The organism is Caulobacter sp. GW456-12-1-14-TSB4 (assembly GCF_059424195.1).
On the sequence record NZ_JBWKZF010000013.1, the window covers coordinates 68,503 to 125,945 of the forward strand.

The 57,443-nt window shown below is 67.1% G+C and carries 47 protein-coding genes and 3 tRNA genes (1 of these 50 running past the window's edge); 23 read left to right on the top strand and 27 right to left on the bottom strand.

Annotated elements, in window-relative coordinates; translation table 11 throughout:
• The first annotated feature begins 149 nt into the window (after window positions 1-149).
• A tRNA-Asp gene (locus tag AC07YH_RS14095) sits at window positions 150-226 on the top strand.
• 82 nt (window positions 227-308) lie between these two features.
• Complete coding sequence (locus AC07YH_RS14100; RefSeq protein ID WP_494747604.1) at window positions 309-1,301, top strand: LLM class flavin-dependent oxidoreductase; 993 nt, start codon at window positions 309-311, stop codon at window positions 1,299-1,301.
• On the opposite strand, the gene AC07YH_RS14105 is transcribed toward AC07YH_RS14100, so the two are convergent.
• The 6 genes from AC07YH_RS14105 to clpX all read right to left on the bottom strand — a co-directional run bounded on the left by AC07YH_RS14105 (window position 1,298) and on the right by clpX (window position 8,446).
• A complete protein-coding gene (locus AC07YH_RS14105; protein WP_494747605.1) occupies window positions 1,298-2,509 on the bottom strand; it encodes a glycosyltransferase family 4 protein in 1,212 nt (403 codons plus the stop codon). The genes AC07YH_RS14100 and AC07YH_RS14105 overlap by 4 nt on opposite strands.
• Window positions 2,510-2,776: 267 nt before the next feature.
• The gene (locus tag AC07YH_RS14110) at window positions 2,777-3,649 is read right to left on the bottom strand and encodes an SPFH domain-containing protein (RefSeq protein ID WP_494747606.1); all 873 of its coding nucleotides are present in this window, start codon (window positions 3,647-3,649) and stop codon (window positions 2,777-2,779) included.
• Window positions 3,650-3,779: 130 nt separating this feature from the next.
• Window positions 3,780-3,854, bottom strand: a tRNA-Val gene (locus AC07YH_RS14115).
• Between the two features lie 107 nt (window positions 3,855-3,961).
• A complete protein-coding gene (locus tag AC07YH_RS14120) occupies window positions 3,962-4,240 on the bottom strand; it encodes an HU family DNA-binding protein (RefSeq protein WP_172271492.1) in 279 nt (92 codons plus the stop codon).
• 143 nt (window positions 4,241-4,383) lie between these two features.
• Complete coding sequence (gene lon / locus AC07YH_RS14125) at window positions 4,384-6,783, bottom strand: endopeptidase La (protein WP_494747607.1); 2,400 nt, start codon at window positions 6,781-6,783, stop codon at window positions 4,384-4,386.
• A gap of 400 nt (window positions 6,784-7,183) precedes the next feature.
• Window positions 7,184-8,446, bottom strand: coding sequence for an ATP-dependent Clp protease ATP-binding subunit ClpX (gene clpX / locus AC07YH_RS14130; RefSeq protein ID WP_494747608.1), 1,263 nt, complete (start codon window positions 8,444-8,446; stop codon window positions 7,184-7,186).
• A gap of 338 nt (window positions 8,447-8,784) precedes the next feature.
• Here clpX and AC07YH_RS14135 point away from each other — a divergent pair, with 338 nt between their 5' ends.
• Window positions 8,785-9,456 carry an HAD-IB family hydrolase gene (locus tag AC07YH_RS14135; protein WP_494747609.1) on the top strand — a complete coding sequence of 224 codons (672 nt, stop codon included), beginning with the start codon at window positions 8,785-8,787 and terminating at the stop codon, window positions 9,454-9,456.
• A gap of 85 nt (window positions 9,457-9,541) precedes the next feature.
• On the opposite strand, the gene AC07YH_RS14140 is transcribed toward AC07YH_RS14135, so the two are convergent.
• From AC07YH_RS14140 to AC07YH_RS14165, 6 genes are all read right to left on the bottom strand, one after another.
• Window positions 9,542-10,183, bottom strand: coding sequence for an ATP-dependent Clp protease proteolytic subunit (locus AC07YH_RS14140; protein WP_494616701.1), 642 nt, complete (start codon window positions 10,181-10,183; stop codon window positions 9,542-9,544).
• Window positions 10,184-10,368: 185 nt separating this feature from the next.
• On the bottom strand, window positions 10,369-11,727 hold the full coding sequence (gene tig / locus AC07YH_RS14145) for a trigger factor (protein ID WP_494747610.1): 1,359 nt from the start codon (window positions 11,725-11,727) through the stop codon (window positions 10,369-10,371).
• A 185-nt stretch (window positions 11,728-11,912) separates the two neighbouring features.
• Window positions 11,913-11,997 (bottom strand) — tRNA-Leu (locus AC07YH_RS14150).
• Window positions 11,998-12,009: 12 nt separating this feature from the next.
• A complete protein-coding gene (locus AC07YH_RS14155) occupies window positions 12,010-13,479 on the bottom strand; it encodes an NAD(P)H-hydrate dehydratase (RefSeq protein ID WP_494747611.1) in 1,470 nt (489 codons plus the stop codon).
• Window positions 13,480-13,491: 12 nt separating this feature from the next.
• Complete coding sequence (locus AC07YH_RS14160; protein ID WP_494747612.1) at window positions 13,492-14,055, bottom strand: histidine phosphatase family protein; 564 nt, start codon at window positions 14,053-14,055, stop codon at window positions 13,492-13,494.
• A gap of 3 nt (window positions 14,056-14,058) precedes the next feature.
• Window positions 14,059-15,609 carry an acetyl-CoA acetyltransferase gene (locus tag AC07YH_RS14165; RefSeq protein WP_494747613.1) on the bottom strand — a complete coding sequence of 517 codons (1,551 nt, stop codon included), beginning with the start codon at window positions 15,607-15,609 and terminating at the stop codon, window positions 14,059-14,061.
• Window positions 15,610-15,846: 237 nt separating this feature from the next.
• Here AC07YH_RS14165 and AC07YH_RS14170 point away from each other — a divergent pair, with 237 nt between their 5' ends.
• The 3 genes from AC07YH_RS14170 (at window position 15,847) to AC07YH_RS14180 (ending at window position 20,114) form a co-directional block, all read left to right on the top strand.
• Complete coding sequence (locus AC07YH_RS14170) at window positions 15,847-16,185, top strand: P-II family nitrogen regulator (protein WP_099535744.1); 339 nt, start codon at window positions 15,847-15,849, stop codon at window positions 16,183-16,185.
• Between the two features lie 48 nt (window positions 16,186-16,233).
• Entirely contained in the window at window positions 16,234-17,643 is a 1,410-nt protein-coding gene (gene glnA, locus AC07YH_RS14175; protein WP_494747614.1) for a type I glutamate--ammonia ligase, read from the top strand.
• 293 nt (window positions 17,644-17,936) lie between these two features.
• On the top strand, window positions 17,937-20,114 hold the full coding sequence (locus AC07YH_RS14180; RefSeq protein WP_494747615.1) for a TonB-dependent receptor: 2,178 nt from the start codon (window positions 17,937-17,939) through the stop codon (window positions 20,112-20,114).
• Between the two features lie 53 nt (window positions 20,115-20,167).
• On the opposite strand, the gene AC07YH_RS14185 is transcribed toward AC07YH_RS14180, so the two are convergent.
• A complete protein-coding gene (locus tag AC07YH_RS14185; RefSeq protein WP_494747616.1) occupies window positions 20,168-20,551 on the bottom strand; it encodes a putative quinol monooxygenase in 384 nt (127 codons plus the stop codon).
• 42 nt (window positions 20,552-20,593) lie between these two features.
• Complete coding sequence (locus AC07YH_RS14190; protein ID WP_494747617.1) at window positions 20,594-20,947, bottom strand: Kazal-type serine protease inhibitor family protein; 354 nt, start codon at window positions 20,945-20,947, stop codon at window positions 20,594-20,596.
• 124 nt (window positions 20,948-21,071) lie between these two features.
• On the opposite strand from AC07YH_RS14190, the gene AC07YH_RS14195 reads away from it, so the two are divergent.
• The 3 genes from AC07YH_RS14195 (at window position 21,072) to parE (ending at window position 26,129) form a co-directional block, all read left to right on the top strand.
• On the top strand, window positions 21,072-22,541 hold the full coding sequence (locus AC07YH_RS14195; RefSeq protein ID WP_494747618.1) for an amidohydrolase: 1,470 nt from the start codon (window positions 21,072-21,074) through the stop codon (window positions 22,539-22,541).
• Window positions 22,541-23,893, top strand: coding sequence for an amidohydrolase family protein (locus AC07YH_RS14200; RefSeq protein ID WP_494747619.1), 1,353 nt, complete (start codon window positions 22,541-22,543; stop codon window positions 23,891-23,893). The genes AC07YH_RS14195 and AC07YH_RS14200 overlap by 1 nt, the downstream gene beginning before the upstream one ends.
• Before the next feature lie 118 nt (window positions 23,894-24,011).
• On the top strand, window positions 24,012-26,129 hold the full coding sequence (gene parE, locus AC07YH_RS14205) for a DNA topoisomerase IV subunit B (RefSeq protein WP_494747620.1): 2,118 nt from the start codon (window positions 24,012-24,014) through the stop codon (window positions 26,127-26,129).
• Between the two features lie 651 nt (window positions 26,130-26,780).
• On the opposite strand, the gene AC07YH_RS14210 is transcribed toward parE, so the two are convergent.
• Entirely contained in the window at window positions 26,781-27,530 is a 750-nt protein-coding gene (locus tag AC07YH_RS14210; protein WP_494747621.1) for an EcsC family protein, read from the bottom strand.
• A gap of 90 nt (window positions 27,531-27,620) precedes the next feature.
• On the opposite strand from AC07YH_RS14210, the gene AC07YH_RS14215 reads away from it, so the two are divergent.
• From AC07YH_RS14215 to AC07YH_RS14235, 5 genes are all read left to right on the top strand, one after another.
• Window positions 27,621-28,502, top strand: a complete 882-nt coding sequence (locus AC07YH_RS14215; protein WP_494747622.1) for a DUF4747 family protein — start codon at window positions 27,621-27,623, stop codon at window positions 28,500-28,502.
• A complete protein-coding gene (locus AC07YH_RS14220; protein ID WP_494747623.1) occupies window positions 28,489-29,046 on the top strand; it encodes a hypothetical protein in 558 nt (185 codons plus the stop codon). Before AC07YH_RS14215 ends, AC07YH_RS14220 begins: the two co-directional genes overlap by 14 nt.
• Before the next feature lie 90 nt (window positions 29,047-29,136).
• The gene (gene hdaA, locus AC07YH_RS14225) at window positions 29,137-29,817 is read left to right on the top strand and encodes a DnaA regulatory inactivator HdaA (RefSeq protein WP_494747624.1); all 681 of its coding nucleotides are present in this window, start codon (window positions 29,137-29,139) and stop codon (window positions 29,815-29,817) included.
• Between the two features lie 253 nt (window positions 29,818-30,070).
• Window positions 30,071-32,299: an RNA degradosome polyphosphate kinase gene (locus AC07YH_RS14230; protein ID WP_494747625.1), complete on the top strand. Its 2,229-nt coding sequence runs from the start codon at window positions 30,071-30,073 to the stop codon at window positions 32,297-32,299.
• Window positions 32,296-32,673, top strand: coding sequence for a hypothetical protein (locus AC07YH_RS14235; RefSeq protein WP_494747626.1), 378 nt, complete (start codon window positions 32,296-32,298; stop codon window positions 32,671-32,673). Before AC07YH_RS14230 ends, AC07YH_RS14235 begins: the two co-directional genes overlap by 4 nt.
• 109 nt (window positions 32,674-32,782) lie before the next feature.
• Here the strand turns inward: AC07YH_RS14235 and AC07YH_RS14240 are convergent, their stop codons facing one another.
• Window positions 32,783-33,763, bottom strand: a complete 981-nt coding sequence (locus AC07YH_RS14240; protein WP_494747627.1) for a phosphotransferase — start codon at window positions 33,761-33,763, stop codon at window positions 32,783-32,785.
• Between the two features lie 181 nt (window positions 33,764-33,944).
• On the opposite strand from AC07YH_RS14240, the gene AC07YH_RS14245 reads away from it, so the two are divergent.
• Together AC07YH_RS14245 and AC07YH_RS14250 are read left to right on the top strand one after the other, a co-directional pair.
• Window positions 33,945-35,447 (top strand): Ppx/GppA phosphatase family protein, encoded by a 1,503-nt coding sequence (locus AC07YH_RS14245; protein WP_494747628.1) that lies wholly within the window; start codon window positions 33,945-33,947, stop codon window positions 35,445-35,447.
• Between the two features lie 156 nt (window positions 35,448-35,603).
• A complete protein-coding gene (locus tag AC07YH_RS14250; protein ID WP_494747629.1) occupies window positions 35,604-35,879 on the top strand; it encodes a hypothetical protein in 276 nt (91 codons plus the stop codon).
• A 67-nt stretch (window positions 35,880-35,946) separates the two neighbouring features.
• Here AC07YH_RS14250 and AC07YH_RS14255 read toward each other — a convergent pair whose 3' ends face one another.
• The 4 genes from AC07YH_RS14255 to rnd all read right to left on the bottom strand — a co-directional run bounded on the left by AC07YH_RS14255 (window position 35,947) and on the right by rnd (window position 40,875).
• On the bottom strand, window positions 35,947-36,288 hold the full coding sequence (locus AC07YH_RS14255) for an endonuclease domain-containing protein (protein ID WP_494747630.1): 342 nt from the start codon (window positions 36,286-36,288) through the stop codon (window positions 35,947-35,949).
• Window positions 36,289-36,433: 145 nt separating this feature from the next.
• Window positions 36,434-37,723 (bottom strand): serine hydrolase domain-containing protein, encoded by a 1,290-nt coding sequence (locus AC07YH_RS14260; protein ID WP_494747631.1) that lies wholly within the window; start codon window positions 37,721-37,723, stop codon window positions 36,434-36,436.
• A 146-nt stretch (window positions 37,724-37,869) separates the two neighbouring features.
• Complete coding sequence (locus AC07YH_RS14265) at window positions 37,870-39,531, bottom strand: response regulator (protein WP_494747666.1); 1,662 nt, start codon at window positions 39,529-39,531, stop codon at window positions 37,870-37,872.
• A 174-nt stretch (window positions 39,532-39,705) separates the two neighbouring features.
• A complete protein-coding gene (rnd, locus tag AC07YH_RS14270; RefSeq protein ID WP_494747632.1) occupies window positions 39,706-40,875 on the bottom strand; it encodes a ribonuclease D in 1,170 nt (389 codons plus the stop codon).
• 135 nt (window positions 40,876-41,010) lie between these two features.
• On the opposite strand from rnd, the gene purM reads away from it, so the two are divergent.
• The 4 genes from purM (at window position 41,011) to AC07YH_RS14290 (ending at window position 44,836) form a co-directional block, all read left to right on the top strand.
• Entirely contained in the window at window positions 41,011-42,036 is a 1,026-nt protein-coding gene (gene purM, locus AC07YH_RS14275) for a phosphoribosylformylglycinamidine cyclo-ligase (protein ID WP_494747633.1), read from the top strand.
• Window positions 42,036-42,620: a phosphoribosylglycinamide formyltransferase gene (gene purN, locus AC07YH_RS14280; RefSeq protein WP_494747634.1), complete on the top strand. Its 585-nt coding sequence runs from the start codon at window positions 42,036-42,038 to the stop codon at window positions 42,618-42,620. The genes purM and purN overlap by 1 nt, the downstream gene beginning before the upstream one ends.
• Before the next feature lie 71 nt (window positions 42,621-42,691).
• A complete protein-coding gene (locus AC07YH_RS14285) occupies window positions 42,692-43,306 on the top strand; it encodes a DedA family protein (RefSeq protein ID WP_494747635.1) in 615 nt (204 codons plus the stop codon).
• A gap of 66 nt (window positions 43,307-43,372) precedes the next feature.
• Window positions 43,373-44,836 carry a serine hydrolase domain-containing protein gene (locus AC07YH_RS14290; protein ID WP_494747636.1) on the top strand — a complete coding sequence of 488 codons (1,464 nt, stop codon included), beginning with the start codon at window positions 43,373-43,375 and terminating at the stop codon, window positions 44,834-44,836.
• 1 nt (window position 44,837) lies between these two features.
• On the opposite strand, the gene AC07YH_RS14295 is transcribed toward AC07YH_RS14290, so the two are convergent.
• The 3 genes from AC07YH_RS14295 to ndk form a co-directional block, all read right to left on the bottom strand.
• Window positions 44,838-46,379 carry a tetratricopeptide repeat protein gene (locus tag AC07YH_RS14295; protein ID WP_494747637.1) on the bottom strand — a complete coding sequence of 514 codons (1,542 nt, stop codon included), beginning with the start codon at window positions 46,377-46,379 and terminating at the stop codon, window positions 44,838-44,840.
• Window positions 46,380-46,512: 133 nt separating this feature from the next.
• Window positions 46,513-48,114, bottom strand: a complete 1,602-nt coding sequence (locus tag AC07YH_RS14300) for a tetratricopeptide repeat protein (protein ID WP_494747638.1) — start codon at window positions 48,112-48,114, stop codon at window positions 46,513-46,515.
• Between the two features lie 123 nt (window positions 48,115-48,237).
• A complete protein-coding gene (gene ndk, locus AC07YH_RS14305; RefSeq protein WP_494747639.1) occupies window positions 48,238-48,657 on the bottom strand; it encodes a nucleoside-diphosphate kinase in 420 nt (139 codons plus the stop codon).
• 94 nt (window positions 48,658-48,751) lie between these two features.
• On the opposite strand from ndk, the gene AC07YH_RS14310 reads away from it, so the two are divergent.
• Together AC07YH_RS14310 and AC07YH_RS14315 are read left to right on the top strand one after the other, a co-directional pair.
• Window positions 48,752-50,617 carry an ABC-F family ATP-binding cassette domain-containing protein gene (locus AC07YH_RS14310; protein WP_494747640.1) on the top strand — a complete coding sequence of 622 codons (1,866 nt, stop codon included), beginning with the start codon at window positions 48,752-48,754 and terminating at the stop codon, window positions 50,615-50,617.
• A gap of 102 nt (window positions 50,618-50,719) precedes the next feature.
• A complete protein-coding gene (locus AC07YH_RS14315) occupies window positions 50,720-51,121 on the top strand; it encodes a hypothetical protein (protein WP_494747641.1) in 402 nt (133 codons plus the stop codon).
• 4 nt (window positions 51,122-51,125) lie between these two features.
• Here the strand turns inward: AC07YH_RS14315 and AC07YH_RS14320 are convergent, their stop codons facing one another.
• Window positions 51,126-52,031, bottom strand: a complete 906-nt coding sequence (locus AC07YH_RS14320; RefSeq protein ID WP_494747642.1) for a LysR family transcriptional regulator — start codon at window positions 52,029-52,031, stop codon at window positions 51,126-51,128.
• A gap of 133 nt (window positions 52,032-52,164) precedes the next feature.
• On the opposite strand from AC07YH_RS14320, the gene AC07YH_RS14325 reads away from it, so the two are divergent.
• Window positions 52,165-52,914 carry an SDR family oxidoreductase gene (locus AC07YH_RS14325; RefSeq protein WP_494747643.1) on the top strand — a complete coding sequence of 250 codons (750 nt, stop codon included), beginning with the start codon at window positions 52,165-52,167 and terminating at the stop codon, window positions 52,912-52,914.
• A gap of 142 nt (window positions 52,915-53,056) precedes the next feature.
• Here AC07YH_RS14325 and AC07YH_RS14330 read toward each other — a convergent pair whose 3' ends face one another.
• The 3 genes from AC07YH_RS14330 to AC07YH_RS14340 all read right to left on the bottom strand — a co-directional run.
• Window positions 53,057-54,748, bottom strand: coding sequence for a cellulase family glycosylhydrolase (locus AC07YH_RS14330; protein ID WP_494747644.1), 1,692 nt, complete (start codon window positions 54,746-54,748; stop codon window positions 53,057-53,059).
• Between the two features lie 85 nt (window positions 54,749-54,833).
• On the bottom strand, window positions 54,834-57,308 hold the full coding sequence (locus AC07YH_RS14335) for an MASE1 domain-containing protein (protein WP_494747645.1): 2,475 nt from the start codon (window positions 57,306-57,308) through the stop codon (window positions 54,834-54,836).
• A 90-nt stretch (window positions 57,309-57,398) separates the two neighbouring features.
• Window positions 57,399-57,443 carry the end of a peptidase inhibitor I78 gene (locus AC07YH_RS14340; RefSeq protein ID WP_494747646.1) on the bottom strand. Its footprint extends 309 nt past the window's final position, so 45 of the gene's 354 nt are visible here — the last part of the coding sequence; the start codon falls outside the window, past its right edge — the gene reads right to left on this strand; its stop codon occupies window positions 57,399-57,401.

A 57,443-nucleotide genomic window follows, 5' to 3' on the forward strand; every position in this document is an offset into this window, starting at 1 on the left:
GGATGTAGCTCAGTTGGTTAGAGCGCCGGCCTGTCACGCCGGAGGTCGCGGGTTCGAGTCCCGTCATTCGCGCCACCCCTTTTCAAGAGGGGTTCGGAAGGCGCCCTCCCCTCGGTTTACGGACGACCGTCGCGCCCAGGCGCAACGATGCGGATGTAGCTCAGTTGGTTAGAGCGCCGGCCTGTCACGCCGGAGGTCGCGGGTTCGAGTCCCGTCATTCGCGCCACCGTCCGGTGGTTCTTCTCCTCACATCGATAATGCTTTCCGCAACGCCTTGAGTTGCCGACGCTGAACGCCATGTAGCGGACATGACCTCCGCTTACCCGCCGTTCTCCGTCCTCGACCTCGCGCCCGTTCCGCAAGGAACTCCGGTCGGCCAAGCCCTCAACAACAGCCTGGATCTCGCGCGACACGCCGAATCCCTCGGCTTCCATCGCTATTGGCTGGCCGAGCATCACAACATGCCGGGAATCGCGTCAGCCGCGACGGCGGTCGTGATCGGCCACGTGGCCGGTGGGACGAAGACGATTCGGGTCGGTTCGGGCGGCGTCATGCTGCCCAACCACGCGCCGCTGATGGTCGCCGAGCAGTTCGGCACCCTGGCCGCGCTCTATCCGGGCCGCATCGACCTGGGCCTGGGCCGCGCGCCAGGCACCGATCAGGCCACCATGCGAGCGTTGCGCCGCTATGCCGGGGCAGTCGATTCGTTCGCCCAGGACGTCGTCGAGCTGCAGCACTGGTTCAAGCCGGCCGATCCGGACCAGAACATCCGCGCCGTGCCGGGCGAAGGCCAGGACGTGCCGATCTGGCTGCTGGGCTCCTCGACCTGGGGCGCGCAACTGGCCGCGGCGCTAGGCCTGCCCTTCGCCTTCGCCGCCCACTTCGCCCCCGACTCGCTGCTGGACGCCCTCCTCCTCTATCGCCGGCACTTCAAGCCGTCGGAGGTCTTGGACAAGCCCTACGCCATGGTCTGCATCGGAATCTGCGCGGCGGACACCGACCGGGAAGCGACTCGCCTGGCCACCTCGACCCAGCAGCAGTTCCTGGCCCTGCGCCGCGGCCGTCCCGGCCTGCTGCCGCCGCCGGTCGATGACATCCGCGACCATGCCTCGGAAGCCGAGTTGGCGGGCCTGGACCACACCTTCCAGTACTCGGCGATCGGCTCGGCCGAGACCGTCAAGCGCAAGGTCGAGCAGGTGCTGAAGCTGACCGAGGCCGACGAGCTGATGTTCGCCTCGCAGATCTACGACCACGACGCCCGCAAGCGCAGCTACGAGATCCTGGCTGCCTTGAAAGCCTAGTGATCGCGCAGCTGTAGCTGGCGACCGAACGCCTGGCGGCCGGTCAGGCCGCCATAGATGGCGCAGAGCTGGCGGAACACCGCGTCCCAGCCGTGCCGCTCGACGGCGCGGCGACGGGCGGCGGCGCCCACCACGGCCAGGTCACGCGCGAACAGGGCTTCGATCGCTTCGGCGAAAGCGCCGGGTTCGGACCGAGTCGCCAGCTCGCCCACCTCCTGGTCGACCGACTCGGCCACCCCGCCGGCGGCGACGCCGACCACCGGCAAGCCGCAGGCCATGGCCTCCAGCACGATCAGGCCGAACGGCTCGTTGTCGTTGGCGTGGACGAAGGCGTCGCAACTGGCCAACACGCCGGCAAGCTCGGCCGGGTCGCCGACATAGTCCAGGCAGATGGCGCGGTCACTGATCGGCGCACCGCCGCCGGCCCCGACGAACAGCAGCTTGTAGGGCGCGCCCAGCTTCTCGACGGCGCTGACCAGGACTTCCAGCTTCTTCTCGCGGGCCGGACGGCCGGCGAAGACCAGCAGGCGCTCGTCTGGCGCGACGCCCAGGCGCTTGCGCAGACCTTCACGATCGGCGCGGGCGGGGTGGAAGAGTTCGGTATCGACGCCCAGTGGCAGACCGATGGCGTTGTGCACCCCGGCCTCGATCAGACGGCCGGCGATGAATCGGCTGGGGGCCACGGCCTGGTCGAACTGGCGATAGATGGCGGCCCAGCGCTTCTGGACCGGCTTCTCGGCCCATTCGCCGATGTGCAGCGCCGCCAGAGCGCCGAGGTCGGTGTGGCAGAAGCCGACGACCGGCACGCCCAGGGCGTCGCCGGCCCGCAGCGCCGCCAGACCCGGCGTGTAGGGATCGCCCGCCTCGATGAGGTCGGGACGCTGGCGGATCAGGCGGTCCATCCAGGCGGCCTTGACCACGGGCCAGCGATAACCGGCCCCGAACGGCAGCGGCGCGGCATAGATCGAGACCCGCCCTTGCCCGTCATAGGAATCGCGCGCGCCCGGCACCACCAGCGTATGGCGGACCTCCGGACGATTGGCGGCCAGCCAGGCGCGCTTGGAGGCCAGGTACCGACGCACGCCGCCGCTACGCGGGGCATAGAGCATGGTGGTGTCGACGAGGCGGACCGGGCCATCAGTCGGCGGAGCGATTTCGAACTGGAAACCGCGCAGGCCGGCGGGCCGAGTCAGTGTCGTGTCCGTCACGCCGATTCCTCATCGTTACTCCAGGCCCCCCATTCGGCCCTGGATCGATAAAGCTTTTGCGACAGCTAGGGTTCCTCGCCGTTCCCGGACGATTTTAGCGATACGCCGCGTCGTCCGAGAGCCTCTCGCAGCAGCATCTCTACCTGAGCGTTCACGCTGCGCAACTCGGCATCTGCCAGCCGCTCGATGGCGGCCAACACTTCGGGGCGGACGCGCATCAGAAACGCGCGCCGTCCGCCCTTCGTCTCTTTGGGCTCCCCAGCCACGTCAGCCGTACAGCGTGCCGGTGTTGACGACGGGCTGGGCCTCGCGGTCGGCGCACAGCACCACCAGCAGGTTGGAGACCATGGCCGCGCGCCGCTCGTCATCCAGTTCGACGACGCCCCGCTCGGACAGCTGGCTGAGCGCGCTCTCGACCATGTCGACGGCGCCGGCGACGATCGTGCGGCGGGCGGCCAGCACGGCCTCGGCCTGCTGGCGCTTCAGCATCGAGCCGGCGATCTCGGGCGCATAGGCCAGGTGCATCAGGTGAGCCTCGTCGATGGCCACGCCGGCCACGGCGCACCGCAGCTGCAGGTCCTTCTGCAGGCGGTCGCCGACTTCCTCGGCATGGGCGCGCAGGGTCGGCTCGCCCTCCTCCGCATGGTCATAGGCGTAGTGCGAGGCGACCTCGCGCAGGCCGGTCTCGATCTGGATGTGGACGAAGGCGGAATAGTCATCGACGTCGAACAGCGCCTGAGCCGAGTCCCGCACACGCCAGACGATGTTGGCGGCGATCTCGATCGGGTTGCCGCGTTTGTCGTTCACCTTCAGCGTCTCGCTGGTGACGTTGCGCACCCGCAGGCTGATCTTCTTGCGGCCATACCAGAACAGGATCCAGCGCAGGCCGGTCTTGCGGTCGGTGCCGACATACGAGCCGAACAGCGTGATGACGAAGGCCTCGTTCGGCTGCACCGAATAGAAGCCGCTGGAGACCAGCAGGAACAGGAAGATCAACAGCCCGCCGACGATCGGCACGCCTTGCGAGAACGCGAAGACGCCGCCGGCCAACAGGATCGGCAGGGCCAGAAGCGGCAGACCGCCGCCGATGCCCGCATGAGGCCGCTCGGCGGTGGGGTTGATGGTGCGGGTCTCTGTCATGACGCTCCTCCAGCGTTGCGATCAAAATGATATCACTTTGATCGCTGTTATCCAAAGCAAAAGCGCAGCCATACGCACGCCCTCTCCGGCTGGGACCGGGAGAGACCGCGACGAAGGATGATGGGAGGAATGGTGGGCAGTGAGGGGATCGAACCCCCGACCCTCTCGGTGTAAACGAGACGCTCTACCGCTGAGCTAACTGCCCTCTTGGGTCGGCGTGTCTAGCCGGTGCGGAGACATGCGCAAAGCGCAAAACGAAAGAACGGGGCGCCAGCCTCTGACGCCCCGCTCCTCTTAAGCGGAGAAACTGGTTTAGCCGTTCAGCGAGGACTTCAAGCCTTCGCCGACCTGGAAGCGTGCGGTCTTGGACGCGGGGCGGTTCACGGTCTCGCCGGTGCGCGGGTTGCGCGCGGTGCCGGCGGCGCGGGCGACGGCCTTGAAGGTGCCGAAACCGACCAAGCGAACGTCCTGACCCGATTTCAGCGAGTCGGTGACGGCGTCGATGAAGGCTTCCAGAGCGTCCTTGGCCTGGTTCTTGTTGATGCCCGCCTTCTCGGCGATCGCCGTGACGAGTTCGGCTTTTGTGGTCATGTTTTTCTCCCAGCCTGAGCAGCGCCGCTTTTTTGCCTACGGCGCTTGGCTCGGCGGGGATTATGGCGGTTGAAAATGCCTCGTCAAACGAGAGCGGCGCGGGAATCTCCCGCGCCGCCTAAGTTATCAACGATTAGTTGCAGTTAGTGGGTGAGAACGGCGTCAGCGTCGCCGTCATCCTTCTTCGCACCCGCAGCAATCGGCTCGTCAGCCTCGTTCCACTCGACCGGGGTCAAGGGGCCGGTGAGGCCGTGCTTGAGCACCTCGTCCATGGTCGAGACCGGGATGATTTCCAGACCGCTCTTCACGCTCTGGGGCACATCCACCAGGTCCTTCTCGTTCTCCTGCGGGATCAGCACGGTCTTCACGCCGGAGCGCAGGGCCGCGAGCAGCTTCTCCTTCAGGCCGCCGATGGCGGTGACCCGGCCGCGCAGGGTGATCTCGCCAGTCATGGCGATGTCCTTGCGGATCGGGATGCCGGTCAGCACCGAGACGATGGCCAGACCCATGGCCGCGCCGGCGGACGGACCGTCCTTGGGCGTGGCGCCGTCCGGCACGTGGATGTGGACGTCGGTCTTCTCGAACACCGGCGGCTTGATGCCGAACTGCACCGCGCGCGAGCGGACGTAGCTGTTGGCCGCCGCGATCGACTCCTTCATCACCTCCTTGAGGTTGCCGGTGATCTGCATGCGACCCTTGCCCGGCATCTTCACGGCTTCGATGGTCAGGATGTCGCCGCCGAACTCCGTCCAGGCCAGACCGGTGACGATGCCGACCTGGTCGACCTCGTCGGTCTCGCCGTAGCGGTACTTCTTCACACCGGCGTATTTGGCCAGGCGCTCGTCGTCGATGGTGATCGTGGCCAGCTTTTCGCGGGCCAGGTCACGCACCGTCTTGCGCGCCAGGGCGCCCAGTTCCCGCTCCAGCGACCGCACGCCGGCTTCCCGGGTGTAGTAGCGGATCAGGTCGCTGATCGCCTTGTCCGGCACGATGAACTCGGCCGGCTTCAGGCCGTGGTCCTTGGCCAGCTTCGGCAGGATGTGCCGCTTGGCGATCTCCAGCTTCTCATCCTCGGTGTAGCCGGGGATGCGGATGATCTCCATGCGGTCCAGCAGCGGCTGGGGCATGTTCAGGCTGTTGGCCGTCGTGACGAACATCACCTGGCTCAGGTCGTAGTCGACCTCCAGATAGTGATCGCCGAAGGTCGAGTTCTGCGACGGATCGAGCACTTCCAGCAGCGCCGAGGCGGGGTCGCCGCGGTAGTCGCTGCCCATCTTGTCGATCTCGTCCAGCAGAACGAAGGCGTTGGTGGTCTTGGCCTTCTTCATCGACTGGACGACCTTGCCGGGCATCGAGCCGATATAGGTGCGGCGGTGACCGCGGATCTCGGCCTCGTCACGCACGCCGCCGAGGCTCATGCGCACGAACTCGCGGCCCGTGGCCTTGGCCAGCGACTTGCCCAGCGAGGTCTTGCCGACGCCGGGAGGACCGACGAGGCACAGGATCGGGCCCTTCAGCGAGTTGGTCCGGGCCTGGACGGCCAAGTACTCGAGAATCCGTTCCTTGACCTTCTCCAGGCCGTAGTGGTCTTCGTCCAGGATGCCTTCGGCCTCGACCAGGTCGATCTTCTTGGTCTTGGCCTTGCCCCACGGGATCGACAGCAGCCAGTCCAGATAGTTGCGGACCACGGTGCTCTCGGCCGACATCGGGCTCATGTTGCGCAGCTTCTTCAGCTCGCTCTCGGCCTTGGTGCGGGCTTCCTTGGAAAGCTTGGTCTTCTTGATGCGCTTTTCGAGATCGATCAGCTCGTCGCGCGAGTCATCCGGGTCGCCCAGCTCGCGCTGGATCGCCTTCATCTGTTCGTTCAGATAGTACTCGCGCTGGGTCTTCTCCATCTGGCGCTTCACGCGCGAGCGGATCTTCTTCTCGACCTGCAGCACCGAGATCTCACCCTCCATGAGGGCGAAGACCTTTTCCAGGCGCTTCACGACGTCGAAGATTTCCAGCAGGTTCTGCTTGTCGCCGATCTTCACCGACAGGTGGGCGGCGATGCTGTCGGCCAGCTTGCCCGGCTCGGCGATCTGCGGGATCGACGCCAGGGCCTCCGGCGGCACCTTCTTGTTCAGTTTGACGTAGTTTTCGAATTGCTCGACGACCGCGCGCGACAGGGCCTCGGCCTCGGGACCGGCGCCTTCGTCTTCGCTGACTTCGCCGATCTGGGCCTCGTAGAAGGACTCCTGGTCGGTGAACTTCACGACGGCCGCGCGGCCCTTGCCTTCGACCAGCACCTTGACGGTGCCATCGGGCAGCTTCAGCAGCTGGAGGACGGTGGCCAGGACGCCGACATCGAAGATGTCGCCCGGGGCCGGATCATCATCCGCCGAGTTCTTTTGGGTGACCAGCAGGATCTGCTTGTCGCCGCGCATCACTTCCTCGAGGGCGCGCACGGATTTGTCGCGGCCCACGAAGAGCGGCACGACCATGTGCGGGAACACAACGATATCCCGCAGCGGCAAGACAGGAAGCGTACGTAGTTCGGACATGTTCTCAATACTCCCGGCCTTCAGCGCCCCTAGACGCCTTGGCCATGCGGGCCGCCGTAACTTCAGACGATGCGCCTGAGTCGAACGACCCGTCCGCCCGGGACTGAGCGGATGTTCGTTATTTATGTGGACGTTTTACAACAGGGTTCAAGCGTACTCGCCCCACAGCGGCGACAAGTCGCGTCCGACCGGCGAAGCTGGCGCCCTCATGCCCCGGATCGCAAGCGAGAGGGCAGGTTCGCCCAAAGCCTAGACTTTTCGCGAGTTTCGCTCGCTCAAGCTGCCCGTGGCGCCGAAGCCTCACCGGTCGTCCAACAGGTTTACGACCCCGGCTTATCCACGAAAAAGGCGCGCCTTTATCCAAAAAGGCGCGCCTCGATTTCGCGATGAAGCTTGGAGGCTAGGCCGAAGCCGCCCCGCCCTTCTTCTCGGCGTAGATCAGCAGCGGCTGAGCCCGGCCTTCGACGACCTCGGCATTGACCACCACTTCCTCGACGCCCTCGTAGCTGGGCAGCTCGAACATCGTCTCCAGCAGGATGCCTTCCATGATCGAACGCAGGCCGCGCGCGCCGGTCTTGCGCACGATGGCCTTCTTGGCGACGCCGTGCAGGGCGTCCTCCGTGAAGGTCAGGCCGATGTTCTCCATCTCGAACAGGCGCTGGTACTGCTTGACGAAGGCGTTCTTCGGCTCGGTCAGGATCTTGACCAGGGCGGTCTCGTCGAGATCCTCCAGGGTCGCGACCACCGGCAGACGGCCGATGAATTCCGGGATCAGGCCGAAGCGCTGCAGGTCGTCGGGCTCGACGTTCCGCAGGATCTCGCCCGTGCGGCGCTCTTCCGGATCGGTCACTTTCGCGCCGAAGCCGATCGACTTGGCCGCGCCGCGCGCCGAGATGATCTTCTCGAGGCCGGCGAAGGCGCCACCGCAGATGAACAGGATGTTCGTGGTGTCGACCTGCAGGAATTCCTGCTGCGGATGCTTGCGCCCGCCTTGCGGCGGCACGGAGGCGACGGTGCCTTCCATGATCTTCAGCAGGGCCTGCTGCACGCCTTCGCCCGACACGTCGCGGGTGATCGACGGGTTGTCGGACTTGCGGCTGATCTTGTCGATTTCGTCGATATAGACGATGCCGCGTTGAGCGCGCTCGACGTTGTAGTCGGCGGCCTGCAGCAGCTTCAGCACGATGTTCTCGACGTCTTCGCCGACGTAACCGGCTTCGGTTAGCGTCGTGGCGTCGGCCATCGTGAACGGCACGTCGATGATTCGGGCCAGCGTCTGGGCCAGCAGCGTCTTACCCGTACCGGTCGGACCGACCAGCAGGATGTTCGATTTCGCCAGCTCGACGTCGTTGTTCTTCGAGGCGTGGTTCAGGCGCTTGTAGTGATTGTGCACCGCGACCGCGAGCACCTTCTTGGCGTGACCTTGCCCGATTACGTAATCGTCCAGGACTTCGCAGATCTCGCGCGGCGTCGGGACGCCGTCCTTGGACTTCACGAAGGCGATCTTGTGCTCTTCGCGAATGATATCCATGCAGAGCTCGACGCATTCATCGCAAATGAACACCGTCGGTCCCGCGATGAGCTTGCGCACCTCATGTTGGCTCTTTCCGCAGAAAGAACAGTACAGGGTGCTCTTGGTGTCGCCGCTCGCGGCTTTCGTCATGATCGCTTCTCACACTATGGCGGCTTACGGCTTAACGCCGAGACGCCCCTCCGAGCGCACACACCGCCACCGAAGCAGGCAGGATATACGCCGGGAGTTGTCTAATCCTTGACATTCCCCGATCCGGGCTAGGTTCACAAGCCTTGGCGGCGCCTTTCAAGCCTCAAACGCCTAAACCGTCCGGATCGCGTCATGACCTCGTCATCTAATTTGGGCGATTGGCGCGCCGGTGCAAGCGTCGAGCGCGTTGGGGCCTTACCGCCGCCAGTGTAACCCCGTATGACGAAGCCAGGAATCGTAATGGTCGAGCGCGCCGGGCGCGCTCATTGGGAAGGTCGATGGCGAAGCGTTCGTTGATGTCGATGGGTCTGAGCGCGTCGCGTCCGATGACGGGCGAGATGGGCCACGAGCCCGCGCTCGTCGCCTTCGACTTCGATGGCACCCTCACCGTCCGGGACAGCTTCAACGCCTTCCTGAAGTGGCGCGCGGGTCGTCGGTGGACGCGTGGCGTCATCCGCCTGACCCCGTCGCTGATCGCCTATGTGTTCGATCGCAACCGCGCGAAACTCAAGGCGGCCGCTGTTCGCGAGTTCCTCCGGGGCTCCACCGTCGAGCAGATCGAGAACGACGCCCGGGCCTTCGCCCAGGCCCATGCCCCATCCCTGCTGCGCCCCGACGCCCTGGCCGTCTGGCGGTCCTGGCGGGCCAAGGGCGCCAAGCTCGTCATCGTCACCGCCTCGCCCGAGATCACCGTCGCCCCGTTCGCGCGCGGCCTGGGCGCCGACATGCTGATCGGCACCCGCCTGATGACCAACGACGACGGCCGCATCCTGGGCGGCCTCGACGGGAACAACTGCCGAGCCAAGGAAAAGGTGGCGCGCCTGCGCGAGGTCTTCGGCCCCGACGTGCACCTGACGGCCGCCTATGGCGACACCTCCGGCGACACCGAGATGCTGGCGATCGCCGACGAGAAGGGCTACCGCGTCTTCCGAGGCAGGCCCGCGACCTGAGCGGATTTGCCGCAGCCCGCTAGACAACAAAAAAGCCGCCGATCCTAAAGATCGGCGGCTTTGTCGTTTCAGCGAAGCTTTCGCCTTATTCGGCGCCGGCCTCGGCCGCGTCGCGGGTGTCGTAGACGTGGTCGACCAGGCCCCAGGCCTTGGCTTCGTCGGCGCTCATGAAGTGGTCGCGGTCGAGGGTCTTTTCGACTTCCTCATAGGTGCGGCCGGTGTGCTTGACGTAGATCTCGTTCAGGCGGCGCTTGGTCTTGATGATGTCCTCGGCGTGGCGCTCGATGTCCGAGGCCTGGCCGCGGAAGCCGCCCGAGGGTTGGTGCACCATGATGCGGGCGTTCGGCAGCGCGATGCGCTGGCCCGGCGCGCCGGCTTGCAGCAGCAGCGAACCCATCGAGGCGGCCATGCCCATGCACACCGTCGAGACCGGGCTCTTGATGTATTGCATGGTGTCGTAGATCGCGAGGCCCGACGTCACCACGCCGCCCGGCGAGTTGATGTACATGGCGATCTCTTTCTTGGGGTTCTCCGACTCCAGGAACAGCAGCTGGGCGCAGATCAGGCTGGCCATGCCGTCTTCCACCGGACCGGTCAGGAAGATGATCCGCTCCTTCAGCAGGCGCGAGAAGATGTCGAACGCGCGCTCGCCGCGGCTGGTCTGCTCAACCACCATCGGAACCAGGTTCATGGCCGTCGCCATCGGATCGTACATCATCGGGATCACCCTTCGTCGTGTGTCTTTGGCGCTTGCTTCTGGCTGACCCGAAAACGAATCAGCCCCCGCGCGCCGTCGCTATCGCATATCGCGTGGCGCTTAACAGGTTGCAAGGAGCCGGCGGTTTCGAGGCGGCATGAAAAAAGGCGCGGCCCTCGCGGACCGCGCCTCATTCATTCGATGCTCAGCAAGCCTTAGCCGCCGTAGCCTTCCGGCAGGTCGTCTTCTTCCAGGAGTTCGTCCTTGGAGACTTCCTTTTCCTCGACCTTGGCCTTGTTGAAGATCAGGTCGACGACCTTGTCTTCGTAGATCGGGGCGCGCAGGGCGGCCTGCAGGTCGGCGCGCTGGCGGTACATGTCGAACACCTGCTGGGCTTGCGCGCCGTACTGGCGAGCTTCGCGCATGATGGCGTCGGTCAGTTCCTGGTCGGTGACGACCACGTCGTTCTTGCGGCCGATCTCGGCGAGCACCAGACCCAGGCGCACGCGGCGCTCGGCGATCTTCTTGTACTCGTCCTGCAGCTGCTCTTCGGTCTTGTCGGCGTCTTCCGGCGGCAGGCCGCCACGGGCCTTGTCGGCCTCGACCTGTTGCCAGATGCCGGCGAACTCGGCGTCGACCATGCGCGGCGGCAGGGCGAAGTCGTGCTTGGTGTCCAGGACGTCCAGCAGGGCGCGCTTCAGCTTGAAGCGCGAGCTGTTCTCGTAGCGGCTGCCCAGGTTCGAGCGCAGCAGGTCCTTCAGGGCGGCCAGGTCCGACAGACCCAGGCGCTTGGCCAGCTCGTCGTCGGCCTTGCCGTCGACCGGAGCGCGGACTTCGGTGACCTTGGTGGCGAACTCGGCGTCCTTACCGGCCAGTTCGGCGGCTTGGTACTCTTCCGGGAACTTCACCTTCACGACGATCTCGTCGCCCGGCTTGGCGCCGACCAGTTGCTCTTCGAAGCCCGGGATGAATTGGCCCGAACCCAGGACCAGCTCGGCGCCTTCGGCCTTGCCGCCGGCGAACTCGACGCCGTCGATCGTGCCGACGAAGTCGATCAGCAGTTGGTCGCCGTCCTTGGCCTTCAGGCTCTTGCCCGTGCGCGGCTCATAGGTGCGCGCTTGCTTCGACAGCTCTTCCAGAGCTTCGTCGACTTCCTCGTCGCCGACCTTGTAGACCGGCTTGACCAGCTCGATGGTGGTCGGGTCGATCGGCTCGAAGTCCGGCATCACTTCAACGGCCAGGTCGAACGCCAGGTCGACGCCGCCGTCCAGGACCTTGTCCATGTCCGAGGTCGGGTTCAGCTCGGGCTGACCGGCCGGACGCAGCTTGTTGTCTTCCAGGACCTTGGTGGTGGTCTCGTTGAGCGCCTGCTCGATGACTTCGCCCATCAGGCCCTTGCCGTACAGGCGACGAACGTGGGCGGCCGGCACCTTGCCCGGACGGAAGCCCTTGACGTTCATTTGCGGCGCGACTTCGGCGATCCGGGCTTCCAGACGCGTGGTCAGTTCGCTGGCGGGAACCGTGACGCTAAAAACGCGGCTGAGGCCTTCGTTCGACTTTTCAACGATCTGCATCGACATTCTTATTTTCTCGGGTCCGGGGCGCCGCGCGCTCGAACTCCGCCCTGGGGGTCCAAAAGATCGACGCCGCCCGCGAGAGCCGGGGGCGGCGAAAGACCGCCCTTATGTCACGACGTGCGCGAGCATCCAAGAGCGGCGGCGACAAAACTCATCCAGGCCTGGAGGCCCGGTGAGAATGGTGGTGCGGATGAGAGGACTCGAACCTCCACGCCTCTCGGCGCCAGAACCTAAATCTGGTGCGTCTACCAGTTTCGCCACATCCGCGTGGGAGCGGGCTTACGGATTTGGACCGGGCCGCGCAAGCCCGTAGAGCTGCGCCAGTACGGCGGGCGCCAGACCCGGCAGGTCCTCGGCGATCAGACCGGGGCCGTGGCGGGCGCCGCACTCGGCGTGGATCCAGGCCCCGGCGCAGGCGGCCTCGAAGCTGTCCATGCCTTGCGCGATAAGGCCGCCGATGAAGCCGGCCAGCACATCGCCCGAGCCGGCGGTGGCCAGCCAGGGCGTTCCGTTCAGCGAAACGGCCGCCCGACCGTCGGGCGCGGCGACCACTGTGTCGGGGCCTTTCAGCAGCACGACGGTCCCTGCCCGCTTGGCCGCCTCGCGCGTCGCGGCGATCCGCTCCGGCGACCGCGCCAGCAGACCGGGGAAGATTCGCTCGAACTCGCCCGGATGCGGGGTCAGGACGTCGTCGCGGTCCAGGCAGGCGAACAGGGACTCGACGTCGTGGCGGAAGCTGGTCAGGGCGTCGGCATCGACGACCAGGGCCGCGCCGGTCTGGGCCAGGGCCTGCAGGTTCAGCGCCGTCGCCTCCCCCACCCCGGCCGCCGGGCCGATGATCACCGCGTCGGCCGTCTCGGCGGCGACGGCCAGGTCGGCCTCGGCCCCGAACGGCGCCAGCATGATCGCCTCCAGGTGAGCAGCGTTGACCGCCAGCGCGCCCGGCGGCGACAGCACCGTCACCGCGCCGGCTCCTATACGCAGACCCCCGCGCGCGGCCAGCCGCGCCGCGCCGGTGCTCCACATCTCGCCGCTGACCACCTTCAGCCGGCCTCGCGTGTGCTTGTGAGCGTCCAGCGCTGGCCAGGGGAAGCGCTTGCCCCAGAGCTCGGGGGCGTTCTCGAACAGCTCGGCCGAGCCGACGGACGACAAGCCGATGTCGGCCACCAGGACATCGCCGCAGGCCTTGCGGCCTTCGATCAGCACGTGAGCTGGCTTGCGGCGATGGAAGGTGATGGTCAGGTCGGCGCGGAAAGATGCGTCGCCCAGCGGCTTGCCGGTGTCGCCGTGGACGCCCGACGGGATATCGACCGAGACGATGGTCAGCGACGGTTCGCGGCTGGCTCGCGCAAGCTTGGCGACGTCACCCTCGAGCGAGCGCGACAGACCCGCGCCGAACAGCGCGTCGATATAGAGTGTGTCCGGCGCCAGTTCGGTCGATAGCGTCCGCGTCTCGCCCGTCCAAAGCCCGGCGGCCCAGCGGCAAGCTTCGGAGGACGGCGGATGGGCCGCCTCGACCACGACCGGCCAGCCGCACTCGCTCAGGTGGCGCGCGGCGACATAGCCGTCGCCGCCGTTGTCGCCGGGACCGCACCAGATCACCACTGGACGCTGGGCGTAGCGGGCGCGGACCGCCTGGGCCACCGCCTTGCCGGCGCGCTCCATCAGCACCGTAGTCGGCGTACCACGTTCAACGGCGGCGCGGTCGGCCGCGGCCATCTGGGCGACGGTCAGGATCTCTCGCGCCACGCTACTCTTCCCTCAAAGCACTTGGCTCTGAGCTTCGCGCCCTTTCGCCACCAGGATCAAGCGGTCGCCGTCGATCTCGAACACCGTGCGCGAGCAGTGGTCGGGTCGGAAGGCCATGACCTCGGCCTGGCCGGTGGCGACGCCGATCGCCGCGTTGAGGGCGACGAAGTGGCTGAACACCGCCGCGCCCGGATAGTCGCGCAGCGCGGCGGCCACGCCCTGCGTCCACGCGACATAGTCGAGATCGCCCTGGATCTCGTCCCAGCGCCCCTCGAAGGCTCGCTTCAGCCAGGCGGGGCGTTCCTCGTGGCTCAACGCCGCCGGGGTCGGAATCTCGCCCACGCGGGGATCGATGATCAGTTCAACGCCCAGCGCCTTGGCCAGCGGCTCGGCGGTCTCGCGGCAGCGGCGCAAGGGCGAGGACACCACGCGGATCGGCGGCTCCGGCAGCGCCAGGATCGCCTCGGCGACGGCGGCGGCCTGGGTGTGGCCGATCATGTCGAGGCCAGGGTCTTCGTCATCTCCGCCCCAGGTGGCGGCGGGCTTTCCGTGGCGGATCACGTGAACGATGGTCATGCCTCAATCCGGTGTGAAGAGGTTGCGGACACCATCCGGATGCGGGCCGACCGTACCGGTGCGGCCCACGCCTTCGCGGCTCTCCAGATCGCGCAGCACTTCCGGATCGTCCGGCGTCTGCGCCACGAAGCGGCGGTCTTGGCTGTCGCGACCGATGACGATGCCCATCCGAACACCCTCGCGGCCGTGGACGACGGTGTAGGTCTCGATCGTCGCCCTGCCCTCCGGTCGCTCGACGATCTGCGGATGCGGCAAGGCGTCGATCTGAGCCTGGATCACCGACGGCGGCTGGCGCTCCCATTTCCCTTCGAAAGGCTTTGTCGAATAGACGCCCACCGATTGTTTGGTCAGGAACCAGCCATTTGCGGTCGACAGGCCGTAGGCGCCAGGCCGCTCGCGCAGCTTGCCGACCATCTCGGCGATGGCGTGCAGGGCGTAGTTGTTCCCCGGCCCACCGAAATACGGCAGGCCGCCGGTGATGGTCAGGCCGCGTGGATCGTCCAGCGCCAGGCCGATCTCCTCGGCCCCGATCCGCACCGCGGACGGGAAGCAGGAATAGAGGTCGACGACGTCAAGGTCCTCGACGCCGATCCCGGCCATCTCCAGGGCCCGCTCGCCGGTCAGGCGCATGGCGGGACTGGAGTGATAGTCCTGACGCTCCAGCGGATACCAAAGGTCGCAGGCGTCGGCGCAGCCGTGCAGGAAGACCCACCTGTCCTCCGGCACGCCCAGCTCGCGGGCCTTGGCGACGCTGGCGATCAGGACGGCGGCCGACTGGTCCACCTCCATGATGGCGTTCAGGTACTTCGGGTACGGATAGCCGACCATCCGGTTACGGTCGGTCACCGTGACCAGCTCCTGCGCCGAGCGCTCGACCGGGAACCAGGCATGGGAGTTGGCGGCGGCGACCTTCGTGAACGGCGCGAAGAACTCGCCCAGCTGCTTCTGGTGATCGGCCAGAGACCGCCCGTCCCGCGCCCGCAGCGCGTTCTCGAACAAAGGATAGGTGTTCACCGGATAGCCCAGGCCGTGCGCGCCCTCCTGCTTCGTCACGCCGGGACGTGGGTCGCCGATCCGCTGTGGCGTGCTGGTCAGGTCGTCGCCCCAGCCCTCGAACCCCAGGCCGCCCTTCATCCGCTTCATCAGCGAGCCCAGGAACTCGGCCCCGGTCACCAGGGCGAACTCCGACTCGCCCCTGGCGATCCGTTCGCAGACGACATTGACCGCCTGCTGGGGGCTGTTGCCGCCCGTCTCGGTGTAGACGCTCCAGGCCGGAGACGCCGAAACCGCCCGGGCCAACGAGGCGGGCGGATCGGCCAGCCTGGGCAGCGGCAGCTTCGAAAGCCCGCCCGGCGCGTCGATGCTGAACGCCACGACCGCCAAAGCGTCGAGTTCGGCAAGAACCGCCCCTTTCAGCCCGGCATCCAGCACCGCTCTTTCCGCCGCAACTTTCAGCAATTCCAGCGGAGATGGTGAATTTCCCGCCTCGCCGCGATACGTGAATTGGCCCGCGCCGATCAGAACCGGTGTGTCGTCGCGCATTTCCGCCCCCATTCAAACGATCGTTGGGCGCGATCGTAGGCGCGAAACAGCACGTCGCAAGGCCATTTGGCGGCGTTTCCAGAAATGTATATTTCCAAGGCGCCAGGCGCCTAAAATTCGGACACATGCCCGTGCGACAACCAAACGGTCATAAATGTCGGCGGCGCTCGCTTGCGGCGCTCCGGCGAGCGTGATGGTTGCCCGCTCAGTGAAGGCGGTTAGCCGCCGACGGGCCCGGAACTGGAACCGATGAAGAAGATCGAAGCCATCATCAAGCCGTTCAAGCTGGATGAGGTGAAGGAGGCCCTGCAGGACATGGGCGTCCAGGGCATGACCGTCCTCGAAGCCAAGGGCTATGGCCGTCAGAAGGGCCACACCGAGCTGTATCGCGGCGCCGAGTACGTCGTGGACTTCCTCCCTAAGATCAAGGTCGAGGTCGTCGTCGAGGACAGCCAGCTGGAGCCGGCTCTGGAAGCCATCACCCGCGCCGCCCGCACGGGCCGGATCGGCGATGGCAAGATTTTCGTCTCGGAGATCGCGGAAGTGATCCGCATCCGAACCGGAGAAAACGGCCCGGCCGCCGTCTAACCGGCCAAACCGTCAACACGCTTAAGCGCTCAAGACAGGGGATACTGAATGAGCACCGCCAAGGACATCCTGAACCTGATCAAGGAAAAGGACGTAAAGTACGTCGACGTCCGCTTCACCGACGTGCGCGGCAAGCTGCAGCACGTCACGTTCGACATCGACCTGGTCGATGACGACTTCCTGAACGACGGCACCATGTTCGACGGCTCGTCGATCGCCGGCTGGAAGGCCATCAACGAGTCGGACATGAAGCTGCGTCCGGACCTGTCGACCGCCATTATCGACCCGTTCTACCAGCAGACCACGCTGGCCCTGTTCTGTGACGTCGTGAACCCGGACGACGGCACCCCCTACAACCGCGACCCGCGCTCGATCGCCAAGGCCGCGTTCAACTACGTCAAGTCGGCTGGCGTGGGCGACACCGTCTACTTCGGCCCGGAAGCCGAGTTCTTCATCTTCGACGACGTCCGCTGGTCGACCGCGCCGAACAACACCGGCTACTCGTATGACTCGAGCGAACTGCCGAGCAACTCGGGCAAGGAATATCCGGAAGGCAACATGGGCCACCGCCCTGGCCCGAAGGGCGGCTACTTCCCGGTGAACCCGGTCGACTCGGCCCAGGACCTGCGCGGCGAAATGCTGGCCGTCATGGGCGAGCTGGGCATGAAGCCGGAAAAGCACCACCACGAGGTGGCCCCGGCCCAGCACGAACTCGGCCTGAAGTTCGACACCATGGTCGTCATGGCTGACCGGATGCAGCTCTACAAGTATGTCATCCACAACGTCGCCGCGGCCTACGGCAAGACGGCCACCTTCATGGCCAAGCCGATGTTCGCCGACAACGGCTCGGGCATGCACGTGCACCAGTCGATCTGGCAGGACGGCAAGCCGCTGTTCGCCGGTGACAAGTACGCCGGCCTGTCGCAGGACTGCCTGTACTACATCGGCGGCATCATCAAGCACGCCAAGGCCATCAACGCGTTCTCGAACTCGACGACGAACTCGTACAAGCGCCTGGTGCCCGGCTACGAAGCCCCGGTGAAGCTGGCCTACAGCTCGCGCAACCGCTCGGCCTCGATCCGCATCCCGCACGTCGACTCGCCGAAGGCCAAGCGTCTGGAAGCTCGCTTCCCCGATCCGATGGGCAACCCCTATCTGACCTTCGTCGCCCTGCTGATGGCCGGCCTGGACGGCATCATCAACAAGATCGACCCGGGCGCGCCGGCCGACAAGAACCTGTACGACCTGCCCCCGCGCGAGCAGAAGAAGATCCCGGAAGTCTGCGGCTCGCTGCGCGAAGCCCTGGAAGCCCTGGACAAGGACCGCGCCTTCCTGAAGGCCGGCGGCGTCATGGATGACGACTTCATCGACAGCTACATCGAGCTGAAGATGGAAGAAGTGATGCGTCTGCAACTGCACCCGCACCCGGTCGAATTCGACATGTACTACAAGTGCTGATCGCGTAAGCAATCAGACGACGAAGGGCCGGGGAGCGATCTCCGGCCCTTTTTCGTTGCGCCGCAAGGTAAGCGCCGCGTCGTAAGTAGAATAGATTATTACTTACTGGGCGCCGCCTGAACAAAAATGTCGCAACTTCGCAACAGAACCGACGTAATCGCCCCAAACGGGCCGGTTTCGCGCGTTCCGAGATATCCCAACAGCCTCGGATGAGCCTATCGCAGCGCAATAGAAGCGCCGTTAACGCCCCAGTTGAGAGTCGGCGGGCGGCGTGCTCATCACAGGATGTCTCCATGCACCCCACCCGCTCCTTCCGCCGCGCCCTGACGGTGTCGTGCGGCCTGACCGCCCTCGTGGCCTCGCTGGCCGCTGGCTCGGCCGCCATGGCCCAGGAAACCCAAGTCGGCGAAGTCGTCGTCACCGCCCAGAAGCGCAGTGAAAACCTGCAGGACGTGCCGGTCTCGGTCGCCGCCATCGCCGGCGAGCGCCTGCAGTCGGCCTTCGCCTCGGGCGAAGACATCCTGACCCTGTCGGGCAAGGCCCCGGGCCTGTACGCCGAGTCCTCGAACGGCCGCGCCGCGCCGCGCTTCTACATCCGCGGCCTGGGCAACGCCGACTTCGATCTGGCCGCCTCGCAGCCGGTGTCGATCATCCAGGACGACGTCGTGCTCGAGAACGTCGTGCTGAAGAGCTCGCCGATCTATGACCTCGACCACGTCGAAGTCCTGCGCGGCCCGCAAGGCACGCTGTTCGGCCGCAACACCACGGCCGGCATCGTCAAGTTCGACACCGTCAAGCCGAGCGAAGAGGTCAAGGGCCGCGCGACGGCGACCTACGGCACCTTCAACACCTTCACCTTCGACGGCGGCGTCGGCGGCGCCATCGTCCCGGGCAAGGTCGCGGCCCGCGCCTCGGTGCTTTACCAGCACCGCGACGACTGGATCGACAACACCTTCACCAAGAAGAACAACGCCCTGGGCGGCTTCGACGAAAAGGCCGCGCGCCTGCAGGTGCTGGTCACGCCGAACGACAAGCTGAGCGCCCTGTTCAACGTCCACGCCCGTGACCTGGACGGCACCGCCGCCGTGTTCCGCGCCAACGTGCTGACCAAGGGCTCCAACAAGCTCAACGGCAACTACGACCGTGACTCGGTCGCCTACGACAACACCGCCAACAACCCGCAGAAGTACAAGGGCTACGGCGGCTCGGCGAACATCACCTACGACCTTGACGGCGCGAAGCTGACCTCGATCACCGCCTATGAGAACACCCACGGCTACAGCCTGGGCGACATCGACGGCGGCAATCCGGGCGGTCCGGGCTTCATCCCGTTCCAGTCGAGCACCCAGGACGGCATCAAGAACCTGTTCCAGTGGACGCAGGAAGTCCGCCTGGCCAGCGACACCGACGGCCCGCTGAGCTGGCAGGTTGGCGGCTACTACTTCGACACCAAGTACGACATCCGCACCGACCCGTTCTTCATGCCGGCCACCACCCTGCGCCAGAAGAACAAGGCCTGGGCGGCCTTCGGTCAGGCCTCGTACAAGGTCAACGACCAGCTGACCCTGACGGGCGGCCTGCGTTACACCGACGACGACAAGGACCTGAACGTCGTGTCGGGCCCGAACGCGGCTCCGGCCGTCTCGGTCTCGGACTCGAAGGTCACCTGGGACCTGTCGGCGTTCTACACGCTGCAAGACAACGTCAGCGTCTACGCCAAGGTCGCCTCGGGCTTCCGGGGTCCGTCGATCCAGGGCCGCGACATCGCCTTCGGTTCGCCGGCCTCGTCGGCCAAGTCCGAAACGATCATGTCCTATGAGCTGGGCCTGAAGAGCGAGCTGTTCGAGCGTCGCGTCCGTCTGAACGGCGCGATCTTCACCTACACCATCGACGATCCGCAGTTCAGCGCGGTCGGCGGCGGCAGCAACTCCAACCGCCTGATCAACGCCAAGAAGGGCGAAGCCTACGGCCTGGAACTGGACAGCGAGTTCGTGGTCACCCCGAACTTCGTCGTCACGGCCGGCTATAGCTACGCCCACACCAAGATCAAGGACAGTACGCTGGCCGTCGCGCCCTGCGCCGCCTGCACCGTGACCGACACGCTGAACGGCGCCGGCTTGGCCCTGGTCAACGGTAACCCGTTCCCGAACGCGCCGAAGTACACCTTCGACTTCACGGCCCGCTATTCGTACCCGCTGGCCACCGGCGAGCTGTTCGTCTTCACCGACTGGAAGATGCAGGGCTACACGAACCTGTTCCTCTACCAGTCGAAGGAGTTCTACACGAAGGGCGACTTCGAAGGCGGCCTGAAGGTCGGTTACGCCAACAAGGACGCTGGTTGGGAGCTGGCGGCCTTCGCCCGCAACATCACCAACGAGAGCAACATCAAGGGCGCGATCGACTTCAACAACCTGACCGCCTTCGTCAACGAACCGCGCGTCTTCGGCGTCTCGCTGAACGCCAGCTTCTAAGACCTTCGGGTCCGCAAGACGGGAAAGGCCGCGGAGCGATCCGCGGCCTTTTTCTATTTCAGGCCGTGGCCGCTGACGGGAATGGTCTCGAAGTGCTGCGGGAAGCCGGCGATGATCGGCCGGGCCTTGGCGATCGCCGCCTGCACCGACGGCAGCTTCAGCGACGCGGCATGGGCGTCCTTGTCGATCCAGACCTCGGTGATCCAGAGGGCGTCGGCGTTGGCCGGATCCTTGGCAATCACGTAGCTGAGACAGCCGGGCATGTCGCTCGTCCCCTCGCCCAGGATGGCCAGCAGCTCGTCGCGCTTGCCCGGCGCGGCCAGCATCTGTCCGATCAGTCCGTACATGGGCTTGCTCTCCTGGGCTTGAGCGACGGGCGCGAAGGCGGCGACGGCAAGGCCGCCGGCCAGCACGTCGCGTCGGATGATCTTGCTCATGACCGCACCTTGCGTCAGCACGCGCCAAATCTTGGCAGCAGCCTAGCCGGCCTTGCACTCGCCCTGGGAAGCGACACTGACCCCAGCCGCGCCCGCCGTGCAGGCGTTGCCGTAGGTCTTGCCGTCACAGCCGCAGACCGGCTGGTAGATCCGCGTGCAGATTTGCGGCGTCTTCTTGCAGACGCCCGAGGCGTCAGCGACCCGATGGCAGACGCCAGGCTCCATCTGGCAGGTCAGGCCGCTCTGGCACTGGAAGCCCGCGAAACCGCCACACATGCCGCCCTCGGCCACCGGGGTGCGAGGCGACTGAGCCGGCGGGCCCGAAGGACCAGGAGACGTCGGCGCCGTGCAGGCGGTCAGCAGCACGACGGCGAGACAGGCGAGCAGACGGCGCATGGAGGACCTCCGAGGAACAGGCGGAACGATTTTGCCGGCGACCGGCTCCTTCCGCTCTCCTTTAACTTGATAACGGGGTTCTTTTCGTCTGTCCTTCCCGCCTCTTCGAGAGTCGGGGTTTTTCATGATCAGATGGCGTAGCGCGGCGACAGCCGTGAGCCTGCTCGCGCTGGGGCTTTCCGCCTGCGCGACGACCGGGACCGGTGGTCCCACCAAACCGTCCAGCACGGCCAAACCAGCGGAAAAGGTCGAGGCCAAGCCGCTGCCCAAGGGGCTGGACGGCCAGGCTTCGACGGGCTTCCCGTCGACCTACAGGCCGTTCCCGTCGCAGGCCACGGCCTTCGTCGGCGCCACGGTGCTGACGGCCACCGGCCAGCAGATCGAGAACGGCGTCGTCGTCACCTCGGGCGGCAAGGTCGTCGCCGTCGGCGGTCCCGACACCGCCATCCCCGCCGACGCCGTGAAGGTCGACGCCACCGGTAAGTGGCTGACCCCGGGCATCATCGACGCCCACAGCCACCTGGGCGTCTATCCCTCGCCCGGCGTCCAGGCGCGTTCGGACGGCAACGAGGCCACCGATCCCAACACCGCCCAGGTCTGGGCCGAGCACTCGGTCTGGACGCAGGACCCCGGCTTTAACCGGGCCCGCGCCGGCGGCGTGACCACGCTGCAGATCCTCCCCGGCTCGGCCAACCTGTTCGGCGGTCGCTCGGTGACGCTGAAGAACGTGCCGGCCCTGACCATGCAGGGCATGAAGTTCCCCGACGCCCCCTACGGCCTGAAGATGGCCTGCGGCGAGAACCCCAAGCGCGTCTACGGCTCCAAGGGCCGTTCGCCCTCCACTGCGATGGGCAACGTGTTCGGCTATCGCAAGGCCTGGATCGACGCGGCCGACTACGCCCGTCGCTGGGACGATTACCGCGCCAAGGTCCAGAAGGGCGAGAAGGCCGACGCGCCCAAGCGCGACCTGCAGATGGAGACCCTGGCCGGCGTCCTGAAGGGCGACATCCTGGTGCAGAACCACTGCTACCGCGCCGACGAAGAAGCCGTGATGATCGATATCGCCAAGGAGTTCGGCTACAAGATCACCATGTTCCACCACGCGGTGGAGAGCTACAAGATCGCGCCCCTGTTGGCCAAGGAAGGGATCTGCTCGGCCACCTGGGCCTCGTGGACCGGCTTCAAGATGGAAAGCCTGGACGGCATCGACGCCAACGCCGCCATCCTGTGGAAGAACGGCGCCTGCGTGGTCATCCACTCCGACGACCCGATCATGACCCAGCGGCTGAACCAGGAAGCCGCCCTGGCCATGACCGCCGGCAACAAGCTGGGCTACGGCATCAGCCGGGCCGAGGCGATCAAGTGGATCACCGCCAACCCGGCCAAGGCCATGGGCATCGGCGACAAGACCGGCTCGCTCGAGCCCGGCAAGGCCGCCGACCTGGTGGTCTGGAGCCGTGACCCGTTCAGCGTCTACGCGCAGGCCGAGAAGGTCTTCATCGACGGCGCGCTGATCTACGACCGCAAGGACAAGCGCTTCCAGCCCAAGTCCGATTTCGAGCTCGGCCAACCCGGCCAGGGAGCGTTCAACTGATGATCCGGTCACTGCTTCTCGCCAGCGCCGCCTGCGCCCTGGCTCTCCCCGCGGCGGCCGAAACGGTCGCCATCGTCAACGCCCGCATCGAGCCTGTCTCCAGCGCCGCGATCCCGAACGGGACCCTGGTGATCAAGGACGGCAAGATCGCCGCCGTCGGCGCCAATGTCGCCGTTCCGGCCGGCGCCAAGGTGATCGACGCCAAGGGCGGCGTCGTCAGCCCGGGCCTCGTGGCCTCGTCCTCGAACCTCGGCGCGTCCGAAGTCAGCGGCGTCCGCGAGACCCGCGACGACGGCACCGGCAGCGCGCTCAGCGCCGCCTTCGACATCAGCTACGCCATCAACCCCGCCTCGACCTTCATCCCGTTCGCCCGGGACGGCGGCATCACCAGCTCGGCCGTCGTGCCGGTGCTGTCGGGGACCGGCGGCGGCGCCCACGAGCATGCCGACGACGGCGTGGTCGAAGAGATGACCGCCGGCAAGACCGGTGACGGCGATCCCTCGCTGTTCGGCGGCCAGGCGGCCTTCATCCGCCTGAAGGCCGGCGCGACCGACATCGTCGAGGCCTCCAAGCTGGCCGTCACCGTCTCGCTGGGCGAGAGCGGCGCACGGGCGGCCGGCGGCTCGCGCGGCGCCGACCTGATCCTGATCCGCTCGGCCCTGGAGGACGCTCGCGCCTTCGCCGCCCGCCGCTCGGCCTTCGAGCAGGGCGCGACCCGTGACTTCGGTCTGTCGCGTCTGGACCTGGCGGCCCTGATCCCGGTCGTGCAGGGCAAGACCCCGCTCTTGATCCGCGTCTCCCGCGCCGCCGACATCCGCCAGGCGCTGAAGCTGGCGGCCGAGGAGAAGATCAAGATCATCCTCGAAGGCGTCGAGGAAGGCTGGCTGGTCGCGGCCGAGATCGCCAAGGCCGGCGTGCCGGTCATCGTCGATCCGCAGGCCGACCTGCCCGACAGCTTCGAGGCCCTGGGCTCGCGCCTGGACAACGCCGCCCGCCTGAACGCCGCCGGCGTGACGGTGGCGATCAACGGCTCGCGGGACTTCAACAACCTGCGCCAGGAACGCCTGAACGCCGGCCTCGCGGTCGCCAACGGCCTGCCCTACTCCGCAGGTCTCGCCGCAGTGACCCTGGTCCCGGCCAAGATCTGGGGCCAGGACGGCAAGATCGGTTCGCTCGAGGTCGGCAAGATCGCCGACGTCGTGGTCTGGAACGGCGACCCGCTGGAGACGACCAGTTGGCCGCTGAACGTCTTCGTCGGCGGCGTCGAGCAGCCGCAGGACAGCCGCCAGAACCAGCTGCGCGACCGCTACGCGGCCACCGACGCCAGCGGTTACCCGCCGGCCTACCGCTAACCCCAGGCCTAGCTCTACAGTCCGCCCCCGGCAAACGCTGGGGGCGGATTTCTCTTTTCAGGGGACGCCCGCGAGGCGATACGAGGCCCCCGCGCTCGAATCGCCTAGAGTTCCCCTTATGTCCTCTTCCGATAAGACCCCTTCCCTGTTTGGCGACGATGACGCCCTGGCGCCGGTTCCGGCCGCGCCGTTCCAGGCCAGCGTCGAGCCGCATGTCGAGCCGACTCCGCGCCCCATGCCGCCGCCGCCTCCGTCCAGCAAGCCGGCCTCGCCGCCTGCGCCGGCCGGCAAGGCCAGCGATCCGGGCGAATACTCCGCCGCCGACATCGAGGTGCTGGAAGGGCTGGAGCCCGTCCGCAAGCGTCCCGGCATGTACATCGGCGGCACCGACGAGCGGGCGCTGCACCACCTGTTCGCCGAAGTGCTCGACAACTCGATGGACGAGGCCGTGGCCGGCTTCGCCAAGACCATCGAGGTCAAGCTCGACGCCGACGGCTATCTGTCGGTCAAGGACGACGGCCGCGGCATGCCCGTGGACCCTCACCCCAAGTACCCGGGCAAGTCGGCGCTGGAGGTCATCATGACCGTCCTGCACGCCGGCGGTAAGTTCACGGGCAAGGCCTACGAGACCTCCGGCGGCCTGCACGGCGTCGGCGCCTCGGTGGTCAACGCCCTGTCGGAACGCGTCGAGGTCACCGTCTGGCGCGACGGCTTCGAGCATCTGCAGGTGTTCTCGCGCGGCAAGCCGCTGGGCCCGATCGAGCAGCTGGGCCCGTCGCGCAAGAAGGGCACCATGGTGCGCTTCAAGCCCGACGACGAGATCTTCGGCGAGGGCACGAACTTCAAGCCCGCCCGCCTGTACCGCATGGCCCGCTCCAAGGCCTATCTGTTCCGTGGCGTGCAGATCAAATGGTCCTGCGACCCCTCGCGGATCCATGACCAGACCCCGCCCGAAGCCGTCTTCCACTTCCCCAACGGCCTGGCCGACTTCCTGGCCGAGCGGACCAAGGGCCTGACCACGATCACGCCCGACAGCTTCTCGGGCCGCATCGAGCGCCAGGGCGAGGCCGGCGCCGTCGAGTGGGCCGTCAGCTGGACGCCCCAGGGCTTCGGCGAGCACGACGGCTTCATGCAGTCGTACTGCAACACCGTGCCGACCCCCGAAGGCGGCACCCACGAGAGCGGCTTCCGCGCCGCCCTGACCAGAGGTCTGAAGGCGTACGCCGACCTCAAGGGCGAGAAGCGCGGCACGATCATCACCGCCGACGACGTCGTCGCCCAGGCCGGCGCCCTGATCTCGGTGTTCATCAAGAACCCCGAGTTCCAAGGCCAGACCAAGGAAAAGCTGTCCACGACCGAGGCCCAGCGCTTCGTCGAGGCGGCGCTGCGCGACCCGTTCGACCTGTGGCTGACCTCCAGCCCGAAGAACGCCCAGGCCCTGCTGGAATTCGTCATCGAGCGGGCAGAGGAGCGCCTCAAGCGCCGCAAGGACAAGGAAGTCACCCGCGCCAGCGCCACCCGGAAGCTCCGTCTCCCCGGCAAGCTGGCCGACTGCGCCGGCGGCGCGGTCGATGGCGCGGAACTCTTCATCGTCGAAGGCGACTCGGCCGGTGGCTCCGCCAAGCAGGCCCGCGACCGCAAGTACCAGGCCATCCTGCCCTTGCGCGGCAAGATCCTGAACGTCGCCTCGGCCAGCGGCGAGAAGTTCACCGCCAACAAGGAACTGTCGGACCTGATGCTGGCCCTGGGAGCCCAGGGCGGGAACAAGTATCGCGAGGAAGACCTCCGCTACGACCGCATCATCATCATGACCGACGCCGACGTCGACGGCGCCCACATCGCCTCCCTGCTGATCACCTTCTTCTACCGGACCATGCCGGACGTGATCCGCCAGGGTCACCTGTACCTGGCCCTGCCGCCGCTCTACCGCATCGCCCACGGCGGCAAGTCCGAGTACGCCCGCGACGACGCCCACAAGGACGAGCTGCTGGCCACGGTGTTCAAGGGCAAGAAGCCCGAGATCGGTCGCTTCAAGGGCCTGGGCGAGATGATGGCCGCGCAGCTGAAGGAGACCACCATGGATCCGAAGAAGCGCACCCTGGCCCGCGTGACCCTGCCGCGCTCGGAAGAGGCGGTGGAAAGCCTGGTCGAGACCCTGATGGGCCGCAAGCCCGAGCTGCGCTTCCGCTTCATCCAGGAGAATGCCGAGTTCGCGTCGGCGGACCTGGACCTCTAGCACCCACGGCGCCGCCGCTTCACGCGGCGGGCCGCTGAAGGTTTGGAAAGGGACGCGGAGCGCCGGGCTGCGCCCGGAGTGTGAGGAGTGAATACCGTTTCGACGAAGCCCGAACGCTCCGCGTGACCGTTTTCCGGAAGCGTGACGCCCTGATGCTGTTCGCACCCAAACGCCCTTGAAGCCTCCGACGGGCGGGCCAGGCCGCGAAGCCTGGTCCCGGATGCGGCTGTTTCCAACCGCCTGTCGTCTCCTCGGCCCGACATCCCACGTCGTTTCTGTGTTCCAGGGCCGACCGCCGCCAGAGGGATGTAGTTGCGGAGCTTCCCCCGCACCGACGAGCACGCCCGCTCGATCACACCCCGCCGCCACGATGGTCGCTGGCCACGCGCCCTTTCCTCGCGACGAGGTGGGTAGACTGTACGGCAGGTTTTGGAGCCGGGGACGGAGAAGCGTGAACGCTCGTGCGTCACCCCCTGAATCCCTCTCTCTTTGAGAGAGGGAGGGGCCCATGCGCAGCATGGGAGGGTGAGAGGTTACACCCTCTCCGGACAGGGCAATGACGACGTACGCGACGGAACGGCCAGCGTTTTCACCGGCCACCAGTGAAACCTCTCACCCTCCCACCGCTTCGCGGCGGGCCCCTCCCTCTCTCTATGAGAGAGGGTTTCCGGTGGGCGCAACACCCGTCCCCGTCGCGGCGTAAGCCCCCTGCTCCGCCCGCATCCGGTAGGCCATCACCGCCGTATGCCCCAGCCGCTCCACCAGCCGCCAATTCACAATCGCCCCCAGCGGCGCGCCGACCACGGGGATGAACTGGGCCAGTTTCGCGAGATCGATGTGGTCGCGGTACTGCTGCTGGAAGGCCCGCCAGTTGAAGTCGTTCAGGTGCTGCGGGTGCGCCTTCGCATCCCAATCGTCCAGCGCCGCCAGCGCGCCGGCCCGGTGCGCCGCGTCCGAAAACGCCAGCTCGAAGACATGCAGGATGAACAGCCGCTCGGACAGCTCCGTCCCGTCATGGCCGAAGATCGCGGCGATCTCGAACAGGAGCTTGATCTTGAAGCTCATCAGCAGCGGGAAGTCGGCCGCCGCCAGCAGGAAGCCCCCGGCCCCGGTGACCCCGCCCTCGGCCGCCGCCGCCTTCTTCCAGCCGTCGATCGCCTTGGCCGCCCTGGCCCGGCGCTCATCCAGGGAGAGGCCGACCAGCGGCGAGCCCGTCGCGTAGTCCGACCCGACCAGCAGCGCCCGCGTCATCCCCTCGATGGCGGCGGTGATGGCGGCGTGGACCTTCTCCGGGATCAGCCGATTGATCCGCTGCTGCGTGGCGCGGGCGAGGCCGTTCAGCGGGCCGGCAGGGCGGGTGAGGTCGGCGCGCCAGGCGACGAGGTCGGGGGAGAGGTTCATTGAACGTCGCGCAAACCTGATTGCATCCGCGAAAAAATTCGCGAAAAAATTGCGAAGGGAATCAGATCCTCCGGGGGGAAGGACGGTCAATTGGCACGAGACTCTAAAACCGAAGTTGCAGCTATCAACTTGCGCATACCGAGCGATGCGAACAGAGACTATGTCGGCCTAATAATTCTGCTGGCATCCCTGCGTAGAGGTGTCCGAGTCCATGGCGACACGTTCGTTGCAATTCAAAGCTTCAACGAAGCCACTCGCATCGGGACATTTTCAAAATACACAGAGATCGACATTAGGGGTGACTGGTTCAATTTAGAGAAATTTTCTCGCGCCTCTGCAGAAGACAAGAGCGCCATTAACATACCGGAAAAACTCAGACCAAATCATGCCGCCTTCTATTTCAAAATAAACAACGACCTTCATACACTCGCATTCGAATTGTATTCAGATTCGAAAGGATTGAGCACGAGATCAGTAGAGCAATATTTTAAATACGCCCTTCAATGGAAAGAGGTATCCGCGCAGTATGGCGATGTCCAAGCGGATATCATTAAAAGTTATGACGAGGCAGAATCCCTTCTGGGACTCCCAAAACTCAAAGAAATAAGATTCATCATCAGGCGCCCCAACCCCGATGATATTGACAATGGCTTGGCAGATTTCATCGAGAACATCCTTTTCGAGCAGAATGCCGACGAATATGAAGAGGTCATAAAATCAAAAGACAAAGACCCCATCATTCCGAATGAAAGATCGTTCAAGCTCGCAAAGGTCGCATCGGAGAACGGGACATTTTCTGTAAAGACGGTCGAAAATGGCGTCATCACTTCTCACTCCACCGATGAGATACCGCTTAAAGAAGTCATCAAACATAAATCAGACGACTCCGCCCTAAACCTTTTCGTTCGCATGGCGGGCGACCTATTTGAAAAGGTTCGCACAGCAAGGGCTCAAGTTCGTGGCCAGGAGTAAGAAACTCTCCAATTGGAACCGCCTATACCACCAGTACGGCGGTTGGAGCGCACTTCTCAAATCCCCATACCTATTCATCGCTGTATCTATGGGCGTGCTCGAATGGCGACTATGGCTGGACGATAAATGGACAGAGATGGCTCGAACTATTTTGCCAACTCTGGCGGGATTTTCTATCGCAGCATACGCTCTAATATTTTCCGCGCTTAGCGATACACATAAAAAATTACTTAGAAGGCCGCAGGATATATTCCAGGGCAGATCACCACTTCTCATGATTGTGAGCACGGTAATTCACGCCACAATCGTACAGATTCTCGGCGTTCTATCCTCGATCATATACTCCGCAAAGCCGCTCCCAACACTGAATGGAATGGAAGAGCAGGCCAGATACATCAATATAGCCTTCTCCGCTGGCGGAGTAGCTATAATGAACTACGGAATAGTTCTAGTTATTGGATCAGTTCTAACCGTCTTTACGATGATGGAAATTGGCCCTCCAGCTAAAGCTCCACAGCCTCCATCCACACCCTCTGCGAGCTAATCCCCACTATCCCCAGCCCCCTCGCCTCGTCCTGCGTCACAACCCGGCCTATATGCTTGACCGCACATTCACCACGCCGGGCCCCAGGGATTGTCCACCCAGTTCAGACTGCCGCTGACCGCCGCGCCGCGCTACGGCCGGGAGGACTTCGCCGTCTCGGGCTGTAACGCCGACGCCTTGGCGCGGCTGGACGCCTGGCCGAGCTGGCCCGAGGGGCGGCTGGCGCTGGTCGGGCCGGTCGGGAGCGGCAAGACCCATCTGGCGCGGACCTGGGCGCAAGCCGCCGACGCGGTGGTGATCGACGCGGCGGACGCGGGCGACATCGACCTGCCTGCCCTGCGCGGCCGGGCGATCCTGGTCGAGGACGCCGACCGGCGCTCCGGAGGCCTCTCCGACGAAGCCCTGTTCCACATCCTCAACATGGCCGGGGTCGACGGCGGCAGAGTGCTGCTGACCGCTCGCTTGGCGCCGATCGCCTGGAGATCGTCCGTGCCCGACCTGCGCTCGCGGTTGAACGCGCTGTCGGTGGCGGCGATCGACGAGCCGGACGACGTGGTGCTGCGGGCGGTGCTGGAGCGCGCCTTCCGGGCCGAGCACCTGAAGCCCGATCCGGACCTCTACCCCTACCTGATCGCCCGCCTGCCCCGCTCGGCCGCCGAGGCCCTGGCCGCGGCCAAGCTGCTGGACGAGGCGGCCTCGCAGCACCATCGCGCGGTGAACAAGGCGCTGGCGCGGGAGGTGCTGGGGGATTTGGAGGGTGAGGAGGAGTAGTCCTCTTCCGCCCCAAACTCCGTTTCCCCGGGGAAAGCCGGGGCCCAGATTCATCCTGAGCAGCTGGGGTGATCGCGCCTTTCGGCAGCGTCCGCTGCCTCCGACGCCCCGGGTTCGATCTGGGCCCCGGCTTTCGCCGGGGAAACGGGTGTTGAGGGGAACCCGGATGGATTGCTCAGCACACCGCGCGTTGTCGTCACCGCGTCACGGCGTTCGTTCACCCTCTGCAAAACTTTCGCGCTAGAGTGGGATCATGACCGACGCCACCGCCCTGACACCGCTCGTCCCCGCCGCGCCCGAGATTCCCGCGCCGCAGACGGGCCTGACCCTGGACGCCGAGCTGCTGGCCTCGCCCGAGCGGTTCTTCAACCGCGAGACCTCTTGGCTGGCCTTCAACGAGCGGGTGCTGGAAGAGAGCGCCAATCCGCGCCACCCGCTGCTGGAGCGGCTGCGGTTCCTGTCGATCTCGGCCAACAACCTCGACGAATTCTACATGGTCCGCGTGGCCGGCCTGAAGGGCCAGGTGCGCGAGGGCGTGCGGGTGATCAGCCAGGACGGCCTGACCCCCGGCGAGCAGCTGGCGCGCATCAACGCCTCGGCCGCCGAGCTGATGGGCGAGCAGCAGAAGATCTGGCGCCAGGTCCGCACCGAGCTGTGGGACGAGGGGCTGAAGCTGCTCGACGCCAAGGACATCGAGGGCGAGGATCGCAAGAAGGCCGAGGAGATCTTCCTCAACCAGATCTTCCCGGTGATGACGCCGCTGGCCATCGACCCGGCCCATCCGTTCCCGTTCATCCCGAACCTGGGCTTCTGCCTGGCGCTGAAGCTGCGCCGGATCGCCGACGACAAGCACCTCTACGCCCTGGCCCCGGTGCCCTCGCAGGTGCGGCGGTTCTGGGAGCTCAGCTCCGTCGTCACGCGCGGCAAGAAGCGCCAGCGCAAGATCGTGGCGCTGGAGAGCCTGATCATCCTGTTCCTGGAGCACCTGTTCCCCGGCTACGAGGTCGAGGGCCGGGGCCTGTTCCGCCTGAACCGCGACAGCGATCTGGAGATCGAGGAAGAGGCCGAGGACCTGGTGCGCGAGTTCGAGGCGCGGCTGAAGAAGCGTCGCCTGGGCCGCGTGGTGCGGGTCAAGATCCAGACCACCATGCCGCCGGACCTGCGCGACTTCATCATCGAGGGCCTGCGCGCCGAGCCGGAAGACGTGATCCTGGTCGATGGCAAGCTGGGCCTGGCCCAGATGTCGGAGCTGATCCCGCCGGACCGTCCGGACCTGAAGTTCCCGCCCTTCAACGCCCGCTTCCCCGAGCGCATCCGCGACCACGGCGGCGACTGCTTCGCGGCGATCCGCGAGAAGGACATCCTGGTCCACCACCCGTTCGAGAGCTTCGACGTGGTGGTGCAGTTCATCCGCCAGGCCGCGCGCGATCCGAACGTGCTGGCGATCAAGCAGACGCTGTACCGCACCTCCAAGGACAGCCCGATCGTGGCGGCCCTGATCGAGGCGGCCGACAACGGCAAGAACGTCACGGCCCTCGTGGAGATCAAGGCCCGCTTCGACGAGGAAAACAACCTCAAGTGGGCGCGCGACCTTGAGCGGGCCGGCGTGCACGTGGTGTTCGGCTTCGTCGACTGGAAGACCCACGCCAAGCTGTCGGTGGTGGTGCGTCGCGAGGGCGAGGGCCTGCGCACCTACTGCCACTTCGGCACCGGCAACTATCACCCGCAGACGGCGCGGATCTATACGGACCTTAGCCTGTTCACCTGCGACCCGGCCCTGGGCCGCGACGGGGGCAAGCTGTTCAACTTCATCACCGGCTACGCCCAGCCGGGCCATCTGGAGCGGCTGTCGTTCTCGCCGATGACGCTGAAGCCGGACCTGCTGAAGATGATCGCCGCCGAGGCCGACAACGCCCGCGCCGGCAAGCCGGCCGGCATCTGGGCCAAGATGAACTCGGTGGTCGATCCGCAGATCATCGACGCCCTCTACGCCGCCAGCCAGGCCGGCGTGCAGATCGAGTTGGTCGTGCGCGGCATCTGCTGCCTGCGTCCGGGCATCAAGGGTCTGTCGGAGAACATCCGCGTCAAGTCGATCGTCGGCCGCTTCCTGGAGCACGCGCGGATCATCGCCTTCGCCAATGGCGGACCGATGCCGTCGGCGCAGACGCGGCTGTTCATCAGCTCGGCCGACTGGATGCCGCGCAACCTCGATCGCCGCGTCGAGACCCTGGTCCCGGTCGAGAACCCGACCGTGCACCAGCAGGTGCTGGACCAGATCATGGTCGCCAACCTCAATGACGAGGCCCAGAGCTGGCGCCTGGACAGCGAGGGCGGCTACGCCCGCGACGCCAGCTGGAAGAACCGCGGCGCCTTCTCGGCCCACGACTACTTCATGACCAATCCGAGCCTGTCGGGCCGAGGCCACAGCGCCCGCGACCTGCCGCGCGCCTTCGACCACGTCGGGACCAAGCGCAAGCGTTGAGGCGGCTTGCGCTCGTCTCGTTGTTGATGCTGTCGGCCTGTACGCCCGCGCGACAGGCCGACATCTGCGCGATCCAGGCCCTGCCCTCGCGCCCCGGCGTCGACCGCTTCGGCGTCGCGCCGGGCGTGGAGCACAAGGCGCAGGCGGACGGCGCGGTGTTCGGCCCCGGCGTGTTCGGCGGCTACCACATCCGCTGGTGGGGCTTCTGCGCCAGGAAGGCCGACACCACCGACATGCTTCTGCTCGGCCCCGCCCCTTGGGCCCTGACCAAGGGCGGCGAGCGGGCGCATGGCCGGCAGGTCAGCTACGGCACCTGCTATCACCGCAACGACGGCGACGGCTGGCGGACGGTGGCGTGCCGGATCAATCCTTAGGCCGTGCGTGATCCTCGTCCTTCGACAAGCTCAGGATGAGGATCAAGGCTTAGGCCTCGCGCAGTAGAAACCTCATCCTGAGCTTGTCGAAGGACGAGGTTTTGGCCCCTCAGCGTGCGACACTCGCTGCTTCTGCGAACGCGCTCGAAGCCAGGTTCGCCGCCACCGTCCGCAGCCGCGCCAGACCGTAGGCCAGCCGCCCCTCCGGCGTCGCCAGCAGCGGCTCGCCCAGCGCCAGGCCCTGGTGGATCGTGTCGAGGTCCGGCCCTTCCAGGCTGTCGGCCCTCGCCTGCCCCGCCACGCCGGCGACGAACACCGCCGCGTGGAAGACGTGGCTGACCTGCCGGAACAGCCACAGCCGCGCCCGCTCGGCGTCGGTGGCCTCCCGGCCGAAATAGGTGCGTAGCAGCAGCGCCTCGCCGTCCGGATCAGCGGCGTAGGTGTTGGCGATAGCGGCGAGGTCCACATAGCGATCTGCCCGGAACGCCGCCTCCCAGTCGACCAGCCACACCCGCCGGCCGTCATAGACGAGGTTGCCGGGATTGAGGTCGTTGTGGCTGGACACCGGCTGCGGCGGCAGGCGCTTGCACACCGAACGCAACCGCGCCCAGGCGTCGAACGCCCCGATCGGGACTACGCCGCTACGCCCCGCCTCGCCGACCAGCGCGTCGAGGCCATCCAGATAGTCGACCAACGGCGGGAAGCCGTCGATGGCGTGCAGCGCCCGCACCGCCTGGGCCAGCTCGACCACGAGGTCGGCGCGGGTCCCGGCATAGTCCAGCGCCATCGACCGGGCCTCGATGAAGTCGCTGATCACCACCCCGTCGTCCGGATCGGCGTAGCGCACGCGTGGCGCCAGGCAGGCGTCGGCGGCCAGCTTCAGGCAGGCATAGCCGCGATGCGGATCGCGCAGCCCGTCCCGCCCCGCCTCGACCCGCAGCAGATAGGCGATGCCGCCGACGCGGATCTTGTAGACGCCTGCCCCCGACAACCCGCCGGACACGGCCGTCCAGCCGTCGAGCGTCTCGGTCCCGAACGCGGCGCGCAGGGCCTTGGCGACGGTGGGGAGCTGGTCAGGAGAAACGGACATCGGCGGAACCTCTCGAAGATCATCGCCTTATTTACCCGGACAGAAATAGAGTCAATATCACCCGGGCAATAATGGGTCGAAACGATCAAGGCGTTTTCCGACAAGCCTTTCCGCGCGTTCTTCTCCACCGAAATCGGTTGTTCCTGCTTCCCCCATCCTCCGAATACGCTACATCACCCTCATGCCCTTCCCGGCGCCGCGCGACGCGGCTGTGATCGATATCGGTTCCAATTCGGTCCGCCTGGTGGTGTACCGGCTGGAAGGCCGCGCCATCTGGACCGTCTTCAACGAGAAGGTTCTCGCGGGCCTGGGTCGTGACCTGGGCGGCAGCGGCCGCCTGTCGCCCGAAGGCGTCATCCAGACCCTGCAGGCCCTCAAGCGCTTCCGCGCCGTGCTGGAGGCCGTCAATCCGGCCGAGACCTTCGTGGTCGCCACCGCCGCCGCCCGCGAAGCCGTGGACGGCCAGGACTTCATCGACCGCGTCCGCGACGAGACCGGCTTCGTCGTCCGCGTCCTGTCCGGCGAGGAAGAGGCCCACTACGCCGCCGTCGGCGTGCTGGCCGGCGCTCCCGACGCCGAGGGCGTGGTCGGCGACCTGGGCGGCGCCAGCCTGGAGCTGGTGCGCCTGTCGGCCACCGGCGCCGGCCGGGGCGTGACCCTGCCGCTGGGCCCCTTCAGCCTGAGCACCGCTAATGGCGTCCAGGGGGGCGCCTTCGACGGCGAGCGCGTCCGCCGCCTGTCGCGCGAGCGCCTGGCCACCGTGGCCGCCGACTTCAAGACCGACACCTTCCACGCCGTGGGCGGCGCCTGGCGCAATCTCGCCCTGCTGCACATGCGGCTGTCGGGCTACCCGCTGCACGTCGTCCACCAGTACGAGATCGGCGCCGCCGAGGCCCTGGACGCCGCCCGCCTAGTCGCCCACCAGTCCAAGAGCTCGCTCGAGCGTATCGAGGGCATGAGCAAGAAGCGCTCGGAGACCCTGCCCTACGCCGCCGTGGTGTTGGAAACCCTGATCGAGCAGCTGGGCCTCAAGCGCATAGAGATCTCGGCCTATGGCGTGCGCGAGGGCCTGTTGTTCGAGGCCATGCCGCCCCGTGTGCGCGGCCTGGACCCGCTGATCGAGGGCTGCGCGGCCCTGGGCGCCCGCCAAGGCGCGGTCGACGACCTGGACACCGCCCTGGACGCCTGGATCACCCCGGCCTTCCGCACCCTGCCGCCGCTGTTCGGCGAGCGCGACGGCATCCTCGTGTCGGCCGCCTGCCGCCTGTCGGACGTCGGTGCGCGCCTGCACCCCGATCATCGCGCCGACCTCGTCTTCGAGCAGGTGCTGCGCGCCCCGATCGCCGGCCAGACCCATGTCGAGCGCTGCTATCTGGCCGTGGCCGCCCACGCCCGCCATGCCACCACCTTCAACCCGCCCGAACTCCAGACCCTGGAGCGCCTGCTGAGCCCCGCCCAGCTGAAGCGGGCCCGCGCCCTGGGCGCCACCATCCGCCTGGCCTGCGACCTGTCGGGCCGCAGCCCGCGCCTCTTGGCCCACTCGCGCCTGACCCTGGACAAGAGCCACCTGATCTTGGCGGCCGACCCCGGCTATGCCGATCTGTTGCTCGGCGAACAGACCAGCAAGCGCGCCAATACCGCCGCGCAACATCTGAACTTGAAGCCAAAGATTATCACGGGATGAATCCAGGTATAGGCAGCCTGGATAACATGCTTAATCACCCCTGAACTTCCCCGATACGGGGAAATTGACAAGTTGTCGCAGTCAAGCGCCAACAGCACAGCATAGTTTGTTAGCACTGCTTCCGTAGCGTGACCTCAACGAAATAAACGGAGGTCAGTGATGTTGAAGCGTAAGTTCGACTACCTGGACGCTATCGCCCCGGCTCCGGTGGAAGCCCGCAAGCGTCCCGACCTGCACGTCGCCAACGATCACGACACGCCCGTGGCCAGCGCCGCGCGCAGCCTGCAATCGGAAATCGGCCGCGTCTTCGCCCAGGAAAACACCTGGTCGGTCCGCCGCACCGTCGCCATCGGCGTCGCCTTCCACCTCGGCGTCTTCTGCGCCCTGGGCCTGGCCGCCGGCGGCGCCCTCAGCCAGTTCGCGCATCACTAGGCATACAGCTTCCCTCTCTCTTTGAGAGAGGGAGGGGCCCGCCGCGCAGCGGTGGGAGGGTGAGAGGTTACACCCTCGCCGAACGAAGCACCGCCAAGACATCATCGGCCACGCCACCGGGATCGGTCATCACACGTTCGTTGCGGAACCTCACCACGACATATCCAAACAGTTCGAGCATCGCGGTGCGTCGGGCGTCATCGTCGTCGCGGCCTTCGTGCGCTGCGCCATCCAGCTCAACGATCACCTTGGCGGCTTCACAGACAAAGTCCGCGATATAGCGATCGATCGGATGTTGCCGCAGGAACCGGAACCCGCCGAGGCGGCGGTTGCGGACCAGCCCCCAGAAGGCCTTTTCGGCTAGCGTCTGACCTCTCCGAAGGCGACGGGCGTTAGCGGTGGGATACATGGCTCAAGCATGAGCTTGGCCTGGAGGCCGCTCAACCGAAGGAATCGGGATTTCCCGGCAGGCGGTGAAACCTCTCACCCTCCCACCGCTGCGCGGCGGGCCCCTCCCTCTCTCAAAGAGAGAGGGTTCCGGTGAGCGCCCTGCCCTAGTCCGATAGCGACGCCTCCGCGCCCTGCGTCCCGCTATCCAAATCCAGATAGTCCGTGAACGGAATCCGGTACACGCGGTCGAAGAACTCGGCCTGGAAGCGGAAAGGCAGGTTGGCGTCGCTGTTCCACAGCATGACGATCCCGGTCTTGGTCGCCGGGTCGAACATCATGGTCGAGCGGTAGCCCGAGACGCCGCCGCTGTGGCCGACCAGGCGGTGGCCCTTGTAGGTGAAGCTGCGCATGCCCAGGCCGTAGGCCGGGCTCTTCAGCTCGCGGGCGATGTTCAGGCGGCCATAGGGGCGGCCGGTGGCGACGCGGGGGCGCTGGACCTCGTCCAGCACGGTCGATGACAGCACGTCGGGCTTGAGGCCCATCTGGGCCTGCATCCACGCAGCCAGGTCGACGATGGTCGAGTTGACGCCGGCGGCGGCGGGCACGTGGTAGTAGGCGTCCGACAGTTTTAGCTCCCGGCGGGCGCGGTCGTGGGGCCGGGCCCAGCGCGAGGCCGAGGTCAGGCCGTCCATGCCGATCGAGGCGCCGCTCATGCCCAGAGGCGTGAACAGCTTGCGCTGCACGGTGGCGGCATAGGGCTCGCCGGTCTTGCCCTGGATGACCTCGGTGATCGTGTCGTAGGCGACGTTCTGGTAGCTGTGGCAGGTGCCTGGCGGGCAGACCGTCTTCAGCGTGGCGTAGGAGCCGCGGATCTTGGCGGGATCGACGCCGTCCTCCAGCTGACCGTCATAGGCGTTCTTGCCCAGGCCCGTACGCTGGGACAGCAGCTCCTCGACCGTCAGGCTGTTCTGGGCCTCGCCCGGCAGGCGCAGGCTGGTGTTGAAGGCGACCAGCGGCTCGGTCAGGGCGAAGGTCCCGTCAGCGGCCAGTCGGGCGCTCAGCGTCGAGGCCACGGTCTTGGACAGCGAGGCCCAGCGGAAAACGGTGCGGGCGTCGACCTTCTGGCCGCCCTCGGTGGTGTGGCCATAGCCATGGACGAAGGACAGCCGGCCGTTCTCGACCACGGCCACGGCCAGGCCCTCCATGGTCTTGTCGGCCGCCATGGCGGTGATGCGGGCGTTCAGGGCGTCGTAGTCGATGTCGCCATGCCAGGCCGACGGCTGTTCGGGCGTGTTCCGCGCCGCCTGCTCGATCGCCTCGGACACCGCCTTGGGCGCTTTCTTCAGGAACGGCAGGGTCGCCAGGCCCCCAACCACGACGAGGCCCGCGACGCCGGCGGCGATCCATTTCAGCCGCCGAGCCTTCTCCCAGTCGCTCAGCCCAATTCTCGACACGGCGGGTAAACTCTTGAAACTGGATTGGAAACCGATCGCGGGAGGACGAGTCCGCGACTCGTCCCGCACCGGTTCCTTCTAGTGAAGAACACCCGATCTGGGCGCCGAAAAATGGGCGAAACGCGCTTGTGTCGCCGAACAGCGCGCTAGCCGAACAAGGCCTTGTGCAGGTCGCGCGGATTGACCGGTTTCTCGACCCAGCCCGTCATGCCCGCCTCGCGACAGGCGGCGACCTCGTCGGGCGAGGCGCCGCCGGTGACGGCGATGATGGGCGTCAGGCGGTTGGCCCCGTCCTCGCGCAGGCGGCGGGTGGCTTCCAGCCCGTCCATGCCGGGCATGCGCACGTCCATCAGGATGGCGTCGAAGATCTGGTACTCGGCCGCCAGCAGAGCGGTCTGCGCGTCCTCGGCGGTCTCCACCCGGGCCCCAAAGGCCTCCAGGATCTGGCGCAGGGCGCGGCGGTTGATGTCGTGGTCGTCGACGACCAGCACCACCGGCGCCTCCTCACGCACGGCCAGGTCCTGGACGGCCTCGACCGCCAGCTCGACCGGCGCGGTCCCCTCGGGGGCCGGAATCCGCAGGATGAAGCGCGCGCCGCCTTCGGGAGCGTTGGCGGCGGTCAGCTCGCCGCCCATCAGCCGGGCCAGGTCGCGGCTGATCGCCAGGCCCAGGCCCGTGCCGCCGAACGCGCGGGCGGTGTCGACGCCCAGTTGCTCATAGGGACTGAACAGGCGCTCGATCTGGTCGTCCTTCAGGCCGGGACCGGTGTCGCGCACGATGATGGCGACCTGGCGCGGCCGCTCGCGCTCGACGCTGACCTTGACGCGAACCTCGCCATGGTTGGTGAACTTGATGGCGTTGCTCAGCAGGTTGTTCAGCACCTGGCGGGTGCGCATCGGGTCGCCGCGCACCCAGTGCGGCAGGGCTTCGACGCCGGTCAGGATCAGATCGACGCCCTTGGCCGAGGCCGTCTCGCGCCAGAACGCGACGGCGTCGCCGATCACGGCCGGCAGGTCATAGTCGACCACCTCGACGCCCATGCGGCCGGCCTCGATCTTGGAGAGGTCGAGCAGGTCGTTCAGCAGGGTCCGCATCATCAGCCCGGCGTCGGTGACCAGGGCGGCCGACCCGCCCTTCTCCAAGGCCGAGGCGCCGTTGAGGATGGCGTTGATCGGGGTGCGCAGTTCGTGGCTGACCATGGCGATGAAGGCCGACTTGGCGGCCGTCTGGCGCTCCGCGGCGCGGCGCGCGGCGCGCTCGGCGGCCATGGTCCGCTGCGACCACAGGAAGACCATCGACAGGGTCAGACAGAAGAGCGCGCCGCCGACCAGGAAGACCCAGGTCAGCGGATCGCCTCGGCCCGAGATCAGCGGCGCGGCGAACAGATAGACGATATGGGGCGCCACGGCGGTGGCGAAGGCGACCAGGCAGCCCTCGGCCCCCATCAACGCGGTGAAGATCGAGCCCGACAGCAGCAGGATGGCGCCCGCCGCGCCCATCGGCGTGTCCATCGCCCACAGCGGGATGGACAGCCAGCCGAAGGTCACGGCCATGACGAGGTCCGCCGCCAGCGCCCATCCCACCACCCGGCCCGGCTGGGCATGGGCCAGGAGACTGTTCAGGGCCACGAGCTCGACCAGCTGGGCGGCGACGAACGCGCCCGCCCAAGGGATCAGGAAGCGCAGGTCAGGCCGCGCGAAGGCCAGGCCGCACAGCACCAGGGTGACGAAGAGCCGGAGGGGGATCAGGCGGCGACGCGACACCGCCGCCGGGCGATAGGCGACCGCCAAGTTCTCCCAGAAACCCACCAACGCAACCCCCGTACTCGGCCCGCTCTACTCCCGAGGGAGTACATGCGGCGTGGCGTTGTACGCCAGCAAACCCTTGCACGCACGGGAAAATGGCCCGTTCTGGGTAGTAAAAAAGCGCGACAACCTATGATGGTCATCGCGCTCATTGTCTTTGATTTGGCCTTGACCGCCCTATTCGGGCTTGGGCGCGCGGCGGACCTCGACGACACGGACCTTGGCGCCGTCCAGCACCAGGGCCAGCTCGCCGCGCTTGATCTTCAGGGCGTCGGTCCCGAAGGCGTCGCGGCGCCAGCCGGCCAGGGCCGGGGTGGCGGCGTTGTCGTCGGCGGCGATCTTCTCCAGGTCAGAGACCGTGGCGATCAGCTTGGAGGCGACGCCGGCCTCTTCAGCGCGGGCCTTCAGCAGCACCTTGAGCAGCTCGACCACGGCGCCGGCGTTCTGGGGCGGCGGCGGGCCGGGCTTGTCGACGACCGGGGCATAGCCTTCCGGATCGGCCAGGGCGGCCTTGATCGCGGCCAGGAGGTCGGGACCAAACTTGCTGCCGCCGAAGCCCTTGGGCACGCCGCGCAGGTTGTTGAGGGCGTCCAGCGAGGTCGGGGCCTGAGTGGCCAGCTCGTCGATGGCCTCGTCCTTCAGGATGCGGCCGCGCGGCTGGTCGCGGTTCTGGGCGGTGCGCTCGCGCCAGGCGGCGACGGCCTTGAACACGGCGAGATACTTCGGCGCCGTCTTGCGCGGACGCAGGCGGCGCCAGGCCTTCTCCGGATCGACGTCGTAGGCGGCCGGATCGGAGATCGCGGTCATCTCTTCCTCGACCCAGGCCAGGCGGCCCGAGGTCTCGAGGCGCTCGCGCAGGATCGGGAACAGCGCCGCAAGGTGGGTGACGTCGGCCAGGGCGTAGGTCAGCTGGGCGTCGGTCAGCGGCCGGCGGGCCCAGTCCGTGAACCGGCTGGACTTGTCCAGCTCGATGCGCAGCATCTGGCGGACCAGGGCGTCATAGGCGATCTGCTCGCCGAAGCCCGCCGCCATGCCCGCCACCTGGGTGTCGAACAGCGGCTTGGGCATGGCCTTCAGGTTGTTGAAGATCTCGACGTCCTGACGGGCGGCGTGGAACACCTTGAGGATGCTCGTGTCGCGCATCACCGCCAGCAGCGGCTCCAGGTCGATATCCTCGGCCAGGGGGTCGATGACGGCTTCATGCGTCGGCGACGCGACCTGGATCAGGCACAGCTTGGGCCAGTAGGTCGTCTCGCGCATGAACTCGGTGTCGACGGCGACGAAAGGCTCGCCCGCGAGCGCATTACAGAACGCCGCCAGCTCGGCGGTGGTGGTGATCGGCTTCATCGGCTGCTAATAGCCTCGCGCACCCCCGAGTCTGCAAGCGTCAAGACGCGCCTAGCGCCGCCCGGGAGCAAATTTTCCGCGTGTTCGGAGGGTATCACCGCCTTCCGATAGACCAGAGCGAGCGCCAGAACGACCATGAGCGATCAGCCGAACGGCCTTACCTACGCCCAGGCGGGTGTCGATATCGACGCGGGCAACGCCCTGGTGGACGCCATCAAACCCCTGGCCAAAGCGACCCGCCGTCCGGGCGCGGAAGCCAGCCTGGGCGGTTTCGGCGCGCTGTTCGACCTGAAGGCGGCCGGCTATGACGACCCGCTGCTGGTCACCACCACCGACGGCGTCGGCACCAAGCTGCGCATCGCCATCGACAGCGGCATGCACGCCACGGTCGGCATCGATCTGGTCGCCATGTGCGTCAACGACCTGCTGGCGCAAGGCGCCGAGCCGCTGATGTTCCTGGACTACTTCGCCACCGGCAAGCTGGACATCGAGGTCGCCAAGAGCGTCGTCGCCGGCATCGCCGAGGGCTGCAAGCTCGCCGGCGCGGCCCTGGTCGGCGGCGAGACCGCCGAAATGCCGGGCATGTACAGCGACGGCGAGTACGACCTGGCCGGCTTCTCGGTCGGCGCCGTCGACCGCGACGACGTGCTGCCGAAGCTGGACAAGCAGCGCGCCGGCGACATCATCATCGGCCTGGGCTCGTCGGGTCCGCACTCCAACGGCTATTCGCTGGTGCGCCGCGTGGTCGAGCGCTCGGGCCTGGCCTGGGACGCGCCCTGCCCGTTCGAAGAAGGCAAGACCCTGGCCGAGGCCCTGATGGCCCCGACCCGCATCTATGTGAAGTCGCTGCTGCCCCTGCTGCAGTCGGGTCGCGTCAAGGGCGGCGCCCACATCACCGGCGGCGGCCTGATCGAGAACCCGCCGCGCGCCATCGCCGAGGGCCTGGCCGCCGAGTTCGACTGGAACGCCTGGGCGATGCCTCCGGTGTTCGAGTGGATGGCGAAGGTCGGCGGCGTCTCGGAACACGAGATGCGCCGCACGTTCAATTGCGGCGTCGGCTTCATTATCATCGTGGCGCAAGCCGACGCGGAACCGGTCCTGGCCGCCCTGCTGAACGCCGGCGAGGACGCCTTCATCTGCGGTCAGCTGGTCAAGGCTTGATGCTGAATAAGACCAAGGTCGCCGTCCTGATCTCGGGCCGGGGCTCCAACATGGAGGCCCTGGTCCGCGCGGCGAAGGCGGCCGACTGCCCGTTCGAGATCGCCCTCGTTTTGGCCAACAAGCCGGACGCCGGTGGCTTGGCGACGGCGGCGGCCGAAGGCATTGAAGCGCTCTGCGTGGACCAGAAGCCCTTCGGGAAGGACCGCGAGGCCCACGAGCGGGCCATCGACGCGGCCCTGCGCGAGCGCGGGATCCAGGTCATCGCCCTGGCCGGCTACATGCGCATCCTGACGCCGTTCCTGGTCGATGCCTGGGAAGGCCGGATGCTGAACATCCACCCGTCCCTGCTGCCCGCCTATCCGGGCCTGGACACTCATGCCCGCGCCCTCGCCGCCGGCGAGGCCGAGGCTGGCTGCACCGTCCACCTGGTCACCGCCGGCGTCGACGAGGGCCCGATCCTGGGCCAGGCCCGCGTGGCCATCCTGCCGAGCGACGACGAGCATAGCCTGGCCGCCCGGGTGCTGGAGCAGGAGCACAAGCTCTATGCGGCGACCCTGGCGCGGTTCGTGACCCGCCTGAGCTGAGACGCCCTGCCGCAGGCAGTTAACCCTGCCGGCTCAGCGGATCGTCACTATCTCGCGCCATGATGCCGTTCATGGACGCACTGATCGCCGATCTCTCGAAACTCGCCGCCGACCACGCCGGTTGGGCGGGCGCGATCCTGTTCGCCTTCACCTTGCTGGAAGCCCTGCTGGTCGTGGGCCTGTTGATCCCGATCCTCGGCGTCATGCTGGCCGCCGGGGCGTTGGTGGCCCAGGGCGTGCTGCATCCGGTCGAGGCCGTCCTGTGGTGCAGCGCCGGAGCGGCCGCCGGCGACGCCCTCTCCTACCTCATGGGACGAGGCCTGGGCGGCCGCCGCGCCGCGCGCCTCCTCTTCGCCGGAAAGCGCCGCCTGCTGGCCCGCGCCAAGCTGATGACCCGCCGTCACGGCGTCCTGGCCATCGCCGCCGCCCGCTATCTGGGTCCGGCCCGCCCCTTCATCCCGATCCTGGCCGGCATGTCGCGCACACGCGGCTGGAGCTTCCAGGTCGCCAACATCCTGTCGGCGCCGATCTGGGTGATCTCGTTGCTGGCCCCCGGCTACCTGGCCGCCCAGAACCTGCGACTGTTCGGCTCGGACCCGGCTCTGGCCGGCGGCGTCGTCCTGGCCGTGGTGCTCGCGGCGGGCCTGGGCGTGATGTGGGTCAAGCGGACGCGGACCGCGCTCTAAATAATTCCGGGCGCACGCCTCCAAACGCCGCCGTCGAAGCCTCTTACCCGCAGGGAGGCTTCCGCCATGTCCATCGCCGCATTCCTCGCCGCCGCCCTGCTGACCGCCCCGTCTGCTCCGGAGGCGCGGGACATCGATGCCTTCGTCCGCAAGGCGATGGCTCGGATCGAGGTCGTGCCCGGCATGTCCGTGGCCGTCGTCCAAGGACCGGACGTGGTCATGACGGCCGGCTATGGCGTGGCGGACCTGCGGACTGGCAAGGCCGTCGATGCGGACACCGGCTTCTATATCGCCTCGGCGACCAAGGCCTTCACCGCGCTCTCGATCGACGCCATGGCTGAGCGCGGCGACCTGACGCTCGACGCGCCCCTGAAGAGCTGGATCGGCAAAAGCCCCTTGCCTGCCGACATCGCCGCCTCGATCACCCTGAACGACCTGCTGAGCCACCGTTCGGGCCTGGAGAACGAACCGATCGCCTACCGCGCGGCCTATTCGGGCGAATACACGCCGAAGGTCACGAGCGCCCTGCTGGCGAACACCATCCGCAGCTCGGCGACACCCTATGGGACCTTCCGCTACACCAACACCGGCTACAACCTGGCCACCACCTTGATCGAGGACCGCTTCGACCGCGACTGGCGCGCAATGGTGGACAAAGAGATCCTGGCCCCCGCCGGCATGACCCGCACCACGGCCAGGATCGACCAAGCGCGACGTAGGGCGCCGATCGCGTCGGGCCACACGCCCGGTCCCGACGGCCGCATGGCGCCCAGCCCTCTGCAGAAGACCAACGCCACCATGCAGTCGGCGGGCGGCCTGGTCTCGACCGCCAACGACATGACCCGCTGGCTGGAGATCCAGCTGAACGACGGAGTGCTGGATGGAAAGCGCCTGTTCCCAGCCGGCCTCGTCGCCGGGACGCACAAGCCGCTGGTCGCTCAGCAGACGATCTTCGGCCCGTATGTGCGCGACGGCTATGGCCTGGGCTGGCAGGTCGGTCGCTATGGCGACGCGGTGCTGATCCACCACTTCGGCAACTTCGCCGGATCGCGGGCCCACGTCTCGTTCATGCCGGCGCGCGGCGTGGGCGTGGCGGTCATGGCCAACGAGGACGCCATGGCCGGCGAGCTGGTCGATCTGGTGGCCGACTACGCCTATGACCGCTTCGCTGGCCGCCCCGACCTGGAAGCCGCCTACGACAAGGAGCTGGCCGCGCTGGTCGCCCGCCGCGACAAGCGTTTCAAGGGTCTGATGGCCGGTCGCGCCGAACGCGCCGCGCGGCCGTGGTCCCTGGGGCAGTCGAACAAGGCCTATGCCGGGGTCTACGAGAACCCGGCCATGGGACGCATCGAGGTCGCGCAGGACCACGGTCGCATGATCATCAAGGCCGGAGTGATGTCCTCGTCCGCCGAGGCCGCCGCCGATCCGGAGAGCGTGCGGGTCGAACTGATCCCGCTCACGGGCCAGATCATCCGCTTCGAAGCGCCCCATAAGCTCATCTACGACGACCAGACCTACGTCCGACGATAGGTCAGCGCGCCGGCGCCGGGGGCGCCTTCCCCTTCTCCCGCTCCAAAGCCGCCAGCAGCTGCTGGGCCTGATAGGCCGCGATCCCGCCATTGGGATCGACCGAGATCGGCTTCAGCAGCTGGAAGGCGGTGCGGTCGTCGTCCGCCGTCATGAAGGCCGCCGCCGTCACGATGCGGATCTTGGCCACCTCGGGCGCCAGGCTCACCGCGCGGCGCAGCAGCGCCAGCCGTTCGGGCGACGGCGTCTCGCCCGTGGCCATGGTCTGGGCCAGCAGGAACAGGGTCGCGTAGTCGTTGGGCTCGGCCTTGTCGGCGCGCTCCAGGTACACGCGCGCCGAGGCCTGGAGCTGGCCGCGATGTTCGGGGTCGGCGACCGCCCGATAGAGCTTGCTCATCCCCATCAGCCGCAAGGCGTCCAGGTTGCCGCCGTCCTCATCCAGCAGCTCGGCCAGCAGTTGTTCGCCCTTGTCGCGGTCCCCCAGCATGATCTCGGCGCGCGCCAGGGCCTGGCGGCTGTAGCGCTCACCCGGACGGCGCGCGGCCGCCTTGCGGAACTGGTCCAGCAGACCGGCGGTGTCGCCCCCGGCTTTCAGGCGCTGCAGCTCGAAGATCAACTCGTCGGCGCCCTTGGACATCCGCCGGAGGCGGATGGTCGGCGGCGGCCCGCCTGGTCGTGGCAGGGTCGTGCGGATGGCCGGCGTGGACAGGAAGGCCCTCACCCGCGCCGGCAGCGTCTCCGGAGGCTCGCCGAACACCTCGGCCCAGACTGCCTTCGGATCGTCGGAGCCCTCCTCCAGCCGGTTCAGATAGGCCGCCAGCTGCGCCTTGCGGACGGGGTCGGACCACAGGTAGCGCACCAGAGCTCCGGCCTGGGCGTCGTAGCCCCAGCGCTGCGGATCGCTCCACAGCGCCCGCTCGGCGATCAGGTGGGGCAGCGCATAAAGGTTCTGGACCGCCAGGCTGTTGTCGAACAGCGCCGGGACGCCGCCGATCACCACATGGTCGGGCTGGATGTCGATCGAGCTGTAGTAGAGCGCCGCACCCTTGGTCAGCCATCGCGGCTGGCGAAACGGGAAGTTCTCGCTGAAGAAGTGCAGCGCATAGGCGCCCAGGACGCCGTCGTCGCCGGCCGTCGCGTCCTCCACCTTATGGAAGGCGAAGCTGTCGCGCACCACGACGGCGAAGATGTCCTCGGGCTCGGCCACATAGACCGAAAGCGCGCCGACGACCGCGCCGGGCAGGAAGCGCTGATAGTCCGTGTTGACCTTGTCATCGCGCTTGGGCGCCCTGACCAGGTAGATGGGGAACTTGCGCGGCGGCGGCGCGTCCAGCTTGCCGTAGAGCGTGCGCAAGGTCCGATCCAGGACTTCCACGTCCTCGACCGCGCGGCGCAGCACCGCGGGCTTCTCGTCCGAATAGACGATGACGTGATCGCTCTCGGCCCGCAGCCAGCGCCCCGTGCCCTGAGGCGTGACGACGATGTCGCGCGGGGCGCGGTTGGCCGCCTCTACCGCCAGCGGGGTCGTCGCCAGTCCGGCCGCCAACAGAACCGCCGCTAGCATCCGTCTGAACGCCATCCCCGTCCCCAACGCCGAGTCTTCCCGCAACCGGGGATCGACCTTAGGACGACCTTCGCAGGCCAGACAACCCGAAGCCGCTCTGGTCGGAGCGGACGCTCTAGTTCCCCGTTTTCTCCGGCTCCGCCTCGTACTTCTCGATCAGCTCCAGCACCCGCCGGGCCTGGCGCGAGGCCTCGCCGCCATTGGGATCGGCGGCCATGGGCTTGAGCAGCTGGAAGGCCGTCTCGGTGTCGTCGGCCATCAGGAAGGCCACCGCCGCCACCAGGCGGATCTTCGGCACCTCCGGCGCCAGGGTGACGGCGCGGCGCAGGAGGGCCAGGCGCTCGGGCGACGGGACCTCGTCGGTGGCCATGGTCTGGGCCAGAAGGAACAGGGTCTGATAGTCGTTGGGCTCGGCCACGTCGGCCTTTTCCAGATAGGCCCGCGCCTCGGCCAGCAGCGCCAGCCGATGATCGTGATCAGCGGCGGCCCGATAGAGCTTGCTGGTCCCCATCAGCCGCAAGGCCTCCAGATTGCCGCCATCCTCGGCCAGGAGCTGCTCCAGGATCTTCTCGCCGGCGTCACGGTCGCCGATGTTGATCTCGGCCCGAGCCAGGGCCTGGCGGGTGTAGCGTTCGGCCGGCCGGTGATCGGCGGCCTTGCGGAAGCGACGCAGCAGATTGGCGCGGTTGTCGTTGGGCGGCCCGGCCTTCAGTTGCTGGATTTCCAGGATCAGGTCCTCGGCCCCCGCCGGCATCGCCCGGATCTTGATCGTGGGCGGCGGCCCCGTCGGGCGCGGGATCGTGGTCAGGACGGGCTTCTGGCGCACGAACTCCATCAGCCGGGGCTCGAGCTTGTCCGGCGGCTCGCCGAAGATCTGCGTCCAGGCGGACTGGAGGTCGCGCTCCCCGCCCTCCACGCGCCGCAGATAGGCGTCCAGCCGCGCCTTGCGGTCCGGGTCCGACCATAGATAGCGGACCAGAACCGCCGCCCGCGCGTCGAAGCGGCGGTTCGGAACGGTCTCGCCGGCCCCCGTCTCGCCGATGACGTCGGCGAAGCCGCCCGGGCTACCCCAGACCCGCGTCAGGTCGAACAGGGCCGGCGCCGCGCCGATCACCACCTTGTCGGGCTTGATGTCGATGGCGCTGTAATAGATCGCCGCGCCCTTGATCAGCCAGCGCGGCTGGCGGAACGGGAAGGTCTCGCTGAAGAAGTGCAGCGCATAGGCGCCCAGCACGCTGTCGTCGCCCGCCGTCACGTCCACCGCGTTGAAGTAGCGGAAGTTGTCGCGCACCACGACGGCGAAGATGTCGTCCGGCTCGGCCACGTTCATCGACAGCGACGAGGCTGGCGCGCCTGGCAGGAAGCGCCTGTAGGTGGCGTTGGCGGTCTCGGTCGGCTCGACGGAGCGGACCAGATAGATCGGATACTTGCGCGGCGACGGCCCGGCCGACCGCGGATAGAGCCCGCGCAGCGTCTGATCCAGCGCCTCCAGGTCACCGACCACCCGGCGCAACACCTCCGGTCCTTCGTTCGAATAGACGATGACGTGGTCGCTCTCGGCCCGCAGCCAGCGGCCGCTAGCCTGGGGCGTGACGACGATGACATCGTCGGTGAGGGCCTTGGTCATGGACTTGGACTGGGACTGGGCGTGCGCCGCGCCAGCCGTCAGCGCGACGGCCAGGCCGCACGCGACCGCGATGGCTCGAACAGACGTCACGCACCCTCCCCGAGCGAGTCAGCCGCACGATAGGCGCTGGATGCGTTCCGCGCATGTCGCCCGCGCAAACAAAAAGGCCGGAGCTTTCGCCCCGGCCTTCTCGCGATCGGTAAGGCGAAAGCCTTAGCCGACGATCTGGTCTTCGGTGAAGAACTGGGCGATTTCGATGCCCGCGTTCTCCAGGCTGTCCGAGCCGTGGACCGAGTTTTCGCCGATCGACAGGGCGAACAGCTTGCGGATCGTGCCTTCGTCGGCGTTTTCCGGGTTCGTGGCGCCCATGACTTCACGGTACTTGGCCACGGCGCCTTCGCCTTGCAGCACTTGGACGACGACCGGCTCGGCGGTCATCTGGCCGACCAGTTCGCCGTAGAACGGACGCTCGGCGTGGACTTCGTAGAACTTCTTGGCTTGGGCTTCGGTCAGCTGCACGCGGCGCTGAGCGACGATGCGCAGGCCAGCGGCCTCGATCACCGCGTTGATGGCGCCGGTCAGGTTACGACGGGTGGCGTCCGGCTTGATGATCGAGAAGGTGCGTTCGGTCACGGAGTGATCTCACAGAAAAGTTGTGGATTGGCAGGTTGCGGGCTTATAGCCGGGCGCCTCCTCCCCGCCAACCCCGACGCGTAACCTTCATAAAATGCTTCAGATCCGTGACCTGACTTTCAATGCGTGGGGACGCAAGTTCTTCGACCACGCCAGCGTCAGCCTGCCGCCGGGGTCCAAGGTGGGTCTGATCGGACGCAATGGCGTGGGCAAGTCCACACTGTTCAAGCTGATCCTGGGCCAGTTGCACGCCGGCGACGACGAGATCAGCCTGCCCAAGACCGCGCGGATCGGGTCGGTGGACCAGGAACACCCGGCCACGCCCTTCACCCTGCTGGACACCGTGCTGGAGGCCGACGAGGAACGTCACGGCCTGCTGACCCGGCTGGAAACCGCCGATCCGGAGGAGATGGGTGAGATCTGGGGCCGGCTTATCGAGATCGATTCCGACGCCGCCCCCGCCAAGGCCTCGGAAATCCTGGTGGGTCTCGGCTTCACGCAGGACGACCTGGCGCGACCGATGAGCGAGTTCTCGGGCGGCTGGCGGATGCGCGTGGCGCTGGCGGCGGCGCTGTTCGCCGAGCCCGACATGCTGCTGCTGGACGAACCGACCAACTATCTCGACCTGGAAGGCGCGCTTTGGCTGGAAGCTCGTCTCCAGAAATATCCGCACACCGCCCTGATCGTCAGCCACGACCGCGAGCTGCTGAACAACAGCTGCACGCACATGCTGCACCTGGCCGGCGGCAAGCTGGAACTCTACACCGGCGGCTACGACGACTTCGAGGAGCGCCGCGCCGAGAAGGCCCGCTTGCAGCTCTCCGCCAAGGCCAAGCAGGACGCCGAGCGCGCCCACCTGCAGGCCTTCGTCGATCGCTTCAAGGCCAAGGCCTCCAAGGCCGCCCAAGCCCAGTCGCGCATGAAGCGCCTGGCCAAGATGCAGCCGGTGGCCACCACGATCGAGGAGCGCGTCGCGCCCTTCACCCTGCCCTCGCCGCCGCGCCCGCTGGCGCCGCCGCTCATTCGCCTGGAGAAGGCGAACGTCGGCTACGAGGCCGAGCGCGCGATCCTCAAGAACCTGAACCTGCGCATGGACCTGGACGACCGCATCGGCCTGCTGGGCGTCAACGGCGCGGGCAAGTCGACCTTCGCCAAGATGATCGCCGGCGCCCTGACCGTTCAGAAGGGCGAGTTGCACCGCGACAAGAAGATGAAGGTCGGCTGGTTCCACCAGCACCAGATCGAGGCGATGGATCCCGTGGACACCCCGCTGGAGATCATCCGCCGGGCCATGCCGGACGCCTCGGAAAGCTCGCGCCGCTCGAAGCTGGCCCAGTTCGGCCTGGGCTTCGAGAAGCAGGAGACCACGGTCGCCAACCTGTCGGGCGGCGAGCGCGCCCGGCTGCTGCTCAACATGGTGGCGATGGACGCGCCGCACATGCTGATCCTGGACGAGCCGACCAACCACCTGGACATCGACAGCCGCCGCGCCCTGCTGGACGCGCTGAACGACTACAGCGGCGCGGTGATCCTGATCACCCACGACCGCTCGCTGATGGAACTGGTCGCCGACCGCCTGTGGCTGGCCGCCGACGGCACGGTGAAGCCGTTCGACGGCGACATGGACGACTACGCCAAGTTCGTGCTGGACCGCGCCAAGCAGGCGGTGAAGCCGACCCAGGTCGCGCGCGAGCCCGAGCCCACGGGCGCCGCGCCGAAGAAGACGGTCGCTATCGAGCCTTTGCGTCGCAAGGTCGAGGCCGCCGAGCAGGTGATGACCCGCTGCACGCGCAACCTCGCCGAGCTGGAAGCCCAACTGGCCGATCCGGACCTCTATGTGAAGAACCCGGGCAAGGTGGCCGAGCTGACCAAGCGCCGCGACAACGCCCAGGCCAAGCTGGACGAGGCCGAGACGGCGTGGATGAGCCTGGCCGAGGAGCTGGCGGAAGCCGAGGCCTGAGGCGCGAGATTAAGCTCGAAAGGATCGGGAAAGTTTAGGGTAAACCGTCGTGAACCAAGAAGTTTAGGTCTTCCTCGACTTCCTGGGGCGTACAACGTTTGCATGACGACGCCCGCCCATCCTCGCAACCATGTCGTGGCCAATCCGGAAGGCTTGTCCGCGTCGGTGGTCCTGGAATCCTTCGCCGACTGGGTGAACGCCCGCATCGGCGAGGCCATGCGCATCGAGATGGACCTGGCGTTCCGTGACCGCCCGTTCGACATCGAGGTCGGCCGCGTCCCGCCGCTGGTCGGCTGGGAACACAAGTTCATCCAGCCCGGCGCCGCCGCGCCAAAGGGCAAGATGTGGACGGTCTACCGCCTGCACGATCAGAACGGCCGCCCCGCGCACCTGCCCCACTCGGGCGACCTGGTTGAGGACCTGACGCCCCTGCTGGGCGAGCTGGGTTATCTCGGCGTGTTCGAGGACGGCGTGGCGATGTTCCCGGGCGTCGGCAAGCGCTAGCCCGCTACTGGTCCCACGGCGGCGTTCCCTTGAACGCCTCGGCCAGGAAATCCACCATCAGGCGCACCTTGGCGCTCAAGTGCCGCCGGCTGGGATAGACGGCCAGCACGTCGATGTCCGGCAGGCTCCACTCCGGCAGCAGCCGCACCAGGCGACCAGCCTTCAGGTCCTCGCCGATGATGAAGGTCGGCTGCCAGATCACGCCCTGTCCGGCCAGCGCCGCTGAGCGCGTCGTGTCGCCGTTGTTCGAGTACATCACCGGCCGCATCCGCACCGTGGCCTCCCGGCCGTCTTGGTGGGTCAGTCGCCAGTCCTCGGCCATGGCGGTGTAGCTGTAGGCCAGGCATCGGTGGGTCGAAAGTTCGTCGGGCGTGGCGGGCGTCCCATAAGTCTTCAGATAGTCCGGCGAGGCGCAGACGATATTGCGCGAGGTCGCCAGCTTGCGCGCCACATGCGCCTGCGAACCGCCGCGCGAAATGCGGATGGCCAGGTCGTAGCCCTCCTCGACCAGATCGACGACGCGGTCCGACAGGCTGATCTCCAGCTCGACCTTCGGATGGCGAGCCATGAACACCGGCCACAGCTCCGCCAGGTGGCGGACGCCGAAGCTGAGCGGCGCGTTGATCCGCAGGCGGCCGCGCGGCTCGGCGACATTGGCCGAGGCGGCGGCTTCGGCCTCGGCGATCTCGTCGAGGATGGCGCGGGCCCGCTCGTACAGCGCCTCGCCCGCCTCGGTCAGGGACAGGCGGCGAGAGGTGCGGTTCAGCAGTCGCGCGCCGAGATGGGCCTCCAGCTCGGCGACGTAGCGGGTGACATTGGCCGGCGAGGTGTCCAGCGCCTCGGCCGCCTTGGCGAAGCCGCCACGGCTGACCACGGTGGTGAACATCTCGAATGCGCGCAGTCGGTCCATGGGCGCCTCATCATTCACTTAAGCTGAATGATAGATCGCGTTTCCGCCCATCGTTCAAGTCGAGGGCTCAGCCTAAATCATCGTCACTGACCGACGCGCGGTGCGCCGGCCCGTCAAACGGAAGGATCACCTCATGTCCCGCCTCGCCAACAAGACCATCCTGATCACCGGCGGCACCACCGGCATCGGCTTCGCCGCCGCCCAGCGCGCCCTGGAAGAAGGCGCCAAGGTCGCCATCACCGGCGCCAACGCTCAACGCCTGGAAGAAGCCAAAGCGGCTCTGGGCGGCGACGTCCTGGCCATCCTGGCCGACGCCGGCGACGTGGCCGCTCAAGCCACGATCGCCAAGACCGTCGAAGCCGCCTTCGGCAAGCTGGACGCCGTCTTCGTCAACGCCGGCATCGCCCCGTTCGGTCCGCTGGAAAGCTGGACCGAAGAGACCTTCGACCGCGCCATCAACGTCAACCTGAAGGGCCCGCTGTTCCTGGTCCAGGCCCTGGCCCCGATCCTCAGCAACCCGGCCTCGATCGTCTTCAACGGCTCGATCAACGCCCATATCGGCATGCCCAATTCCAGCGTCTACGCCGCCAGCAAGGCCGGCCTGATCTCGCTGGCCCGCACGCTGTCGGGCGAGCTGATCGGTCGCGGGATTCGCGTCAACGTCATCAGCCCCGGGCCGGTGAGCACGCCGCTCTACGGCAAGCTGGGTCTCGACGCCGCCTCGCTGGACGCCATGTCGGCCGGCATCCTGGCCAACCTGCCGGCCGGCCGCTTCGGCGAGCCCAAGGAGATCGCCGACGCGGTGATCTTCCTGGCCTCGGACGAGAGCCGCTTCACGGTCGGCAGCGAGCTGATCATCGATGGCGGGATGAGCACGCTGTAGGGGCTCAAGCCCGCAAATAGCTTGTCATCCCGGAAGCCTCGCAGAGGCTGTCCGGGACCCAGGGGGTGCGTGAACGCCGTGCGCGCCGCCCCTGGGTCCCGGACAAGCGCTCCGCGCTTTCCGGGATGACAAGTTTTGTGGGCTATTTGGCGGGCGCGAACTTGATGGCGCTGAGGCTCGCGGCCCCCGTCGACTTCACCACCAGCGTGTTGGTCCCCGGCAGCAAAGTCACGACCTTGCCCTTTGCAGGATCGCCGTTGACCGCCACCTCCATCGGCCCAGTCCCGACTAGGCTCACGACGTAGCGCCCACTTGTCGCCGAGACCGTGTAGCGCAGCCACTCGCCGGCGCTGAAGTCGGTGACCACCAGCCCGCCCGCGCCGCGCTTCAAGTCCACCCCGTCGTTCCGCCCCGTCCGCCCCCGGTTCCACGGCGTGCGCTCGCCGCCGGTCGAGACGTGGTAGTTGGCCACGTCACTGTCGGCATAGGCCGCGCCGACGACGCCCAGATCGTATTCCCAGGCCGGGATCGTCGCGCCCTTGGCCCCGACCACGTGCTTCTTGAACGGCCGGACCGTCGCGTCGTGCGGCTGGCGGAACATGGCGTCGATGACGTCGGGATGGGCCTCGTTGTTCTCGAAGCGGACGTCGTGCGAGGCGACCTTCATCAGCACCTGATAGGCCTTGTCGGCGCTGACCGGCGTCTTGGCCTCGCCGGTCAGGGTGGCGACGACGTCGTCATAGGCCGGGTCGACCTTGATCTCGAGCGGCTGGTTGAAGCCGATCTTCTTCAGCGGCCAGAACGCCCAGCCGATGCCCTGGCTCTCCACGAGGCGGATGGAGTCGGCGAACCAGACGTTGGAATTCTCGCCGCTCTCGCCCAACCACAGCGGCAGGCCCGTTTCCTCGCGCAGCTTCAAATGCTGTTCGATCGAGGCCTCGTCGTTGTTGTTCCAGTACTTGTGGAAGCTGAGCGCCATGTTGGCGTCCCAGGGCTTGGGCATGCCTTTGTAGTTATTGCCCCAGCAGTTGCCTTCCAGGATGATCATGTGGCGCGGGTCGATCTCGCGGATCGCGGCCGTCAGCTCCTGGTAATAACTCCACAGCCCCGCCTGCTTCTCGTCCTTGCAGCCGTGGGTGTTGCCGGGCCCGTCGAAGTCCCAGTTGGGCTCGTTGATCAGGTCGTAGGCCCCGATCATCGGCTCGTCCTTGTAGCGGGCGGCCAGCTTCTTCCAGAGGGCGATGGTCTTGCGGCGGGCCTCGGGGCTGTCCCACAGCGAGGGCTTGCTCGGATCGCGGTCGGCGATCGGCAGGTCGTTACCCTGACCGCTGGGCGCGGCGTGCAAGTCGAGGATCAAGTACATGCCGTTGGCCTTGGTCCAGGCCAGCAGTTGGTCGATCCGCTGGAAGCCGTCCTCCTTCCAGGTGTCGACGCCCGCCTTGGGCTCCTGGTCGACGGCCAGGGTCAGCAGGTCGTAGTGCATCGGCAGGCGCACGGAGTTGAAGCCCCAGGCGGCCATGGCGTCGATGTCGACCTTGGTGGTGTGATTGTCGAGCCAGGCCTGGTGGATGGCCTTCTGGCGCTCGGGCCCGACCAGGTCGGCGATCTTGCCCTGGATGACGTGCTGCTGGCCCAGCTTGGAAAGGCGCAGCATGTAGCCTTCCTGCAGCATCCAGCCGCCCAGGCCCATGCCGCGCAGCAGGTAAGGCTTGCCGGTCTCGTCGACGATGCGGGCGTCCTTGGCCTTCAGCCAGCCTTCTGCATGAGCGGAGGTCGAAAGCAGAGCGAGCGCCAGAGCGCTGCCAAAAAACAAGGAATGCACGAGCTTTTTCATGCGAAGGCCTCCCGTCCGAGGTCGCCTTCGGAACGGGCGACGCTTACTGGTCAGGCCACTTCGTGCCGCATGATGACAACGTTGTCTAGGCCGTCGCGGGATTGGGCGAGCCGAGCGCCAGGGCCAGGGTCGACAGCAACGACATCACCGTCAGCGGCTTGGGCGTCGCGCCATCGAACACCGGGTCCAGCGGCCCCATCCGCACGTCGGCCGAGAAGGCGATGATCGGCGCGCCGGCGCTGGGCCCTTGCTCGGCCCGGATACGCTGGGCGGCCGAGACGCCGTCCAGGCGCGGCATGCGCAGGTCCATCAGGATGGCGTCATAGGGCGCCGCTGCCGCGGCGGCGACGCCCTCCTCCCCGTCCTGGGCCTCGGCGACCTCGACCCCGACGGCCTCCAGCACGGAGCGGACCAGCTCGCGGTTGCCGGCGTTATCATCGACCACCAGCACGCGGCTGCCGGGCGGCGGCAGCGGAATCTCGGTCTCGTCGATATGGTCGTCGTCCTCGGCCGCGACGTGGGCCGGGATCTCGAACCAGAAGCGCGCGCCCTTGCCGTCCTCGCTCTCGACGCCGATCTGGCCGCCCATCAGCTCGACCAGCCCCTTGGAGATGGCCAGGCCCAGGCCGGTGCCGCCGTGCTGGCGGTTGAGGGCCGCGTCGATTTGCGAGAAGCGGGCGAAGATCAGCGCCTGGTCCTCGGCGGCCACGCCTCGCCCGGTATCGACGACGGCGATGCGCAGGCGGCCCTCGTGATGGGCCGCGGCCAGGCTGACCGTGCCGGCGTCCGTGAACTTCACCGCGTTGCCGACCAGATTGACCAACACCTGGCGCACGCGCTCGGGGTCGATCATCACCAGGGCCGGCAAGGTGTTGAGGCCTCGGGCGCTGAGCACCAGGCCCTTGGCGCTGGCCCCCGTGCTCGTCAGCTCGATCACCTCGGCCACCAGGTCGGGCACGCTGGTCGGGCGGATGTTCAGGGCGATGCGCCCGGTCTCCAGCCGCGAGAAGTCGAGGATGTCATTGATCGTCGTCAGCAGGGTCTGGCCGCCGGCGGCGATGCGGTCGAGATAACGCTGGGCGCGCGGCGACAGGTCCGGCTCGTCGGCCGCCAGGTTGGCGAAGCCGATCACCGCGGTCAGCGGCGTGCGCAGCTCGTGGCTCATATTGGCCAGGAACTCGCCCTTCACGGCGGCGGCGGCCTCGGCCTCGGCGCGAGCGGCGCGCAGTTCCAGCTCCAGCGTCTTGCGGGCGGTGACGTCGCGGATGATGTCGGTGATGCCGGTCGGGACGCCGGTGACCGGGTCGCAGGCCAGGGTCGGACGCGACTCCAGCCAGATCATGCCGCCGTCCTTGCGGAAGGCGCGGTATTCGACCGTGGCGGCCGGCGGGGCCGAGGCGGCGTTCGGACACTCGCGCTGGGCCTGGACCACCACGCCGATCTTCGGGATGTCGTCGGGGTGCAGGGTCTTCAGATAGGCCGTCCCCAGCAGCTCCTCGGGCTCATAACCCATGATCGCGCGGGCGGCGGGCGAGACGTAGTTCATCTGCCCGTGCAGGTCGCTATGGGCGATGATGTCCAGGGCGCTCTCGGCCAACAGGCGGAACTTGGCCTCGCTGCGTTCGGCGCCGGCGCTGGTCTCGACCAGCTGGGCCATGATCGCCCGGCGCTGGCGCTGGAAGGCGGCGACCGGCAGGGCGACGAAGGTCGAGACCGCCAGGAACAGCTGCAGCACCGTCGACTGGGTGGCCGAGCCCGCCAGGATCAGGTGGATGGGGCCCTGGCCGGCGATGGTCAGGACCAGGGAAATGGCCGCCACCAGCATCACGCCCAGGACGGCGCCCAGCACCTCCTGGCGCCAGGCCGCCAGCAGCATGACCGGCGGCACTACGAACAGCAGCGGATAGCGGCTTTGGCCGAAGACGGCGGCGGCGGTCAGCCCGCAGGCCACGATCGACAGCACCCCGTCGCGGCTCAGCGGCCGCTCGCGCAGATAGAGGTTGGCCCGGAACAGCACCAGCAGGCACGGCCCGATGGTCAGCATGCCCAGGATGTCGTTCAGCACCCAGCCGGTCACGTTGCTCAGCAGATCGCCGCCGCGCAGCATCGTATGGATCGACGAGGCGATGGTCCCCACGATCGTCGGCGCCATGAAGCCGCCCAGCAGCACGAAGGTCAGCATGTCGCGCGGGCGGCCCAGGTCGATGGCCTCCCCCGCGATCCGGCGCACGGCGACGGCCGCCAGAAGGCCCTCGCATACGTTCAGGGTGACCAGGATGGCGTTGACCATCGGGCTGTCGCCGGCATGGGCGCCCGCGATCAATGCGCCCAAAACCGCGCCGATCACCAACGCCGGCCACCGCCGCGTGGGCGACGACAGCAGGCACGCGGCCAGGAAGCCGTTCGACAGCCAGATCGGCGTGACATGACCGTAGGCGCGAGGGATTTCGACGCAGAGATAGGCCAGACCGGCGAACCCGAACGCGACGCCGGCGGCGGCCAACAGCGTGGCCGCCAAGTTATCACGGGTCTTGGGTACGATCGTCGAGTGGTCGACCATGCGCTGAACCGGCCGGCGCGGAATCCCCGGCGATTCGGTTATTTCATCGGAACTGGGAAAACGCCAGGAAAGCTTGGCGTAACATGGTTTCTAGCCGCACTTCACTTCCTGGACGACGCCGGTATCGGCATTGAA

What these genes read in the sequence shown, in the direction of transcription:
- AC07YH_RS14325 (WP_494747643.1), top strand. Translation starts at nt 52,165, where the DNA reads ATGTCCCGCCTCGCCAACAAGACCATCCTGATCACCGGCGGCACCACC.
- glnA (WP_494747614.1), top strand. Translation starts at nt 16,234, where the DNA reads ATGAGCACCGCCAAGGACATCCTGAACCTGATCAAGGAAAAGGACGTA.
- rnd (WP_494747632.1), bottom strand. Translation starts at nt 40,875, where the DNA reads ATGAAGCCGATCACCACCACCGCCGAGCTGGCGGCGTTCTGTAATGCG.
- AC07YH_RS14320 (WP_494747642.1), bottom strand. Translation starts at nt 52,031, where the DNA reads ATGGACCGACTGCGCGCATTCGAGATGTTCACCACCGTGGTCAGCCGT.
- AC07YH_RS14180 (WP_494747615.1), top strand. Translation starts at nt 17,937, where the DNA reads ATGCACCCCACCCGCTCCTTCCGCCGCGCCCTGACGGTGTCGTGCGGC.
- AC07YH_RS14245 (WP_494747628.1), top strand. Translation starts at nt 33,945, where the DNA reads ATGCCCTTCCCGGCGCCGCGCGACGCGGCTGTGATCGATATCGGTTCC.
- purM (WP_494747633.1), top strand. Translation starts at nt 41,011, where the DNA reads ATGAGCGATCAGCCGAACGGCCTTACCTACGCCCAGGCGGGTGTCGAT.
- AC07YH_RS14185 (WP_494747616.1), bottom strand. Translation starts at nt 20,551, where the DNA reads ATGAGCAAGATCATCCGACGCGACGTGCTGGCCGGCGGCCTTGCCGTC.
- lon (WP_494747607.1), bottom strand. Translation starts at nt 6,783, where the DNA reads ATGTCCGAACTACGTACGCTTCCTGTCTTGCCGCTGCGGGATATCGTT.
- AC07YH_RS14100 (WP_494747604.1), top strand. Translation starts at nt 309, where the DNA reads ATGACCTCCGCTTACCCGCCGTTCTCCGTCCTCGACCTCGCGCCCGTT.
- AC07YH_RS14190 (WP_494747617.1), bottom strand. Translation starts at nt 20,947, where the DNA reads ATGCGCCGTCTGCTCGCCTGTCTCGCCGTCGTGCTGCTGACCGCCTGC.
- AC07YH_RS14310 (WP_494747640.1), top strand. Translation starts at nt 48,752, where the DNA reads ATGCTTCAGATCCGTGACCTGACTTTCAATGCGTGGGGACGCAAGTTC.
- AC07YH_RS14135 (WP_494747609.1), top strand. Translation starts at nt 8,785, where the DNA reads ATGGCGAAGCGTTCGTTGATGTCGATGGGTCTGAGCGCGTCGCGTCCG.
- purN (WP_494747634.1), top strand. Translation starts at nt 42,036, where the DNA reads ATGCTGAATAAGACCAAGGTCGCCGTCCTGATCTCGGGCCGGGGCTCC.
- AC07YH_RS14160 (WP_494747612.1), bottom strand. Translation starts at nt 14,055, where the DNA reads ATGACCATCGTTCACGTGATCCGCCACGGAAAGCCCGCCGCCACCTGG.
- AC07YH_RS14255 (WP_494747630.1), bottom strand. Translation starts at nt 36,288, where the DNA reads ATGTATCCCACCGCTAACGCCCGTCGCCTTCGGAGAGGTCAGACGCTA.
- tig (WP_494747610.1), bottom strand. Translation starts at nt 11,727, where the DNA reads ATGCAGATCGTTGAAAAGTCGAACGAAGGCCTCAGCCGCGTTTTTAGC.
- AC07YH_RS14120 (WP_172271492.1), bottom strand. Translation starts at nt 4,240, where the DNA reads ATGACCACAAAAGCCGAACTCGTCACGGCGATCGCCGAGAAGGCGGGC.
- AC07YH_RS14110 (WP_494747606.1), bottom strand. Translation starts at nt 3,649, where the DNA reads ATGACAGAGACCCGCACCATCAACCCCACCGCCGAGCGGCCTCATGCG.
- AC07YH_RS14230 (WP_494747625.1), top strand. Translation starts at nt 30,071, where the DNA reads ATGACCGACGCCACCGCCCTGACACCGCTCGTCCCCGCCGCGCCCGAG.
- AC07YH_RS14210 (WP_494747621.1), bottom strand. Translation starts at nt 27,530, where the DNA reads ATGAACCTCTCCCCCGACCTCGTCGCCTGGCGCGCCGACCTCACCCGC.
- AC07YH_RS14200 (WP_494747619.1), top strand. Translation starts at nt 22,541, where the DNA reads ATGATCCGGTCACTGCTTCTCGCCAGCGCCGCCTGCGCCCTGGCTCTC.
- AC07YH_RS14195 (WP_494747618.1), top strand. Translation starts at nt 21,072, where the DNA reads ATGATCAGATGGCGTAGCGCGGCGACAGCCGTGAGCCTGCTCGCGCTG.
- AC07YH_RS14165 (WP_494747613.1), bottom strand. Translation starts at nt 15,609, where the DNA reads ATGGGGGCGGAAATGCGCGACGACACACCGGTTCTGATCGGCGCGGGC.
- AC07YH_RS14285 (WP_494747635.1), top strand. Translation starts at nt 42,692, where the DNA reads ATGGACGCACTGATCGCCGATCTCTCGAAACTCGCCGCCGACCACGCC.
- AC07YH_RS14330 (WP_494747644.1), bottom strand. Translation starts at nt 54,748, where the DNA reads ATGAAAAAGCTCGTGCATTCCTTGTTTTTTGGCAGCGCTCTGGCGCTC.
- clpX (WP_494747608.1), bottom strand. Translation starts at nt 8,446, where the DNA reads ATGACGAAAGCCGCGAGCGGCGACACCAAGAGCACCCTGTACTGTTCT.
- AC07YH_RS14335 (WP_494747645.1), bottom strand. Translation starts at nt 57,308, where the DNA reads ATGGTCGACCACTCGACGATCGTACCCAAGACCCGTGATAACTTGGCG.
- AC07YH_RS14170 (WP_099535744.1), top strand. Translation starts at nt 15,847, where the DNA reads ATGAAGAAGATCGAAGCCATCATCAAGCCGTTCAAGCTGGATGAGGTG.
- AC07YH_RS14290 (WP_494747636.1), top strand. Translation starts at nt 43,373, where the DNA reads ATGTCCATCGCCGCATTCCTCGCCGCCGCCCTGCTGACCGCCCCGTCT.
- parE (WP_494747620.1), top strand. Translation starts at nt 24,012, where the DNA reads ATGTCCTCTTCCGATAAGACCCCTTCCCTGTTTGGCGACGATGACGCC.
- AC07YH_RS14240 (WP_494747627.1), bottom strand. Translation starts at nt 33,763, where the DNA reads ATGTCCGTTTCTCCTGACCAGCTCCCCACCGTCGCCAAGGCCCTGCGC.
- AC07YH_RS14315 (WP_494747641.1), top strand. Translation starts at nt 50,720, where the DNA reads ATGACGACGCCCGCCCATCCTCGCAACCATGTCGTGGCCAATCCGGAA.